Source organism: Mycobacterium sp. 852013-51886_SCH5428379, from assembly GCF_001665575.1.
GTDB lineage: Bacteria > Actinomycetota > Actinomycetes > Mycobacteriales > Mycobacteriaceae > Mycobacterium.
In genome coordinates this window covers 115344-172755 of record NZ_LZSU01000042.1, presented here as the reverse complement: position 1 = coordinate 172755, position 57412 = coordinate 115344, and the positions used below count along the sequence as shown (strand labels likewise).

General features: G+C 64.5%; 55 protein-coding genes and 3 tRNA genes (2 of these 58 only partly in view). 23 read left to right on the top strand and 35 right to left on the bottom strand.

Annotated features, from left to right (window positions below; all coding sequences use genetic code 11):
* From A5757_RS18160 to A5757_RS18125, 9 genes are all read right to left on the bottom strand, one after another.
* Nucleotides 1–1162: the beginning of a DNA-directed RNA polymerase subunit beta' gene (locus tag A5757_RS18160; protein ID WP_066836617.1), read on the bottom strand. 2786 nt of this gene lie to the left of the window's left edge; only the first 1162 of its 3948 coding nucleotides appear in the window; its start codon is at nt 1160–1162; its stop codon lies beyond the left edge, outside the window.
* A 55-nt stretch (nt 1163–1217) separates the two neighbouring features.
* Entirely contained in the window at nt 1218–4721 is a 3504-nt protein-coding gene (locus tag A5757_RS18155; RefSeq protein WP_369815970.1) for a DNA-directed RNA polymerase subunit beta, read from the bottom strand.
* A gap of 394 nt (nt 4722–5115) precedes the next feature.
* On the bottom strand, nt 5116–6378 hold the full coding sequence (locus A5757_RS18150) for an alpha/beta hydrolase (protein ID WP_066836613.1): 1263 nt from the start codon (nt 6376–6378) through the stop codon (nt 5116–5118).
* Between the two features lie 10 nt (nt 6379–6388).
* Nucleotides 6389–7471, bottom strand: a complete 1083-nt coding sequence (locus A5757_RS18145) for an ABC transporter ATP-binding protein (RefSeq protein ID WP_066836611.1) — start codon at nt 7469–7471, stop codon at nt 6389–6391.
* A gap of 211 nt (nt 7472–7682) precedes the next feature.
* A complete protein-coding gene (gene rplL / locus A5757_RS18140; protein WP_066836607.1) occupies nt 7683–8072 on the bottom strand; it encodes a 50S ribosomal protein L7/L12 in 390 nt (129 codons plus the stop codon).
* A 67-nt stretch (nt 8073–8139) separates the two neighbouring features.
* Nucleotides 8140–8667, bottom strand: coding sequence for a 50S ribosomal protein L10 (gene rplJ / locus A5757_RS18135; RefSeq protein ID WP_066836605.1), 528 nt, complete (start codon nt 8665–8667; stop codon nt 8140–8142).
* 249 nt (nt 8668–8916) lie between these two features.
* Entirely contained in the window at nt 8917–9054 is a 138-nt protein-coding gene (locus tag A5757_RS23480; RefSeq protein WP_197497378.1) for a hypothetical protein, read from the bottom strand.
* Complete coding sequence (locus tag A5757_RS18130) at nt 9051–9977, bottom strand: ROK family protein (protein ID WP_066836967.1); 927 nt, start codon at nt 9975–9977, stop codon at nt 9051–9053. The genes A5757_RS23480 and A5757_RS18130 overlap by 4 nt, the downstream gene beginning before the upstream one ends.
* Nucleotides 9974–10741 carry an endonuclease/exonuclease/phosphatase family protein gene (locus A5757_RS18125; RefSeq protein ID WP_066836603.1) on the bottom strand — a complete coding sequence of 256 codons (768 nt, stop codon included), beginning with the start codon at nt 10739–10741 and terminating at the stop codon, nt 9974–9976. The genes A5757_RS18130 and A5757_RS18125 overlap by 4 nt, the downstream gene beginning before the upstream one ends.
* Before the next feature lie 61 nt (nt 10742–10802).
* Here A5757_RS18125 and A5757_RS18120 point away from each other — a divergent pair, with 61 nt between their 5' ends.
* Nucleotides 10803–11354: a hypothetical protein gene (locus tag A5757_RS18120; RefSeq protein ID WP_066836601.1), complete on the top strand. Its 552-nt coding sequence runs from the start codon at nt 10803–10805 to the stop codon at nt 11352–11354.
* Here the strand turns inward: A5757_RS18120 and A5757_RS18115 are convergent.
* Both A5757_RS18115 and A5757_RS18110 read right to left on the bottom strand, forming a co-directional pair.
* Nucleotides 11344–12297 carry a YafY family protein gene (locus A5757_RS18115; protein ID WP_066836600.1) on the bottom strand — a complete coding sequence of 318 codons (954 nt, stop codon included), beginning with the start codon at nt 12295–12297 and terminating at the stop codon, nt 11344–11346. The genes A5757_RS18120 and A5757_RS18115 overlap by 11 nt on opposite strands.
* A gap of 18 nt (nt 12298–12315) precedes the next feature.
* The gene (locus A5757_RS18110; RefSeq protein WP_066836598.1) at nt 12316–12810 is read right to left on the bottom strand and encodes a DUF2243 domain-containing protein; all 495 of its coding nucleotides are present in this window, start codon (nt 12808–12810) and stop codon (nt 12316–12318) included.
* A gap of 72 nt (nt 12811–12882) precedes the next feature.
* On the opposite strand from A5757_RS18110, the gene A5757_RS18105 reads away from it, so the two are divergent.
* From A5757_RS18105 to A5757_RS18065, 9 genes are all read left to right on the top strand, one after another.
* A complete protein-coding gene (locus A5757_RS18105) occupies nt 12883–14271 on the top strand; it encodes a cytochrome ubiquinol oxidase subunit I (protein WP_066836964.1) in 1389 nt (462 codons plus the stop codon).
* Entirely contained in the window at nt 14268–15269 is a 1002-nt protein-coding gene (locus tag A5757_RS18100) for a cytochrome d ubiquinol oxidase subunit II (protein WP_066836596.1), read from the top strand. The genes A5757_RS18105 and A5757_RS18100 overlap by 4 nt, the downstream gene beginning before the upstream one ends.
* A gap of 49 nt (nt 15270–15318) precedes the next feature.
* Nucleotides 15319–15843: a DinB family protein gene (locus tag A5757_RS18095; protein WP_082929565.1), complete on the top strand. Its 525-nt coding sequence runs from the start codon at nt 15319–15321 to the stop codon at nt 15841–15843.
* Nucleotides 15844–15846: 3 nt separating this feature from the next.
* Nucleotides 15847–16449 (top strand): DinB family protein, encoded by a 603-nt coding sequence (locus A5757_RS18090; RefSeq protein WP_066836593.1) that lies wholly within the window; start codon nt 15847–15849, stop codon nt 16447–16449.
* Nucleotides 16450–16909: 460 nt separating this feature from the next.
* A complete protein-coding gene (locus A5757_RS18085; protein ID WP_066836588.1) occupies nt 16910–17098 on the top strand; it encodes a hypothetical protein in 189 nt (62 codons plus the stop codon).
* A gap of 78 nt (nt 17099–17176) precedes the next feature.
* Complete coding sequence (locus A5757_RS18080; RefSeq protein ID WP_066836587.1) at nt 17177–18535, top strand: AarF/ABC1/UbiB kinase family protein; 1359 nt, start codon at nt 17177–17179, stop codon at nt 18533–18535.
* The gene (locus A5757_RS18075) at nt 18536–19441 is read left to right on the top strand and encodes an alpha/beta fold hydrolase (RefSeq protein WP_066836586.1); all 906 of its coding nucleotides are present in this window, start codon (nt 18536–18538) and stop codon (nt 19439–19441) included.
* Nucleotides 19442–19571: 130 nt separating this feature from the next.
* A complete protein-coding gene (locus A5757_RS18070) occupies nt 19572–20441 on the top strand; it encodes a cyclopropane mycolic acid synthase family methyltransferase (protein WP_066836961.1) in 870 nt (289 codons plus the stop codon).
* A gap of 137 nt (nt 20442–20578) precedes the next feature.
* Complete coding sequence (locus tag A5757_RS18065; protein ID WP_066836585.1) at nt 20579–21475, top strand: cyclopropane mycolic acid synthase family methyltransferase; 897 nt, start codon at nt 20579–20581, stop codon at nt 21473–21475.
* A gap of 65 nt (nt 21476–21540) precedes the next feature.
* Here the strand turns inward: A5757_RS18065 and A5757_RS18060 are convergent, their stop codons facing one another.
* Nucleotides 21541–23043, bottom strand: a complete 1503-nt coding sequence (locus tag A5757_RS18060) for a PE-PPE domain-containing protein (RefSeq protein WP_066836584.1) — start codon at nt 23041–23043, stop codon at nt 21541–21543.
* A gap of 331 nt (nt 23044–23374) precedes the next feature.
* Between A5757_RS18060 and A5757_RS18055 the strand changes: the two genes are divergently transcribed.
* The 3 genes from A5757_RS18055 to A5757_RS18045 all read left to right on the top strand — a co-directional run bounded on the left by A5757_RS18055 (nt 23375) and on the right by A5757_RS18045 (nt 27272).
* Nucleotides 23375–23707, top strand: a complete 333-nt coding sequence (locus A5757_RS18055; protein ID WP_066836583.1) for a hypothetical protein — start codon at nt 23375–23377, stop codon at nt 23705–23707.
* A gap of 129 nt (nt 23708–23836) precedes the next feature.
* Nucleotides 23837–25666, top strand: a complete 1830-nt coding sequence (locus A5757_RS18050) for a DUF4012 domain-containing protein (protein WP_082929546.1) — start codon at nt 23837–23839, stop codon at nt 25664–25666.
* Between the two features lie 136 nt (nt 25667–25802).
* Nucleotides 25803–27272 (top strand): polysaccharide biosynthesis tyrosine autokinase, encoded by a 1470-nt coding sequence (locus A5757_RS18045; protein ID WP_066836579.1) that lies wholly within the window; start codon nt 25803–25805, stop codon nt 27270–27272.
* A gap of 299 nt (nt 27273–27571) precedes the next feature.
* Here the strand turns inward: A5757_RS18045 and A5757_RS18040 are convergent, their stop codons facing one another.
* The 3 genes from A5757_RS18040 to A5757_RS18030 form a co-directional block, all read right to left on the bottom strand.
* Entirely contained in the window at nt 27572–29035 is a 1464-nt protein-coding gene (locus A5757_RS18040) for a sugar transferase (RefSeq protein WP_082929545.1), read from the bottom strand.
* A 28-nt stretch (nt 29036–29063) separates the two neighbouring features.
* Nucleotides 29064–31382 carry a UDP-glucuronate decarboxylase gene (locus A5757_RS18035; RefSeq protein ID WP_066836577.1) on the bottom strand — a complete coding sequence of 773 codons (2319 nt, stop codon included), beginning with the start codon at nt 31380–31382 and terminating at the stop codon, nt 29064–29066.
* Nucleotides 31383–31781: 399 nt separating this feature from the next.
* On the bottom strand, nt 31782–32858 hold the full coding sequence (locus A5757_RS18030) for a DUF1972 domain-containing protein (RefSeq protein WP_231984041.1): 1077 nt from the start codon (nt 32856–32858) through the stop codon (nt 31782–31784).
* Between the two features lie 396 nt (nt 32859–33254).
* Between A5757_RS18030 and A5757_RS18025 the strand changes: the two genes are divergently transcribed.
* From A5757_RS18025 to A5757_RS24065, 4 genes are all read left to right on the top strand, one after another.
* Nucleotides 33255–34430 carry a glycosyltransferase gene (locus tag A5757_RS18025; protein WP_156618518.1) on the top strand — a complete coding sequence of 392 codons (1176 nt, stop codon included), beginning with the start codon at nt 33255–33257 and terminating at the stop codon, nt 34428–34430.
* Nucleotides 34427–35695, top strand: coding sequence for a polysaccharide biosynthesis C-terminal domain-containing protein (locus A5757_RS24070; RefSeq protein ID WP_082929543.1), 1269 nt, complete (start codon nt 34427–34429; stop codon nt 35693–35695). The genes A5757_RS18025 and A5757_RS24070 overlap by 4 nt, the downstream gene beginning before the upstream one ends.
* A 900-nt stretch (nt 35696–36595) precedes the next feature.
* The gene (locus tag A5757_RS22940) at nt 36596–37228 is read left to right on the top strand and encodes a class I SAM-dependent methyltransferase (protein WP_197497377.1); all 633 of its coding nucleotides are present in this window, start codon (nt 36596–36598) and stop codon (nt 37226–37228) included.
* Nucleotides 37229–38007: 779 nt separating this feature from the next.
* Nucleotides 38008–38706 (top strand): O-antigen ligase family protein, encoded by a 699-nt coding sequence (locus tag A5757_RS24065; protein WP_369815975.1) that lies wholly within the window; start codon nt 38008–38010, stop codon nt 38704–38706.
* 155 nt (nt 38707–38861) lie between these two features.
* Here the strand turns inward: A5757_RS24065 and A5757_RS23800 are convergent, their stop codons facing one another.
* From A5757_RS23800 to rfbA, 3 genes are all read right to left on the bottom strand, one after another.
* Entirely contained in the window at nt 38862–39740 is an 879-nt protein-coding gene (locus tag A5757_RS23800; RefSeq protein WP_369815969.1) for a glycosyltransferase family 4 protein, read from the bottom strand.
* A gap of 389 nt (nt 39741–40129) precedes the next feature.
* Nucleotides 40130–41128, bottom strand: coding sequence for a dTDP-glucose 4,6-dehydratase (rfbB, locus tag A5757_RS18015; RefSeq protein ID WP_066836571.1), 999 nt, complete (start codon nt 41126–41128; stop codon nt 40130–40132).
* Entirely contained in the window at nt 41128–41997 is an 870-nt protein-coding gene (gene rfbA, locus A5757_RS18010; protein WP_066836569.1) for a glucose-1-phosphate thymidylyltransferase RfbA, read from the bottom strand. Before rfbA ends, rfbB begins: the two co-directional genes overlap by 1 nt.
* A 142-nt stretch (nt 41998–42139) precedes the next feature.
* On the opposite strand from rfbA, the gene A5757_RS18005 reads away from it, so the two are divergent.
* Complete coding sequence (locus A5757_RS18005; RefSeq protein WP_369815974.1) at nt 42140–42664, top strand: low molecular weight phosphatase family protein; 525 nt, start codon at nt 42140–42142, stop codon at nt 42662–42664.
* Between the two features lie 92 nt (nt 42665–42756).
* Nucleotides 42757–43677 (top strand): endonuclease/exonuclease/phosphatase family protein, encoded by a 921-nt coding sequence (locus A5757_RS18000; protein ID WP_231984040.1) that lies wholly within the window; start codon nt 42757–42759, stop codon nt 43675–43677.
* 89 nt (nt 43678–43766) lie between these two features.
* Here the strand turns inward: A5757_RS18000 and rplA are convergent, their stop codons facing one another.
* The 11 genes from rplA to A5757_RS17945 all read right to left on the bottom strand — a co-directional run bounded on the left by rplA (nt 43767) and on the right by A5757_RS17945 (nt 48474).
* Nucleotides 43767–44474: a 50S ribosomal protein L1 gene (gene rplA / locus A5757_RS17995; protein ID WP_066836565.1), complete on the bottom strand. Its 708-nt coding sequence runs from the start codon at nt 44472–44474 to the stop codon at nt 43767–43769.
* Nucleotides 44475–44540: 66 nt separating this feature from the next.
* Entirely contained in the window at nt 44541–44969 is a 429-nt protein-coding gene (gene rplK / locus A5757_RS17990; protein ID WP_066836563.1) for a 50S ribosomal protein L11, read from the bottom strand.
* A 33-nt stretch (nt 44970–45002) separates the two neighbouring features.
* On the bottom strand, nt 45003–45827 hold the full coding sequence (nusG, locus tag A5757_RS17985) for a transcription termination/antitermination protein NusG (RefSeq protein ID WP_066836561.1): 825 nt from the start codon (nt 45825–45827) through the stop codon (nt 45003–45005).
* A gap of 29 nt (nt 45828–45856) precedes the next feature.
* Nucleotides 45857–46303: a preprotein translocase subunit SecE gene (secE, locus tag A5757_RS17980; RefSeq protein WP_066836559.1), complete on the bottom strand. Its 447-nt coding sequence runs from the start codon at nt 46301–46303 to the stop codon at nt 45857–45859.
* Nucleotides 46304–46373: 70 nt separating this feature from the next.
* A tRNA-Trp gene (locus A5757_RS17975) sits at nt 46374–46446 on the bottom strand.
* 150 nt (nt 46447–46596) lie between these two features.
* Nucleotides 46597–47136: a (3R)-hydroxyacyl-ACP dehydratase subunit HadC gene (hadC, locus tag A5757_RS17970; RefSeq protein WP_066836557.1), complete on the bottom strand. Its 540-nt coding sequence runs from the start codon at nt 47134–47136 to the stop codon at nt 46597–46599.
* 13 nt (nt 47137–47149) lie between these two features.
* Nucleotides 47150–47578: a (3R)-hydroxyacyl-ACP dehydratase subunit HadB gene (gene hadB / locus A5757_RS17965; RefSeq protein ID WP_066836555.1), complete on the bottom strand. Its 429-nt coding sequence runs from the start codon at nt 47576–47578 to the stop codon at nt 47150–47152.
* Nucleotides 47565–48044 (bottom strand): (3R)-hydroxyacyl-ACP dehydratase subunit HadA, encoded by a 480-nt coding sequence (gene hadA / locus A5757_RS17960; protein WP_066836553.1) that lies wholly within the window; start codon nt 48042–48044, stop codon nt 47565–47567. The genes hadB and hadA overlap by 14 nt, the downstream gene beginning before the upstream one ends.
* A gap of 49 nt (nt 48045–48093) precedes the next feature.
* Nucleotides 48094–48261, bottom strand: a complete 168-nt coding sequence (gene rpmG, locus A5757_RS17955) for a 50S ribosomal protein L33 (protein ID WP_011558336.1) — start codon at nt 48259–48261, stop codon at nt 48094–48096.
* Between the two features lie 35 nt (nt 48262–48296).
* Nucleotides 48297–48370 (bottom strand) — tRNA-Met (locus A5757_RS17950).
* Nucleotides 48371–48401: 31 nt separating this feature from the next.
* Nucleotides 48402–48474, bottom strand: a tRNA-Thr gene (locus A5757_RS17945).
* 122 nt (nt 48475–48596) lie between these two features.
* Here A5757_RS17945 and A5757_RS17940 point away from each other — a divergent pair.
* The 4 genes from A5757_RS17940 (at nt 48597) to A5757_RS17925 (ending at nt 52119) form a co-directional block, all read left to right on the top strand.
* Entirely contained in the window at nt 48597–49313 is a 717-nt protein-coding gene (locus tag A5757_RS17940) for an MBL fold metallo-hydrolase (protein ID WP_066836551.1), read from the top strand.
* Nucleotides 49314–49630: 317 nt separating this feature from the next.
* Nucleotides 49631–50668 carry a DUF2235 domain-containing protein gene (locus tag A5757_RS17935; protein WP_066836549.1) on the top strand — a complete coding sequence of 346 codons (1038 nt, stop codon included), beginning with the start codon at nt 49631–49633 and terminating at the stop codon, nt 50666–50668.
* Nucleotides 50669–50805: 137 nt separating this feature from the next.
* Nucleotides 50806–51501, top strand: coding sequence for a crotonase/enoyl-CoA hydratase family protein (locus A5757_RS17930; RefSeq protein ID WP_066836547.1), 696 nt, complete (start codon nt 50806–50808; stop codon nt 51499–51501).
* Nucleotides 51502–51507: 6 nt separating this feature from the next.
* Nucleotides 51508–52119 (top strand): TetR/AcrR family transcriptional regulator, encoded by a 612-nt coding sequence (locus A5757_RS17925; RefSeq protein WP_066836545.1) that lies wholly within the window; start codon nt 51508–51510, stop codon nt 52117–52119.
* Here A5757_RS17925 and A5757_RS17920 read toward each other — a convergent pair.
* The 6 genes from A5757_RS17920 to usfY form a co-directional block, all read right to left on the bottom strand.
* A complete protein-coding gene (locus tag A5757_RS17920) occupies nt 52096–52488 on the bottom strand; it encodes a PPOX class F420-dependent oxidoreductase (RefSeq protein ID WP_066836543.1) in 393 nt (130 codons plus the stop codon). The genes A5757_RS17925 and A5757_RS17920 overlap by 24 nt on opposite strands.
* A 63-nt stretch (nt 52489–52551) precedes the next feature.
* A complete protein-coding gene (locus A5757_RS17915; protein WP_066836541.1) occupies nt 52552–53835 on the bottom strand; it encodes an LLM class flavin-dependent oxidoreductase in 1284 nt (427 codons plus the stop codon).
* 37 nt (nt 53836–53872) lie between these two features.
* Nucleotides 53873–55177: an LLM class flavin-dependent oxidoreductase gene (locus A5757_RS17910; protein ID WP_066836955.1), complete on the bottom strand. Its 1305-nt coding sequence runs from the start codon at nt 55175–55177 to the stop codon at nt 53873–53875.
* Between the two features lie 11 nt (nt 55178–55188).
* The gene (locus tag A5757_RS17905) at nt 55189–55518 is read right to left on the bottom strand and encodes a hypothetical protein (protein ID WP_066836538.1); all 330 of its coding nucleotides are present in this window, start codon (nt 55516–55518) and stop codon (nt 55189–55191) included.
* Nucleotides 55515–57014: a sodium:solute symporter gene (locus A5757_RS17900; RefSeq protein WP_197497375.1), complete on the bottom strand. Its 1500-nt coding sequence runs from the start codon at nt 57012–57014 to the stop codon at nt 55515–55517. Before A5757_RS17900 ends, A5757_RS17905 begins: the two co-directional genes overlap by 4 nt.
* A gap of 200 nt (nt 57015–57214) precedes the next feature.
* Nucleotides 57215–57412: the 3' portion of a protein UsfY gene (usfY, locus tag A5757_RS17895; protein ID WP_066836536.1), read on the bottom strand. The gene runs 108 nt beyond the window's last position; the window shows 198 of its 306 coding nt (coding positions 109–306); the start codon falls outside the window, past its right edge; it ends in the stop codon at nt 57215–57217.

Here is a 57412-nt window from a genome sequence, read left to right as displayed (position 1 = left end):
CGCGACGGCCGTTGTCGAACAGCGCGTCCACCGACTCCTGAAGCATGCGCTTCTCGTTGTTGACGATGATCTCGGGCGCACCGAGGTCGATCAGTCGCTTCAACCGGTTGTTGCGGTTGATGACGCGGCGGTACAGATCGTTCAGGTCGGAGGTCGCGAAGCGGCCGCCGTCGAGCTGGACCATCGGGCGCAGCTCCGGCGGGATCACCGGAACGGCGTCGAGCACCATGCCCATGGGCGAGTTGCGGTTCGTCTGGAACGCCGCAACCACCTTGAGCCGCTTGAGGGCGCGAAGCTTCTTCTGCCCCTTGCCGTTCTTGATGGTGTCGCGCAGCGACTCCGCCTCGGCGTCGATGTCGAAGTTCTCGATGAGCTTCTTGATCGACTCCGCGCCCATGGCGCCGGTGAAGTACTCGCCGTAGCGATCGACGAGCTCGCGGTAGAGCACCTCGTCGACGATGAGCTGCTTGGGCGCGAGCTTGGTGAACGTCGTCCAGATCTCGTCGAGCCGGTCCAGCTCACGCTGGGCCCGGTCGCGCAGCTGGCGCATCTCACGCTCGCCGCCGTCGCGCACCTTGCGGCGCACGTCGGACTTGGCGCCCTCCTTCTCGAGCTCGGCCAGGTCGTTCTCGAGCTTCTGCGCCCGCTCGGCCAGATCGAGGTCACGCTGATCCTCGACGCCCTTCTTCTCGACGACCATCTCGGCCTCGAGCGTGGACAGCTCGTTGTGGCGCATCTCGGTGTCGACCGCGGTGATCACGTAGGCCGCGAAGTAGATGATCTTCTCGAGATCCTTCGGAGCCAGATCCAGCAGGTAGCCCAGACGCGACGGGACGCCCTTGAAGTACCAGATGTGCGTGACGGGCGCGGCCAGCTCGATGTGGCCCATCCGCTCACGACGCACCTTGGCGCGGGTCACCTCGACGCCGCAGCGCTCGCAGATGATGCCCTTGAAGCGGACGCGCTTGTACTTACCGCAGTAGCACTCCCAGTCGCGAGTCGGTCCGAAGATCTTCTCGCAGAACAAGCCGTCCTTCTCGGGCTTGAGCGTGCGGTAGTTGATGGTCTCCGGCTTCTTGACCTCGCCGTAGGACCAGTTGCGGATGTCGTCCGCGGTCGCGAGACCGATGCGGAGTTCATCGAAGAAGTTGACGTCTAGCACGTAACTCCCTTTCCCCTTTCGGGACTAGAAAACTATTCGGGTCGGCTGGCGAGAGCTATGCGAGATCCTCGACGGACGCGGATTCGTTGCGGGACAGGTTGATTCCGAGGTTGGCAGCAGCACGCTCCAGGTCCTCGTCGTCACCGTCACGCATCTCGATCGCGGCACCGTCCGAAGACAGGACCTCGACGTTGAGGCACAGCGACTGCAGCTCCTTGAGAAGCACCTTGAACGACTCCGGGATACCGGGTTCGGGGATGTTCTCGCCCTTGACGATGGCCTCGTACACCTTGACGCGGCCGACGGTGTCGTCGGACTTGATCGTCAGCAGCTCCTGCAGCGTGTAGGCGGCGCCGTAGGCCTGCATGGCCCAGCACTCCATCTCGCCGAACCGCTGACCACCGAACTGCGCCTTACCACCGAGCGGCTGCTGGGTGATCATCGAGTACGGACCGGTCGAGCGGGCGTGGATCTTGTCGTCCACCAGGTGGTGCAGCTTGAGGATGTACATGTAGCCGACCGTCACCGGGTACGGGAACGGTTCGCCACTGCGGCCGTCGAACAACTGCGACTTGCCGTCCGCGTTGACCATGACGTCGCCGTCGCGGTTGGGCAGCGTGGAGCCGAGCAGACCCGAGAGTTCGTTCTCGCGGGCACCGTCGAACACCGGGGTGGCGACGATGCTGTCCGACGGAGCCGAATGCAGCTCCTCGGGCAGGTTGGCAGCCCACGCTGGAACCTCAGTCGTGCCCTCCGCTACCTGAATGTTCCAACCCGCCTTGGCCACCCAGCCCAGGTGCGTCTCCAGGATCTGACCGATGTTCATACGACGCGGCACACCGTGGGTGTTGAGGATGATGTCCACCGGCGTGCCGTCAGGCATGAACGGCATGTCCTCGACGGGCAGGATCTTGCCGATGACGCCCTTGTTGCCGTGGCGTCCGGCGAGCTTGTCGCCGTCGGAGATCTTGCGCTTCTGCGCGACGTACACGCGGACCAGCTCGTTGACGCCGGCGGGCAGCTCGTCATCGTCCTCGCGCGAGAACACGCGGATACCGATGACCTTGCCGGACTCACCGTGCGGCACCTTGAGCGACGTGTCGCGGACCTCGCGCGCCTTCTCACCGAAGATCGCGCGGAGCAGCCGCTCCTCCGGGGTCAGCTCGGTCTCACCCTTCGGGGTGACCTTGCCGACCAGGATGTCGCCGTCGCGGACCTCGGCGCCGATGCGGACGATGCCGCGCTCGTCGAGGTCAGCCAGCACCTCGTCGGAGACGTTCGGGATGTCCCGGGTGATCTCCTCGGCGCCCAGCTTGGTGTCGCGGGCATCGATCTCGTGCTCTTCGATGTGAATCGAGGTGAGCACGTCCTCTTCGACCAGACGGTTCGAGAGGATGATCGCGTCCTCGTAGTTGTGGCCCTCCCACGGCATGACGGCGACGAGCAGGTTCTTGCCCAGCGCCATCTCACCGTTCTGGGTGCAGGGACCGTCGGCGACGACCTGACCCGCCTCGACCCGCTGCCCGGCGTCCACGATCGGACGCTGGTTGGCACACGTGCCGTGGTTGGAGCGGGCGAACTTGCGCATCCGGTAGGTGTGCCGGGTGCCGTCGTCCGCCATCACGGTGATGTAGTCGGCCGAAACCTCTTCCACCACACCGGCCTTCTCGGACACGACCACGTCGCCGGCGTCGATCGCGGCGCGCAGCTCCATACCGGTACCGACCAGCGGGGCCTCGCTGCGCACCAGCGGAACCGCCTGGCGCTGCATGTTGGCACCCATCAGGGCACGGTTGGCGTCGTCGTGCTCGAGGAACGGGATCATCGCCGTCGCGACCGACACCATCTGGCGCGGCGAGACGTCCATGTAGTCCACATCGGTCGGAGCGACGTTCTCGACCTCGCCACCCTTACGACGGACCATCACGCGATCCTCGGTGAAGCGGCCGTCGTCATCGATCGGCGAGTTGGCCTGCGCCACGACGTGGCGGTCCTCCTCGTCGGCGGTGAGGTAGTCGATCTGGTCGGTGACGACACCGTTCTCGACCTTGCGGTACGGCGTCTCGATGAAGCCGAACGGGTTGACCCGGGCGTACACCGACAGCGAACCGATCAGACCGATGTTCGGACCCTCAGGGGTCTCGATCGGGCACATCCGGCCGTAGTGGCTGGAGTGCACGTCGCGGACCTCGAGGCCGGCGCGCTCACGGGACAGACCGCCGGGGCCCAACGCCGACAGGCGGCGCTTGTGGGTCAGACCCGACAGCGGGTTGTTCTGGTCCATGAACTGCGACAGCTGGCTGGTGCCGAAGAACTCCTTGATCGCCGCCACGACGGGACGGATGTTGATCAGGGTCTGCGGCGTGATCGCCTCGACGTCCTGGGTGGTCATGCGCTCACGCACGACCCGCTCCATCCGGGACAGACCCACGCGGATCTGATTCTGGATCAGCTCACCCACGGTGCGCAGACGACGGTTGCCGAAGTGGTCGATGTCGTCGACCTCGACGGGGACCTCGACGCCGCCCGGAGCCGTCATGACCGTGTCGCCCTGATGCAACCGCACCAGGTACTCGATCGTGGCGACGACGTCCTCTTCGGTCAGCGTCGAGTTCGTGATCGGCTTGTCGGCGTTGAGGCCGAGCTTCTTGTTGACCTTGTAGCGGCCGACGCGGGCCAGGTCGTAACGCTTCTCCTTGAAGAACAGGTTCTCCAGCAGGGTCTGCGCGGACTCCTTGGTCGGCGGCTCGCCCGGACGCAGCTTCCGGTAGATGTCGAGCAGCGCCTCGTCGGTGCCTGCGGTGTTGTCCTTCTCGAGCGTGGACATCATGATCTCGGAGAAGCCGAAGCGCTCGGTGATCTGCTCGTTGGTCCAGCCGAGCGCCTTGAGCAGCACGGTGACCGGCTGACGGCGCTTGCGGTCGATGCGCACACCGACGGTGTCGCGCTTGTCGACGTCGAACTCCAGCCACGCACCGCGGCCGGGGATCACCTTGACGCTGTGCAGCGTCTTCTCGGTGGACTTGTCGATGTTCTCGTCGAAGTACACACCCGGCGAACGCACCAGCTGGCTGACGACGACACGCTCGGTGCCGTTGATGATGAAGGTGCCCTTCTCCGTCATCATCGGGAAGTCACCCATGAACACCGTCTGGCTCTTGATCTCGCCGGTGTTGTTGTTGATGAACTCGGCCGTGACGAACAGCGGGGCCGCGTACGTCATGTCCTTGTCTTTGCACTCGTCGACGGGGGCCTTGACCTCGTCGAAGCGCGGGTCGGAGAAGGACAGCGACATCGAGCCCGAGAAGTCCTCGATGGGCGACAGCTCGGTCAGCACTTCTTCCAGACCACCGGTCGGATTCACGTCACCGCGGGCGATCGCCCTCTCCCGCCAGCTGTTGGCGCCGATGAGCCAGTCGAACGACTCGGTCTGCACGTCAAGCAGCCCCGGAACCTCGAGAGGCTCACGGAGCTTGGCGAAGGAAATGCGATTTGGTGCCCCGGGTACGGAGCTATTGGTGATAGTTTTTGCTGACTTGCTCTGGCTAGAGACTGCCAAGATGCATCCTTCCAGCACCTCATGCGATGTCCGGAGGGCGTCAAAAGGGCTTGAGCGCCGGTTCCTTCAATTCGCTATCTGCGTCGGTTCGGCTGGGAACGCCCTGTCCGGGCTCTCCGAACCACGGCACGCGTCTAGATCACTGAGTTTTCGGCTCAGGCTGGGACTAGCGTGTCGGGTGCAGGTGAGGTGGGCAGGATGCAGCCAGCGCAACGTCCAACAATAGCGCAGAGTGGCATATTCCTCAACCACCGCACGACGGCCGCATGACACGGCCGGTCAGGCGCTGGCTGGCGTCCTCTACCCGTGCATTCATGCTGACCAACACATTGGCGCGTTTATGCGCGTCCGTCAAGAGTTGACGCGCGGTTGGCTGGGGAAACTCGCGGTTCGATCACCCCTGGGGCACGAATGAGCGACTGGGTTGTCTCGACGGACCCGGCGGTCCGTACTGCAACGGCACGGCGGTGGCGCCCGGGACCGGGTGCGCGGGGGCGCCGACCACGCGGCCGCCGGCGAGCAGCGTCGAGATCCACTGCCCGGCGATCGCCGGGACCGCCTCGACGTTGGCCGGTGTCGGTACACCGACGAACAGTCGGGCGAGCGCATCGGAGCTCGCGCCCTCGGCGTCGATATGGGTGCCGTTCACCAGCAGGACACCGACGAACTCGTTCGGCCGCGCGGCGATCAGCGCCGCGGTGGTCGCACCGTCGGCGTTCCACGGCGAGGGCGGCGCGGCGATCTGCAGTACCTGCACACGCGGGGGCAGGACGCTCAGCGCGGCCGACATTCGCTCGGCTGTCGTCGTCACACCGTCGAACATCACCACGCCGGCCAGGTTCTCGTCGTCCCCGTTGGCCACGGCCACCGCGACGGCCAGTCCGCCGCCGGCCGAATGTCCGGACAGCACATACCTTCTCGGCAACGTCGTGGCGTAGCCGGCGGCGAACGCGCTGGCCGTCAATGCGCGCCGGTCCCCCTCGAACAGCGCGGCGACGGCCTGCTGCATCGGTTCGCCGTTGATCCAGCACCCGCTGGGCGTGAGGAAGTTCGACGACAGCGTCGGTGTCACCACCACACTGTTGGTGCGCTCGGACAGGTCGACCGCCAGCGCCGACATCGCCCGGTTGTCGCGGAAGAAGCCGTGCTGCAGATAGATGAGGCCGTCGGGTTCGGTGTCCTGGTTCGGGAAGTACCAGGTGGCGTCCACCCTGGTCCCCTCGCATCCGCAGGGGATCTCCAGCGTCGAGCGGCCCAGCGTCACCCGACTGCCGTCAGGAATCTTCGGTTCCGGAAGGAACGCCTGCGCAGCGCCCAGGAGTGCGTCGACGACGGCCTCCCCCGGGTTCGACGATGTGCGTGCCGCGGCGGTCTTCACGTGCCGCGGTGCGGGCGTCTCGACCAGTACGTCCGCGTCGTCTTCGGCTGCAGCGTCGCCTTCGGCGGCAGCGATGCCCGGCCTACCACGGCTCACGCCCTGCGTCGGCTTGGATGGGCCGGTGTCGTCGCTACCGCGTGCGACGCCGGACACGGCCGCGGATCCCGGCTCGGACTCGACTCCAGGATCAGCACCGGCCACCGAGGCGCCGCACAGCAGCGCGATGCCCAGGCCGACCGCGAGTGCGGCGGCACCGCACCACGCCCGGACTCGGGCCATCGGGCGGGGCTCAGCCCTGACGCGACACCGGGATCGACGCGGTCGGGGCGTCGTCCTCCTGCTGGGTCTGACGGGTGGTCGAGTCCTCCGGGTAGTCCTGCGCCTGGGCGCCGCCGGTGGCCTCGAGGTCTTCGCGGATCGCCTGCTGCGCCTTCGGGGGCAGGGTGTGCAGGATCTCGCGTACGCGGGCCTGGCGACGTCCGACCGCACGACGCTCCGGCATACCGGGGGTGGCCTGGATCTGCGGCGGCACACCCTCGATCTCTTCGACGCCGCCGTCGTGGTGACCGGCGTCGACCATGGCCTGCTCTTCGGCCATCGTCGACTCGTCCTTCTCCTCCGACATACCGATCGGCCCGAGACGACGGCCGTTGAGGAACTGACGCACCACCGGCTCGTCGGAGGTCAGCAGCACCTCACGCGGACCGAACATCACCAGGTGCTTGCGGAACAGCATGCCCATGTTGTCCGGCACGGTGCGGGCGATGTTGATGTTGTGCGTCACGATGAGGATCGTGCAGTCGATCTGGGCGTTGATGTCGATCAGCAGCTGCGACAGGTACGCGGTGCGGACGGGGTCCAGACCGGAGTCCGGCTCGTCGCAGAGGATGATCTGCGGGTCCAGCACCAGCGACCGGGCCAGGCCGGCGCGCTTGCGCATACCGCCGGAAATCTCACCGGGGAACTTGTTCTCGTCGCCGCCGAGGCCGACGAGCTCCAACTTCTCCATCACGATCTGACGGATCTCGCTCTCCTTCTTCTTCGTGTGCTCACGAAGGGGGAAAGCGGTGTTGTCGTAGAGGCTCATGGAGCCGAACAGCGCACCGTCCTGGAACATGACGCCGAACAGGGTGCGGATCTCGTAGAGCTCTTTGGCGGAGCACTCGATGATGTTGGTGCCGTCGACGATGATCTTGCCGCGCTCGGGCCGGAGCAGGCCGATCAACGACTTCAAGAACACCGACTTGCCGGTACCGGAGGGGCCCAGGAGCACGCTCACCTCACCGGCCGGGATCTCCATCGTGACGTCTTCCCAGATTCGCTGGGAGCCGAAGGATTTGGTCAATCCCTCGACCTGGATGCCAATGCCCACGCGTGATCCCTTCCCGCAACGTACTTCTCCTGCCACACACCTGCAGCCTGTGGCTTGAGTCACTGTAACCTACGACCATTTCTGACAACACTCGTATGACAGCACGGACTGTCACGACATGGCGGCCCACGTCCACTCAGTGGTTTGCTGGCAGGGCCACCGACGACTGTGGGGCCGGCCCGAAACGGACCGGCCCCACAGTGCGGAGAACTTACTTGACGGAAACCGTCGCGCCTGCGGCTTCGAGCTTGGCCTTGGCGTCGTCGGCAGTCTCCTTGGGAGCCTTCTCGAGGATCGGCTTCGGAGCGCTGTCGACCAGGTCCTTGGCTTCCTTGAGGCCCAGGCCCGAGACGATCTCGCGGACGACCTTGATGACGCCGATCTTCTTGTCGCCGGCGCTCTCGAGGATGACGTCGAACTCGGACTGCTCTTCGGCAGCCTCGGCCGGCGCACCGCCGGCGGCGCCGGCAGCCGCGACGGCGACCGGGGCGGCAGCGGTGACCTCGAAGGTCTCCTCGAACTGCTTCACGAACTCGGAGAGCTCCAGCAGGGTCATTTCCTTGAACGCGTCGAGCAGTTCGTCGGTGGACAGCTTGGCCATGGTGTGGTCCTTCCTTGATTACTTCTTTGGTGATGTCTGGGTGATGGAGCGGATCGAGCGGCTTCCGCTAGGCGGCTTCTTCGCCGGCCTTCTTCTCCTGCAGGGCCGCCGCCAGGCGAGCGACCTGCGATGCGGGAGCGTTGAACAGGCCCGCAGCCTTGGCGAGGTTGCCCTTCATCGCGCCGGCCAGCTTGGCCAGCAGCACCTCGCGGGATTCGAGATCGGCGATCCGCTCGACCTCGGCGACGGAAAGCGCGCGGCCTTCCATGTAGCCGCCCTTGATGACCAACTGCTTGTGGTCCTTGGCGAAGGTCTTGATCGCCTTCGCCGCGTCGACCGGCTCGCCCTTGACGAACGCGATCGCCGTGGGACCGGCGAACAGTTCGTCGAGGCCTTCGATGCCGGCCTCGTTTGCGGCCCGCTTGACCAGCGTGTTCTTCGCGACGGTGTAGGTGGCGGAAGCCCCTAGCGAGCGACGGAGCTCGGCGAGGTTGGCCACTGTCAGCCCGCGATATTCGGTGACGACGGTGGCCGTCGCCTCCTTGAACTGCTCGGCAATGTCGGCAACCGCCGTGGCCTTCTCAGCCTTGGCCATGCATGCCTCCTCGTGGTGGGTGTCGGGTGTGCCACCAAGGGAAGGTCAGAAGGTCAGAAACGACGAACGCCCCGACGCAGACAGGTCGGGGCGCAAACAGATACGTGCCTCGTCCTCCTGCGTGGGCCGCCGGGATGTACCCGGACCTTCAACCGATGGTTGCGCGAGCGCTCATCGGTGACCGACGGTCTTCGGTGGAACTGCACAAGAGTAGCGCGCTACTGCGCGATCAGCCAAAACGCGTGCGGACTACTCCGGCTTCAGGCGTTCCGGTGGTTCGGCCGGGGTGAGTCGTTCCGGCGTCTCGGCCGGCGTGAGTCGTTCCGGCGTCTCGGCCGGAGTCGCGGGATCGGGCACCGGCTCGGGGGCCTGCGGAGGTGCGGTCATCCCTTCGGGTACCCGGGCGGTGCGCCGGGCAACCCGGCCAGCTCCGCGGCGCCGACCAGACCCGCGTCGGCGCCCAGTGCGGCGGGCACCACGCGTAGCCCGCGCAGGAAATCCAAGCCCGCATAGCTGTCGAGCGCCGCGCGCAGCGGGTCGAACAGCAACGCCCCGGCGCGGGCCACCCCGCCGCCGATGACCACCAGGTCCAGATCGCACACTGCCGCGACCGAGGCGATCATCGCCGCCAACGCCCGGGATCCACGCTCGAACGCCTGGGCGGCGACGGGGTCACCGGCGCGCACCGCGTCGGCCAACTGTTCGCCCGACGATCCCGTCCACCCCTGCGCCCGCGCCCACCGCACCATCCGCGGTCCGGCGGCGACGGTCTCCACGCACCCCCGTCCACCGCAGGTGCACGGCTCGCCGTGCGGGTCGACGACGACGTGCCCGACATGTCCGGCGTTGCCGGTACGGCCGTGAAACGGGGCGCCGTCGAGCACCAGACCGCCGCCGACGCCGGTCGACACCACGATGCCGAGCAGGAACGGCGCACCGCGCCCGGCTCCACGCCGGCACTCCCCCAGCGCCATGCACAGTCCGTCCCCGCCGAGGCGCACCACTGCACCGGTCCGGGTGGCGATTCGTTCGACGATCGGAAAGCGTTGCCACGCAGTCACATTGATAGGGCTGATCGTGCCCGACGGCACGTCGATCGGTCCGGCCGACGCGACCCCGACCACCGGAACCGCGTCACCGGCCGCCGCCAGCGCCGAACCCAACAGCGCATCGAGGGCAGCCCAGATGCTCTCGGCGTCGCCGCGCGGGGTCGGCGCTTCGGCGCGATACCCGAGCGTGCCGTCGTCGTCGACGAGAGCCACCGCGAGCTTCGTGCCGCCGACGTCGACCGCGAGCGTGGCCACCGTCAGTCGCGGGTGACGTCGATGACGAGGGCCCGGTGATCGGAGATCGGCAGCGAGACGGATTCGCAGCGCTCGACGCGCAGACCGCTGTCGTCGGTGAGGATGTGGTCGAGCTGACGGTCGGGTGCCTCGGCGGGGAAGGTGAGCCCCGATCCGAGGGCGCGCATGCGGCTCCACCGGGCCGGCCGCGGTGGCTTCATGTTGAGGTCGCCCATCAGCACGCGCGGCCCGTCGAACCCACGCAGATCGCGCACCAGCCGACGCATCTGCATGCGGTTCCAACCCGGCACGAAGGACAGATGGGTGTTGGCGACCGTCAGCGGACCGAGCGGGGTGTCGAAGCGGCCGACCATCGCCGCCCGGGGTTCCTCGTTGACGATCTGCACCCGGTTGGGCCCGGGCAGGTACATCGGGAAGTGCACCGGGATGCGGGGCAGATGGACGACCTGCCACATCGTCGCCGGGAAGCGGGACAGCAGCGCGATGCCGTAGGCGGCGGTGCCCGGTTGCTCGCGGCCGGTGGCGGCCATCCAGGTGGCCCCGGGCGTACCGGCCAGCGCGGCGACGAACCGGTGGCTGACCGCGTGCATGGCCTCGGCCGCGACCGCTGTGAGATCCGCCCGCCCGGACCGCGGCTGGTCCAGGTCGACCTCCTGCAGCGCCACGATGTCGGCGTCCAACTCGCGGATCGCGTCGGCCAGCCGGTCGAGTTTCACGTCACCGTCGTGGACGCTGCGCCCGTGCAGAATGTTGAATGTCGCCATGCGCATGGGGTACTTGGTACCCGCAGCAGGGTCCCACCGACACCCGACCGCCCCCGAAAGTAGGCCGATGTCCGCCCGTAACGACGCGCTGCGCGATGCGCTCCGGCGCGCCGCCTCCGCGCTGAGGGCCGAGGGCCCCGATTTCGCGCTCGCCGGCAGCTACGCCCTGTGGGCGTTCGGCGGTCCGGAACCGGTGCACGACGTGGACTTCGTCGTCGCCGAGGAAGACACCGAAGCGGCCGCGACGACGCTGGAGGGCGCCGGCTTCCGGATCGAGCGCACCCCCGAGGACTGGCTGTTCAAGGCCTGCGTCGGCGAGGACTTCGTCATCGACGTGCTGCACGCGCTCAACGGCACCCCGGTCTCCGCGGACGACGTGAAGCGCGCCGAGGAACTCGACGTGCTGGCGATCCGGATGCGGGTGCTGCCGCCCACCCGGGTCGTGACCGAGAAGCTCAACTCGCTCAACGAACACAACTGCGACTTCTCGGCCCTGCTGTCGCCGATCCGCGCGGTGCGCGAGAGCGTGGACTGGGGCGAGGTCCGCGGGGCCACCGCGGACAACCCCTTCGCCGGGGCGTTTCTCGTGTTGACCGATCGGCTCGGCATCACGTCGTGACGGCGCGGCGCAGCCGGTCGGCCACCGCGGCCGCGGCGGCGATCACCTCCGGCGGTTCGAGCACCTCGAACTCGACGCCGCCGACCGCGAAGTACAGCGCCATGCGTTCCGGGTCGTCGGCGCCTGCGGTGACGATGCACGCGTCGGGTCCGTCGGGTTCGATCTGCGCCGAGCCGGGCGGGAAATGCGGCGCAACGGCCTCGAGCGGCGCCCGGTAGCGCACCCGCGCGACGTAGCGGTAGGGCGAGGCGCTGATCGCGCGGCCCACGTAGTCGGCGGCGTCGGGCGCCTCGCGCGGGGCGAAGGTGGTTCCCGCGGCGACGACGTCGGCCATACGGTCCAACCGCAGGCTGCGCCAATCCTGTTTGTCTCGGTCGAACCCGAGCAGGTACCAGCGGCGCCCTGTCGTCACCAGTTGGTAGGGCTCGAGGCGTCGATGGGTGGCGTTGCCGGCGCGGTCGACGTATCCGGCGGTGACGTGCTCGTGGTCGCGACAGGCCCGGGCGAGCGTCATGAGCACGTCGGGTTCGACGACCTCGGCGGTGTTCGACGTCAGCGTGACGGTCGCGTCGTGCACGGCGGCCACCTGGGAGCGCAACCGCGCGGGCATCACCTGATCGAGTTTGGTGAGGGCCCGCAGCGCCGACTCCCCCACTCCCGCAACGGAACCGCCTGCCGCCAGTCGCAGGCATACGGCCATCGCGACGGCCTCGTCGGGGTCGAGCAGCAGCGGCGGCAGGGCTGCCCCGGCGCCGAGTTGATAGCCGCCGCCGTGACCCTTGCTGGCGGCGACGGGATAGCCGAGGTCCCGCAGGCGGTCGACGTCGCGCCGCACGCTGCGGGTGGTGACGCCGAGGCGGTCGGCCAGCTCCTCGCCGGTCCACACGCGGCGAGACTGCAGCAGACCCAGCAGTTGCAGGACGCGCGCGGTCGTCTCGGACACGTCTTCAGCGTGCCAGAGTCAGCGGACGGTTTCTGTCCGGTGATTCGGCAGCGCGGCGACGCCGCGGCGGTAGAGCAGCCATCCCACACCGACTAGGACGAGCCCGAACACCAGGAAACCGATGTCCCAGGTCAGCGGGCCGCCGAGGTCGTCGCGCACATGGTGCACTCCGAGCAGCAGATGGTCGATCACGCCTTCGACGACATTGAACACACCCCAGCCGAGGATCAGCAGACCGAGGTGGAACGACCAGTTCGGTGCGACCCGGCCCTGCCGCCAGGCCACCACCATCAGCGTCGTCCCGGCCATCACCAACAGCCACGTGCCGACGTGGAAGAACCCGTCCGCGAGGACGTTGAGTTCGAGCCCGGCGACGGTGTCGGTCGACTCGTGATTGCTGATCATGTGATGCCACTGCAGGATCTCGTGCAGCACGATGCCGTCGATGAAACCGCCGAGGCCCAGGCCCAGGAGTAATCCGGGTAACGCGGTGGGCGCACGTGTATCAGCCATTGCGGTGTCGCACCCGCACCACGATCGTCGAATCCGCTTTTAACTCCCGGTCACGGGGGCATGCTGTCTGCCATGGGGTTGGCCGACTCCCTGCTGTTACTCGCGGCTGACGGCGAGCCGCCCGGCCTACTGCCGGCGCGTCAGCAGATGGCGTTCTCCCTCGGCTGGCACATCGTGTTGGCGTGTTTCGGTGTCGCGTTCCCGACCATCATCTTCGTGGTGCACTGGCGCGGAATCGTGCGTGACGACCCGGTCGCCCTCGGCCTGGCCCAGCGCTGGGCGAAGGTGTCGGCGGTGCTGTTCGCGATCGGCGCGGTGTCCGGGACCGTGCTGAGTTTCGAGATGGGCCTGCTGTGGCCGGGACTGATGGGCCGGTTCGGTGATGTGCTGGGGCTGCCGTTCGCGTTCGAGGGGTTGTCGTTCTTCACCGAGGCGATCTTTCTCGGCATCTATCTCTACGGCTGGGGCCGAATGCCCCCACGAAGACATGCGCTGATGCTCATCCCGATGGGCATCGCGGGCGTCGTCGGCACGTTCTGTGTCGTGTCGGTCAACGCATGGATGAACAATCCGGCCGGCTTCGCGATCCGCGACGGCGAGGTCGTCGACGTCAACCCGTGGCGGGCGATGTTCAACGACGCCGCGTTTCTGCAATTCGCCCACATGTGGGTGGCGGCGTTCATGGTCGTCGGGCTCACGGTGGCGGGGGTGTACGCGTTCGGGCTACTGCGCGGCCGGGTCGACGCGCATCACCGGATGGGGTTCACGGTGCCGTTCGCCTTCGCCTCGGTCGCGGCGGTGGCGCAGCCGTTGATCGGCCACGTCCTGGGGATGCGGATCCACGACACCCAACCCGCGAAGCTCGCCGCGTTCGAACTCGCGCAGACCACGGAGGCTCCGGCGCCGTTGCGGCTGGGTGGGGTATTGATCGACGGCGAGGTGCGCTGGGCGCTGACCATCCCGAGGCTGGGGTCGATCATCGCGCGCAACTCGTGGGACGCACCGGTGCCGGGTCTCGACTCGGTGCCGCGCTCGCAGTGGCCGCCGGTCAACATCACCCATCTGGCGTTCCAGTCCATGGTCGGTATCGGCACCCTGCTGGTCGCCGTCGCGGCGGTGTACTGGCTGGCTCGCTCGCGCGGACGGGACCTGTTGGGCAACAGGTGGTTTCTGCGGGTGGCCGTCATCACCGGTCCGCTCGCCATCCTCGCCGTCGAATCCGGGTGGGTGGCCACCGAGGTCGGGCGCCAACCGTGGACGGTGTATCAGGTGCTGACCACCGTCGACGCCGCCAGCGAGAGCGCGGGCCTGTGGTGGAGCTACATCGCGGTGCTCGTCATCTATCTCGGCATGACGGTCGGCGCGTACGTCATCCTGCGATCGATGGCGCGGCGGTGGCGGGCCGGCGAAGACGATCTGCCGAGCCCTTACGGCCCGCCGCGCTCGGAGAACGTGCCGTGACGCTGGCGACGGTGGTCGCGGTGGCGATGTTCCTCGGGGTCGTCGTCTACGCCCTGTTCGGCGGCGCCGACTTCGGTTCGGGTTTCTACGACCTCACCGCCGGCGATGCGCGCAGTGGCGCCCGGGTCCGCACGCTCGTCGACCACAGCATCGGGCCGGTGTGGGAGGCCAACCACGTGTGGTTGATCTACGTGCTGGTGGTGTGGTGGACCGGTTTCCCCCAGACGTTCGCCGCAGCGACCACGACGCTGTTCATCCCGCTGGCGCTGGCCTTGGCCGGAATCGTGTTGCGCGGAGCCAGTTTCGTGTTCCGCAAGTATTCGGCGACGATGTCGCAGGCCCGGCTGTTCGGGGCGATCTTCGCGACGTCGTCGTTGATCACCCCGTTCTTCTTCGGCACCGTGGCGGGCGCGATCGCCTCGGGCCGGGTTCCCGCCGACGGCTACGGCGACCAGATCGGGTCCTGGCTGAACCCGACGTCGTTGGTGGGCGGCTGTCTCGCCGTCGCGACGTGTGTATTCCTCGCCGGGGTGTTCCTGACCGCGGATGCCGACCGCGCCGGCGACACCGGCCTGGCCGTCGGACTGCGCCGGCGCACGCTCGCGGTCGGCATGGTCACCGGGGTGATCGTGTTCGCCGGGCTCTACCCGGTCACGCACGATGCGCCGACACTGGCCGCCGGCTTGCGCACGCACGCGGCACCGCTGCTGGTCGTCGCGCTGGTGGGCGGCGTCGCCGCGGTATGGCTGGTATTCCAACGGCGGTATGCGATCGCCCGCATACCGGCCGCTGTCGCGGTCGCCTCCGTGGTCACCGGGTGGGGCGTGGGCCAATACCCGTGGCTGCTGGTCGACGAGGTGACCATCGACGACGGCGCCGGCGCGCCCGCCACGTTGGTCGGGCTGTTGATCGTGGTCGTCCTGGCCGGGGTGATCGTGCTGCCGGCGCTGGCCTATCTGCTGCGGCTGACGCAGACCGAGGAGTGGACGCGGCACTGAATCCGCTCATAGGACCGAATCTGTCCTAAGGCGGTGCGAGGCTATGGTCATGGACCTCACCACGCAGTTGGTCGACCAGCTGGACTGGCATTGGACGCAGCAGTTGCGGCCGCGCCTCGACGGGATGAGCGACGACGAGTACTTCTGGCAGCCGGTGCCGGACTGCTGGACGGTGCACCCAGGAGGCGCCATCGACTTCGCGTATCCGCCACCGCAACCGGAGCCGTTCACCACGATCGCGTGGCGGCTGGCGCACGTGATCGTGGGCGTGTTCGCGATGCGCAGCCACTCCCACTTCGGGGGCCCGCCCGCCGACTACGCCTCCTGGTCGTACGCCACCGACGCCGCGACGGCGCTGCGTCAGCTCGACGAGGAGTACGCGCGCTGGATCACCGGCGTGCGCGGCCTCGACGACGCCGGCCTGGCGCGGCCGTGTGGTCCGGCCGAAGGTCCGTACGCAGAACATCCGATGTCAGCACTGGTGCTGCACATCAACCGTGAGGTCATCCACCACGGCGCCGAAATCGCTTGCATCCGTGATCTTTACGTCCACACCACCACGAAGGAGAACTGAGACATGCCCGGACTGCCCCCACCCGCGGCCGGCGAACGCCAGACACTGCTCGAATTCCTGGCGTTCAACCAGAACGCGTTCTTCTCGGTCGCCTACGGGCTGACCGACGACCAGGCCCGGTCGACGCCGTCGGTCAGCGCGCTGTCGATCGGCGGCCTGGTCAAACACGCGGCCGGCGTGCAGCGCGGCTGGACCCAGCGGGTGGTCGCCGCGCCGGAGTTCCCCGCGCCGGATCCGCGGCCGATCGAGGAGCAGATGCGCGAGTACCAGGACGAGTACGTCATGGGTGAGGACGAGACGCTGGCCGGTCTGCTCGACGCGCTGCGGGAGGCGAACGCCAGGACGCTGGCGGTGTTCGCCGACGCGGACCTCGACACCCCGGTTCCGGTGCCGCACGAGGTGCCGTGGTTTCCGCACGACGTCGATCACTGGTCGGTGCGCTGGGTGGCGCTGCACTTGATCGAAGAGTTGACCCGGCATGCCGGGCACGCGGACATCATCCGCGAGTCGATCGACGGCGCGACGATGTATGAGTTGATGGCCGCCAACGAGGAGTGGCCCGAGAGCGACTTCATTCGACGCTGGCGTCCCACTCAGCCCGCCTAGGCAGGCGCCGACCGCACGGTTGTGGACGGGGCCACTCGGGCGGTTTCAAGCGGCCGATGCGTCCACAACCGTGCGCTCGGCACCCACTGAAGGGTCGACCGTCCCAAAGATGGGACGGAGGTCACAGATTCGTTGCTGAATTCTCAGACAGATACATGAATTTTCAAAGGTTTCATGTCCATAGTGGTCTCATGGGTTCGGCGTCATGGCGCAGCAGTGTTGCTGATTCGGTATGCGTCTGCGGATGTAGCCGCACAACACACGTTGGGACGCACCGTTCGGGCGCGGTCTGCGCACTGTGCGGCTACCACTGCCCAGGGTTCGTGAAGCGCGACAAAGAGCATCGGCGGACGGCTGCGTAGGGCGTGAGATACAACGATTCGGACACACCTCGGCATCAGTTGAGTGCGTCCCCGCACGCGCCAAGAATTCGCCAAGCTAGCGCTTCTACCGTGGTCGCATGAACGATCGCAGCTGCTACGTCCAGGCCTCATGGCTGGACAACCGGGCGGTATGCGAGTGCGGCCACATCGGGAAGCGGCGCCTCTTCCGGTCCAGCGCGGAACTCGACGCGGTCCTGCACTGCCAGCAGCCCGCTCACCTGCTGGACGATTGGCTCGACTCGACAAGCGATCTGGTCTTCGCCTGAGCAGGAGCACGTCGCCGCGGTTGTGACCCGGCGCACAGGCATTTAACCCCGTCCTCGCTTTTTTGACACACTGCGACTATGAGTACTACGCGGAACACACAGCACCGCGAGGTAGCCAAGCTCGATCGGGTTCCCCTTCCCATCGAGGCCGCCCGTATCGGCGCGACGGGCTGGCAGGTAACTCGCACCGGCGCCCGAGTCGTCTCGAGCCTGCGCGGTCGCGGCTCCCTCACCCAGAAGATCACCAAGCAGATCCCGCAGACCTTCGCCGACCTCGGGCCGACGTACGTCAAGTTCGGTCAGATCATCGCGTCGAGTCCGGGGGCGTTCGGCGAGCCGCTGAGCCGCGAATTCCGCAGCCTGCTCGACCGGGTGCCGCCGGCCGACCCACAGGAGGTGCAGAAGCTTTTCCGCGAAGACCTCGGTGACGAGCCCAAGAACCTCTTCAAGCATTTCGACGACACACCGTTCGCGTCCGCGTCGATCGCGCAGGTGCACTACGCGACCCTGCACACCGGCGAAGAGGTCGTCGTCAAGATCCAACGCCCCGGCATCCGCCGCCGCGTCGCGGCCGATCTGCAGATCCTCAAACGCGGCGCGCGATTGGTCGAATTCGCCAAGATGGGTCAGCGGCTGTCCGCGCAGAACGTGGTCGCCGACTTCGCCGACAACCTCGCCGAAGAGCTTGACTTCCGCCTCGAGGCCCAGTCGATGGATGCCTGGGTGGCGCATATGCACGCCTCGCCGCTGGGCAAGAACATCCGCGTGCCGCAGGTCTATTGGGATCTGACGAGTGAGCGGGTGCTGACCATGGAGCGCATCCAGGGCGTGCGCATCGACGACGCGGCCACCATTCGCAAGAAGGGCTTCGACGGCACCGAGTTGGTCAAGGCGCTGCTGTTCAGTCTGTTCGAGGGCGGTCTGCGCCACGGGCTGTTCCACGGCGATCTGCACGCCGGCAACCTCTACATCGACGATGACGGCAAGATCGTCTTCTTCGACTTCGGCATCATGGGCCGCATCGATCCACGCACCCGCTGGCTGCTGCGTGAGCTGGTTTACGCGCTGCTGGTCAAGAAGGACCACGCCGCGGCAGGAAAGATCGTCGTGATGATGGGCGCCGTCGGCACCGTCAAGCCGGAGGCCGAGGCCGCCAAGGACCTGGAGAAGTTCGCCACCCCGCTGACCATGTCGACGCTGGGCGATATGAGCTACGCCGAGATCGGCAAGCAGCTCTCGACGCTGGCCGACGCCTACGACGTGAAGCTGCCCCGCGAACTGGTCCTCATCGGGAAGCAGTTCCTCTACGTCGAGCGTTACATGAAGTTGTTGGCGCCGAAGTGGCAGATGATGAGCGACCCGCAACTGACCGGATACTTCGCCAACTTCATGGTCGACATCAGCCGTGAACACAAAGACGAAGAGCTGGAGGTCTGAGTGCAGGTCCGCGAGGGCAAAGCGTCACACGGAGACGTCCAGCTCCACTACGAGGACATGGGCGATCCGAATGATCCGGCCGTCCTACTGATCATGGGCCTCGGCGCGCAGCTGCTGTTCTGGCGGGAGGAGTTCTGCCGCAAGCTCGTCGACCAGGGCCTGCGGGTCATCCGCTACGACAACCGCGACGTCGGGTTGTCCACGCATTTCGACGGACAGCGCACCAAAGGCTCGCAGATCGGCAACATGGCCCGCTCGTTGGTCGGTCTGAAGAGTCCGGCGGTGTACACGCTCGAGGACATGGCTGACGACGCCGCTGCACTCCTCGACCACCTGGGCATCGATCGCGCACATATCGTCGGTGGCTCGATGGGCGGGATGATCGCGCAGATCGTCGCCGCCCGGCACGCCGACCGGACGAAGACGCTCGCGGTGTTCTTCTCGTCGAACAATCAGCCGTTCCTGCCGCCGCCCGGGCCGCAGCAGCTGCTGGCCGTGATCACCGGTCCGTCGCCGAGCTCGCCCAAAGACGTCATCATCGAGAACTCGATCAAGGTCAGCAAGATCATCGGCAGCCCGGGCTATCCGTCGACCGACGAGGCACTGCGCGCCGACGCCATCGCCTACTACGACCGCGCGTTCTACCCGCAGGGCATCGCGCGGCAGTTCAATGCGATCACCGGCAGCGGCAGCCTGCTGCACTACAACAAGCAGACCACCGCGCCCACGGTCGTCATTCACGGCAAGGCCGACAAGCTGATGCGCCCGTCCGGCGGAAAGGCGATCGCAAAAGCGATCCCCAACGCGCGGCTGGTGCTGTTCGCCGGTATGGGTCACGAACTACCGGAACCGCTGTGGGACGACATCGTCGGCGAACTCAAGACCACGTTCGCTGAACGTCCCTGACCAGGGCTGACATTCTCGAATTCGAGCACGACGAGGTGCGTCGGATACCATCGCGAATCGAGGCAGTTGAGCGCGGAGGGCTGCCGAAATGGCGGAACCGAGCAGAAGCCACCGCCGGAAAGGCACCACCATGGCCCGATCGGGCAAGTTGAAGCCACATTTCGAAGACGTCCAGGCCCACTACGACCTGTCCGACGACTTCTTCCGCCTGTTCCTGGACCCGAGCCAGATGTACAGCTGCGCGTACTTCGAGCGTGATGACATGACGCTCGAGGAGGCGCAGCGCGCCAAGGTCGACCTGGCGCTCGGGAAACTGGGTCTCGAACCCGGAATGACGCTGCTCGACATCGGGTGCGGCTGGGGCTACACGATGATGCGCGCCCTCGAGAAGTACGACGTCAATGTCATCGGCCTGACGCTGAGCGAGAACCAGAAGACGCACGTCGAGAAGATCTTCGAGGCGTCGGACTCGCCGCGTGACAAAGAGATCCTGCTGCAGGGCTGGGAGCAGTTCGACCGGCCCGTCGACCGCATCGTGTCGATCGGCGCGTTCGAGCACTTCGGCCGGGATCGCTGGGACGACTTCTTCGCGATGGCGTACCGCGCGCTCCCGGACAACGGCGTGATGCTGCTGCACACCATCACGGCCTTGACGTTGCCGGAGATGACCGCCCGTGGCCTGCCGCTGACCATCTCGATCGCCAAGTTCGTCAAGTTCATCCTCACCGAGATATTCCCCGGCGGCTACCTGCCGACGATCGAGCTCGTCGGTGAACACGCGGGCAAGGCGGGGTTCGAGCTGACCCGCACGCAGTCACTGCAGCCGCATTACGCCAAGACCCTCGACCACTGGTCCGCCGCGCTCGAGGCGCATCGGGACGAGGCGATCGCGATCCAGTCCGAAGAGGTTTACGACCGCTACATGCACTACCTCACCGGGTGCGCGGACGGCTTCAAGCGCGGCTACATCGACGTCAACCAATACACGCTGAAGAAGTAGCTCGAGAACACGGGCGAACCTTATTGACCGACACGTTGAGGCCTCACGAGTGGGAGCCTCACGGGCGGGTAGGGTGCGGTCAACGCCCTAACAACAACGAATTCTTTGACCTGTCATCAGGAAGGCCAAGCACGACGATGTCTGACAAAGCCAGCGGCACCAAGGATCTGACTCCGCACTTCGAGGAGATCCAGGCCCACTACGACCTGTCGGACGACTTCTTCGGGGTGTTCCAGGATCCAACGCGCAAGTACAGCTGCGCCTTCTTCACCGGGCCGAACGCGACGCTGTCCGAGGCCCAGATCGCCAACGTCGACCAGCATCTGGACCGCCTCGACCTCCAGCCCGGGATGACGTTGCTCGAGGTCGGGTGCGGCTGGGGCCTGACGCTGCAGCGGGCGATGGAGAAGTACGACGTCAACGTCATCGGCCTGACGCTGAGCAAGAACCAGAAGGCCTACTGCGATCAGTTGCTGAGCAAGGTCGACAGCGAGCGCACGTACGACGTCCGCCTGGAGGGCTGGGAGCAGTTCCACTCCCCCGTCGACCGCATCGTGTCGATCGAGGCCATCGAGCACTTCGGCTTCGACCGGTTCGACGATTTCTTCAAGACGTGCTTCGACATCCTGCCCGAGGACGGCCGGATGACGATCCAGAGCAGCTGCGGCTACCACCCCTACGATCTCCAGGCCCGCGGTAAGAAGCTCACCTTCGAGTTGGCCCGCTTCGCCAAGTTCATGGCTGAAGTCATCTTCCCGGGTGGCCGCATCCCGTCCACGAAGATGTTGGTGGAGCACGGCGAGAAGGCCGGTTTCACGGTGCCCGAGACGCTGTCGCTGCGGAACCACTACATCAAGACGCTCGGCATCTGGGCCGCCCGCCTCGAGCAGCACAGGGACGAGGCCATCGCCGCCGCCGGTGAGCAGCACTACAACGACTACATGCGCTACCTGACCGGTTGCCAGTACTACTACGTCGACGAAGCGCTCGACGTCAGCCTGGTGACGTACCTGAAGCCCGCGCTGGCGGCCTGACCCCAGACGAACGAAGCGCCCCGGCACTCGATGATGGAGTGCCGGGGCGCTTCGCTGTGCGGGCGTCAGGCGGCGGGCTTGGCGCTGACGCCCGATGCGCCGGTATCGGCGCTGTCGTCCTGCTGCGCCGCGCTGTCGTCGCCGGCGGACGCGGCGCGGCCGCGGGTGCCGGTCTCCGCGCGGTCCTGAGTGGCCGCCTCATCCTCGGCGGCGGCCAGCGCGCGGCTGGCCGCGAGGTCGGCGTTGTCCGGGCGGGCGACGCGAACCACGCCTCCCAACGGGGCGTCCTCGGCCGCCGCCTCGGACCCGGTGTCGCTCGCCTGCTCCGCGGCCTCGGGCGCCGGCCGCGGGGGCTGCGACGTCGAGACCAGCCGGGACCGCGCCTCGGCGGCCGCCGCCTGCTGCTCGGTGGACGGGGGCGCCGGGGTCAGGGTGGGCTGTTGCGGACCGAAGGCGTCCCGGACGCCCTGCTCGATGGCATCGATGACCTTGACCGGGAAGTCCGGGCCGAGCGCGAACGGGTTGAACGGCAGCGGCAGAAGCGTCTGCGGGATGCCGGGGTTGATCGCGCGGTCATAGCCCAAATCGATCAGCAGCTTGGTGAGCGGCTGGACCAGCTTGATGATCGGGTCGACGAGGAACGAGGTGCCGGTCGACTGGCCGAGGTCCTGGAACGGCGTGAACAGCGGCAGGGTGCCCTGCTGCGGGATGAGGACGAAGGTGGCGTCCTGATATTGGCGCTTGGGTGCGGCGTCGATGGCAGCGGCCAGGGTCTCGTCGGTGTAGCCGTACGGCATGGTGTCGTAGGGCCCGTTGCTGTTGGGGTCGAGGTAGTAGCCGTGGACGTACTCGAACGCGGCGAGCGCGTTGAGGACGGCCAGCGGGTTGCCCCAGTACAGGGGCGCGTCGCCGACGGGGTCGTATTCGAACGAGTAGTTCGTGCTCTTGATGCCGATGTCGGTGGGCAGCTGGGGGCCGAAGGTCAGGTCGATGAACGGGATGGTCGGTAGGAAGCCCAGCCGGGACCACAGCCCCTGCGGGTTGTTGATGTTGCCGATGGTGACGACGGAGATCCGGTCCTTGGTCTCCTGGTTCAGGCCGGCCAGGTTGTACATCTCGCGGGAGACGACGGCGCCGCCCTGCGAGTAGCCGAAGACGATGATGTCCTCATCCGGCGGAGCGTCGGCGAGGGTCGCGTTGATCGCGGCGTCGAGGTTGGTGACGCCGTCCTCGACGGATTCGTTCCAGGTGTCGCAGGTCAGCCCCGGGCACCAGCCGGAAAAGATCACCAGCGGGAAGAAGGTCGCCGGATACGAAATGCCCTCGAGGTCGCAGCCGTCGGTCGAGGTGCACGCGACGCCGGAGGGGTTGATGTAGCGGTCCGCGGCGTTCTCCTTGTATCCGGAGACCGCGTCTGGACCGACGATGTTGTGGGTACCCGTTCCGGGCACGATGAGGGCGACCGCGCCGAAGGCCAGTGCTGCGGCGAACGCCGACGCAACGCACAAGCCGAGGGACGCGAGAAGCGAGGTGACGACGACGAACGCCGCGTGAGTCGACTTACGCATCCTGAGAGTTTCTCATGTTTCAGTGCTGCTTAAGTGCGGTTTGGTGGTTGTTTCGTATGTCGTTTACTGGGATTTCCCGACGACGAAATTCCCGTCCGCAAAGAAATCTGACGCCGGATGGCGCCGCACGCGACCCCGGGGACAAGGCCGTTCACGCGGTCGAAACGGGGGCGCTCCGGAAAAAGCAAGATCAGACGCGTCGCTGCTCAGGCGGCGTAACGCGCCATCCTGGCAACTCTGGCGATTATCGCGATTCGTGTTGACAGGCAGCGCACAGTCTGAAAAGCTCTCAGCAACTCAAGTTTGAGACCTAACGCCTTCGGGGGGAATCATGGACATCAGCAAGAAGCTCAAGATGGCAGCCGCCGCCGGCGCCATGGCGGGTGCGGCGGCGCTCTTCGCTCCGATCGGCATTGCGCAGGCACAGCCGCAGGGCATCATCGGCGGCGAAGAGACGCTGCTCGTCAATCCGACAGCCGAGGACCTGCTCGTCTTCGGTCAGTTCGGAACCCCCCGCAACAACGCCGACGGCACAGTCACCTTCGTCCTGAACCCGTCCTTCCGGGCCGCTGGGTTCAACTGGTACCGGGTCATTCAGGCGAACGAAGAAGAGTTCGCCGCGATCGGCATCTCCCCGACCCCCCCGCCGCCCTACACGACGTAAGTCGGCGCGGTTCTACAGTCGAACAAACAATGTGCGGCAGCCTGTGCTGCCGCACATTGTTGTCTCCGGTCCGGCGCAGCAGAAGTCTCGGTGCGCTGAGACCGGAATGGATGTGGGGAATCCTTCTAAGTGAGTAGATTTTCGCGACAGCCGTCCGGGGACGGTCGTGAGGACGACAGCCGCGAGCGGTCAGGCAGTGGACGCCGATCTCGTCGCATCCTTTTGATCGCCGGCCTCGTCCTTCTTGCGGTTGTGGCGTTCGTCGGTTGGTTGGGCTTCCGAGGCCTGGAGGCGAAGTCGAACCTCGAGCAGGCACGCACGTCTGCACAGCAGACCAAAGATGCGCTCCTGCAGGGTGATACCGAAGCGGCGGCCCGATCGGCCGACAATGCGCAGAGCCATGCGCAGACCGCTCGCGACGCGGCACATTCGATCCCATGGAACATTGCCGCGGCGGTGCCGTGGCTGGGCGACCCGCTGCGGAGCACCCAGCAGATCACCGACGTGGTGCTGGGTCTCGCGACCGACGTGCTGCAGCCGACGTCTGAGGTCGGCGCCTCGATCGCGCCGGACCGGTTGTATGCGAATGGCCGCGTGGACGTGCAAATGCTGCGCAGCGAAGAGCCGCAACTCGTGCAGATCTCCGAGAGCGCGCGCCGACTGAACGCCGAGGCAGAGTCGATCTCCGATCCCCGCTTCGTGTCCGTCATCGGAGATGCCCGGTCGCAGCTGCAGTCGCAGACGGCCGAGCTCGCCGGCTTGCTCGAGAACACCGCCCTTGCCGCGCAAGTAATGCCGTCGATGATGGGTGCCGAAGGGCCACGCCAATACTTCATGGCCTTCCAGACGAACGCCGAGGCTCGAGGTACCGGAGGGTTGGTCGGTGGCTTCGGCATTCTGAAGTTCGAGAACGGCCAGCCGTCTGTCGACACTCTCGCGAAGAACAATGACCTCCTCGAGCAGGACTTCACACCGCTCGACCTGGGTCCGGATTTCGACAAGCTTTACGGGACCGCGAAGTCCACTATCGACATTCGAAACAGCAATATGAGTCCGCACTTCCCCTACGCCGCGCAGATCTGGAAGTCTATGTGGGCACAGCAGACGGGCGCGCAGGTCGACGGCGCAATCGCCTTAGATCCGGTCGCCCTGAGCTACATACTGGGCGCGGTGGGCTCGATCACCATGGGGGACGGCGAGGTTGTTACTAGCGAGAACGTTGTAGAGCTGACCGAATCAACTCTCTACATGCGATTCCCTGACGACCAAATCGCACGCAAAAACTACCTCCAGGACATCGCCGCCGAGGTCGTCAAGAAGATGACGGGGCCGATAACGTCACCGCGAGGCTTATTGGACGCTTTGGGCAAGGCAGTCGGTGAACGTCGAATAGCCGTCTGGAGTGCAATCGGTGATGATGAAGCATCCCTCATGGAAACTCCCCTCGCACACGCCGTACCCGACGATCCAGCACCGTACGCCGCAGTCATCGTCAACAATGCCGCCGGAAACAAACTTGACTATTACCTGAGACGAGGTATCGAGTACGCCGCAGACGGCTGCGGGGGCGATACGCGGATGTCGACCGTCACTGTGCGCCTTGAGAATACAGCCCCCGACACGCCATTGCCCTACTACATCGCTGGAGACTCCGGCCTTCCTCGCGACTGGATCTTCGAAGTTCCGGAAAATGCCAATCTCACCTCGGTGCGGTTGTACGCCACCAAAGGGGCGGTGTTGGAGGGGGCGCTCCTGGATGGCAGGAAGGTGAACGTGTTCGAAGGCACCGAACTGGGCCATCCAGTTTTTGGTGTACACGCGATGCTCCTCCGCGGCCAAACCGCAGAGCTCACCTTTCGGCTCTCTGAGCCGACGTCACCGGGCGTTGCACGCGTACCCGTTCAGCCACTGGTGGACAGTCCCACTCCCAAAGTCTCGGTGCCGACATGTTCAGGCTAATCCCGCACTCTGACCCGATTAGATGGTCGATGTCTAGGTCCGTTATGCCATTGTGCATGTACCGCGCTGGCGAAATGAATCAGGACGCCACGTTGATTGTCGGGGGTGCCCGACTAGGGGTAATTAGGGGGCAGATGTGACTCTGCAGGACTTCATATCGGTGCTCCGTGCACGGTGGATCACGGTGTGCGTGACAATCGTGGTCGCTGTGCTAGGGGGTGTCGCTCTCACGTTGTTGACGACCCCTCTTTATCAGGCGTCGACCCGGTTATTCGTCTCAACGGGCTCGGGGTCCTCATTGTCAGACGTCTATCAAGGCAATCGGTTCTCGCAAGAGCGCGTCATCTCCTACGCGGAACTGCTGATGGGCGAAACACTCGCCCAGCGCACCATCGATAAACTCGACCTCGACGAGGATTCGACCACGCTTCGTGAAAACGTGAAGGCGACCGTCAAGCCGGACACCGTGCTGATCAACGTAGAGGTGCTCGATGAATCCCCGATTCGCGCGAGGGATATCGCCAACGCGCTGTCCGACGAGTTCGTCACGATGGTGCGCGAGCTGGAAACACCTGAAGACGGCACGCCGCCAGAATCCCGAGTTGTTGTCGAGCAGCGTGCATCGATTCCCGACACGCCTGTCGTTCCGAAGACTGCCCGCAATATCGCAGTCGCCCTTGGATTAGGCGTCATCCTAGGAATGGGTCTCGCCATCTTGCGGGACCGCCTCGATAACACGGTCAAGGACAGGAAAACGCTCGAATCCATCACTGGCGCTGGGGTGATAGGAAACATTCCGCTCGACAAGGAACGCCGCAAGCACGCTGCAATATCCTTCGAAGTCGACAACTCACCAATCGCAGAGGCGTTTCGCAAGGTTCGCACGAACTTGCAGTTCGTCGCTGTCGATAATCCGCCCCGCGTCATCGTCGTCACCAGTTCGGTGCCGAGTGAGGGGAAATCGACGACGGCAATCAACATCGCGCTCGCGCTGGCCGAATCGGACAACAAGGTCGTCATTGTCGACGGCGATATGCGGCGCCCTACCCTCCACAAGCATCTTGGCGCGGTGGGACCTGTCGGCTTCAGCACGGTGCTCAGCGGAGGCGCGACCCTCTCGGAGGCGCTTCAGCAGACGCGCTTTCCGGGCCTCAAAGTGCTGACATCCGGGGCCATTCCGCCCAACCCAAGCGAGTTGTTGGGTTCGCAATCGGCGCGAAAGCTGCTCAACGAGTTGCGTGGCGAGTTTGATTATGTCGTTGTCGACTCAACGCCGTTACTCGCGGTGACAGACGCTGCAATCTTGGCGGCCGGCGCAGACGGAGTGCTCGTCATGGCGTGCTATGGCCGGACCAAGCGTGACCAGATATCCCATGCTGTTCAGAGCTTGGAAAGTGTGGCGGCACCAATACTCGGGGCTGTATTGACCATGACCCCCGCCCGGAGCAATGCCGCATACGGCTACGGTTACGGCTACTACGGGGACAGAAGCGAGCAGGGTCAGGATGCGCCTGCAACTCCTACGACACCGGCACCGGACGCGTCAGCCAACGGCTCCGGGCATTCCCCTAGTTCAGCAGCCACACATCGCCGTCCCGTCGAGTGAGCGCGGAACGAACATTGCGTGAGGTGAGGTGCATAGTGCTCCGCTGCGCATTGATGGACCTGATGATGCGCACGAGGCTGCGCCTCGCCCTCGCTCGGGAAGGAATGCGCACATCTAGCGTGATCGGATAGCTCGCGCGAGGGCGTGCATCGCCCAGGGTGGCCGCTGCCTTTCGGTCAGCTACCTGTCGGGATCGCTTACCGACGGCTAGCGAAACTCCCGCTACATTCCGGGCGGGTCTGAAAATGCAAACACTTGCGCACCGCCTTCAGTGATGCGCAAGGCGGTTTCCGGCGTTCTCAATAAGCCCCATTACGACCGAAGACGACCTTTGGTGTTTGGGCGATGATGCGCACATCCCAGAGCAATGACCAGGATCGAACGTAGACCGAATCGAGATGTTGAAGGTCCGCGTAGCTCAGGTCGCTCCGACCACATACCTGCCAGAGACCCGTGATGCCCGGTTTCACGTCGAGGCGGGCTAGTGCGGCGCCGTCGAGCCGATTCGCCTCTTCCGTCGGCAGCGGACGTGGCCCGACCAGGGACATCTCGCCACGGACCACGTTGATTAGCTGGGGCAGTTCGTCGAGGCTCGTCTTGCGAATGAAGGCGCCCACGCGCGTCACTCGAGGGTCATTCTCCATCTTGAACAATGGACCGTCGGATTGGTTGAGCTCCGAAACCGTGTTGCGTCGTTGCCAAGCGTCGGCGGTCATCGATCGAAACTTGAAGATCTGGAACGGTTGACCCGCCCGGCCGCTCCGCTCTTGCCGAAAAAGCACGGGGCCTCGGGTGTCGAGTTTGATCGCCGCCGCGATAGCCAGCATCACGGGGCTTGCGACGATCAGCGCGCATGTTGCGAGGGTGACATCCATGAAGCGCTTCAGGATGCGGGCGGTCGGTCCGAGCGACGCGGTCGGCATGTGCATCAGCGTCAAGCCGTGAAGTTCTTCGGCCTCACTGCGCCAGTTGTGTAACTCGAAGAAGCGGGGAATTTCCGACACTGGCACCTGCCCCTGCACCTGCCGCAACGCCTCGAGTGTTATGGCGTCGGTCGTATTCGGAAAGGCGATCAGCACACGATCGATCTTCTCCGCTGCGCACACGGCCGAGAGGTCCTCAAGCCCACCAAGAAGCTTGTGAGGACCAGCTACCGCATTGTCATCAACGTGTCCGACGACCAGAATGTCCGGGCATCTGCGCAATCTGGACGTTAGGCGATCTGAGATGGGGCCTGTCCCGAGGATCAGGATTCGACTCACGGTCGGGTCGAGTTTGCGCACGACCAGACGACGCCCAAACGGCACGAGGACCACCGCAGGCAGCGTCATCGCGACGGCCGCCGTAAGGGTGATCCCACGGCCACCGGGCGAGACCATGGCATCGACGGCCAGCGCGAGTAGTGCCGCAGTAGGAAGACTGCGAGCGACGACTGACGGCCTCCACCATTCGCTTGGCCGCAACCGCGTGGCGGGGCGTCGGTACAACCCGTGCAGGTGCAACGCGACAGCCATCGAGACGGCACCGAGTACGACGTCTTCGACTGTCAACCCGCCGGCACGCGCTGGACTGATGAGGGTGATGATCACGGCACCGATTACAGCCGAGGCCGTGAGCGTCAGCAGATCGGCAATCTGCAGGAAGTATCGGTGCCGAAGGCCCAGCTTGTGCGCTTGCTTGGAGTCAGCGCCCGGACTTGCCGACCCATTGACCGACACATCGGTGGGAGACCCAGGCCGCTTCGGCGGTATCTCGATGGTCACCGGAAATTCCCAGGATTTCTCACGCAACTCACCAGCCGAATCCCACCAGGCGTAGCCCCGAGCCAATGAACGTCGACTCTGGGAGGCAGTTGCGCCCGTCGACGACAAGGTCCCCGCGCATGGCCCGGCGCAGACTCCCCGCGTCAACCGTCTGAAATTCCGGCCATTCCGTGGCCAAGACAACGGCGTCAGCCCGGTCGGCCGCCTCATACACGTCCGGGGCCAGACGGATGGCCCCATATTCCGCGGGCAACGCCTTGACCACAGGATCGTAAGCAGAGACGACGGCGCCGGCGGCAAGGAGCCGCCGAGCGATATCGAGCGCCGGCGAATCACGCAAATCGTCGGTGCCGGGCTTGAAGGTCAATCCGAACATGGCGATACGGCGACCTTTGAGAATGTGCAGCTCACGTTGAAGCTTCCGCACCGCACTGGCTCTCTGCATCCGGTTGATGTCCACGGTCGCCTGCAGCATGGACGGCGTATAGCCATACTCCTGGCTGGAGCTGATCAGTGCAGAGACGTCTTTGCCGAAGCATGATCCGCCCCATCCGACACCGGGCGCGAGGAACGCACGCCCGACGCGGTGGTCGGCACCGATAGCAGGGAGCACCTGGCGGACATCGGCGCCGAAGAGCTCACACATTTGAGCCATCTCATTGGCGAAGCTGATCTTGGTGGCGAGGAAGGCGTTCGCCGCGTATTTGATCATCTCCGCAGAGGCGAGCTCGGTCGTGATCAACGATGGCCGCACTTCGCGCCGCCCGCCGTGGAAGGACTGGTCGAGCACTGGCTGGTACAGCTCGGCGACGCGCTTGACCTCCGATGCGGCGCCACCGAGGACGATTCGATCCGGGTAGAGGAAGTCGTCGATCGCGCAGCCCTCGCGCAAGAACTCCGGATTCGATACGACGCGGAAGGACACCTGCCGGTCACCGTCCAGGGCATCTTCGAGGACCGTACGTGTCCAATTGCCCGAGCCCACCGGCACGGTGGATTTGTTGACGATCACCGCGCCCGTACGCAGATGTGGCGCAAGCGAATTCAGCGCGCCTTCGAGTTGGCTCAGGTCCGGAGAGCCATCAGCGCCTGGAGGCGTCCCCACGCAGAGGAAGACGAAGTCGGCATCGGTGAGCGCCTCTGCCGGCTGATCGGTGAAGCGAAGTCGGCCGCTCGCCAGCGTGGACTTCAGAATGTCGGGCAGCCCGGGTTCGACGAACGGCGTCTGACCATTGTTCAGTTGACCTGCACGTGTTGAGTCGCTGTCGAGACCGCACACGTCGTGGCCGAGGAACGCAAGGCATGTCGCGGTCACCGCACCGACGTAGCCTGTGCCGACGACCGCCACCTTATGACGAGGTTGCTTCGCGTGGAGGCGGACCGGTGCCGACAAGTTCGTCGTAGAGGTGCCCGCATCGCGGTCACGGAACCAGTTGATCGTTTCCCGCAGCCCGTCGCGGGCGTCAACCTGCGGTTCCCAGCCCAGTTCTGCGCGCGCGAGCGAAATATCCGGCTGGCGCCGCGACGGGTCGTCTCGAGGCCGGTCGACGAAGTCCAGGGGCGACTCGGAGCCGGACAGCTCGCGTATAAGTTCCGCCAGCTCCAACATGGTCATCTCATGCGGGTTACCAATGTTGACCGGGCCGGCGAGGTCGGAGAACAGCAGCTTTAGCGCGCCCTCGACGAGGTCGTCGACGTGGCACACGGATCGGGTCTGGCTGCCGTCGCCGTGGACGGTCAGCGGAGAACCCGTCAGTGCCTGCTGAATGAAGTTGGGAATCGCGCGCCCGTCGTTCGGGCGCATGCGTGGACCATATGTGTTGAAGATCCGCATGATGGCGGTATTGACGCCATGCTTCGCCCGGTACGAAACGGTGAGCGCCTCGGCGAAACGCTTCGCCTCGTCGTAACAAGCCCGCGGACCGACGGGATTGACGTTGCCCCAGTAGGTTTCGGGCTGGGGGTGGACGAGCGGGTCCCCGTAAGTCTCCGAGGTGGAGGCGAGCAGATATCGAGCGCCCTTCTCCTTTGCCAGGCCAAGCGTGTGCAGAGTTCCTAGTGACCCAACCTTCAAAGTTTGAATCGGGAGCTGGGCATAATCAATGGGTGATGCTGGCGACGCAAAATGCAAAACGTAATCGACGGGACCAGGTATCGAAACAAAGTCACTGACGTCGGTTTTAATCAGGCGGAACCCGTCATTGGATTGCAGATGCGCGACATTGTCGGCCGAGCCGGTAATGAAATTATCGAGGCATACCACCTCGATATCGAGCTCCAAGAGCCGCTCTGCGAGATGCGAGCCTACGAAGCCCGCCCCGCCCGTCAGAACCGCTCGCTGCCGCATACTTCCCCCTTATCGCGCATGGCGCGAATCCCCCCATCGTCACCTGGGCGGCGATGTCCTCGGCATTTCCTTCGCCGGCTCCGCATCGATACCAGCGCGTACGAAAATGCCAGCCTGACAGGAAGCCACGCAGACGCACCACCAGCATGTAGCTGTGCCCCGTCGCGGCGGGTTTTCCCGCAGCCTGACGCTATCACCGACGGTCGATAGGCAGCAACCGCTACCAGGCCGACGGCCAGCCCCTTTAGGGCCCGAGTCAATGCTCCGGCCTCACACGCGACCAGTCGCGGCACGGTCGAGCGAACCTTGCATCTGTTGAAGTAGGTAATTGCCAGCTAGGCGTGCCGTCGCGATCGGCACGCACATTCGACGAGTGGTGGATGTACAGCAACGCCAGCGTCAGATAAGGGCACGCAGAGCGATCTCATAGGCCTTGCAGACCTCATCCCAAGAATAATGCTGTTCCGCCCGTAGTCGATTAGCGTATGCAGCCTCGTCCAACCGGCGCGAATCGCTCATCAGGCCCAAGACGGTCTCAGTGATTAGTCCTGAATCCGCGTCGACGAAGAGCCCCGCCTCGCCGAGGACTTCGCGAGTGTAGATCGTGTCGCGAGCGAGAATCGGCGACCCGGCGGCCATGGCTTGAACTAGCGATGGATTCGTGCCCCCAACACTATGGCCATGGAAATAGATGCCCGCATGCTGCCACAGGGCATGCAGTAGGGCGTCGTTACTCAGATGGCCCAGCCACGAGACCGCCGCGTAGTCTCGGGCGAGCGCACGCGCCCGATCGTCCCATTCACCCCCGTAGCCGGAGCTGCCGACAAGGACGACCGGGTAGCGGGCGGCGATACCGGGTACCGCGGCGAAGAACTCAGCGATGGTGTTTTCCGGCACGAATCTAGCCACCATCAGCACATATCCCCGGTGTTCTAGCCCTTCTGGCACTGGAAGCGTCGGTAGGACGTCACCTCCGTATGGAATGAAGTGACCATCAACCCCGAACGTGTCATGCCAGTAACCCTCGACAGCGCGTGCATCGAACACCAGGCTGTCCGCCCAACGTGCGGTGAGTGCGGCCCCCGTCCGAAACACTCGTTTCGCCAGCGTCCCCCACTTAGCGCGTTCCCACTCCAACCCGTCGACGTTTACGAGCGTCGGTATTCCGCGGGACTTGAGAATTCTTAGGTAATACCCATTCGCCACATTCATCACGAGCGCTGCGTCCGGTCGGTGCGCCGCGGCGTCGAAGCACGCAGTGAGGCCATACGACAAAGTACTGGCGCTCTTCGTCTCCAGACCTCGGGTCTCTCTCGTCATGATCCGCGCGTCTCGAAGGGGGTCAGCCGGTCTAGTGGCGCCCGGACGCCCATACACTGTCACATCCCACCCCGCATCGACGAGGTAAGGCGCGATCCTGCGAACCGCAGTCTCGAACCCCGAGTAGTAGCTCGGATACCCACGCGTCCCGATCACAGCAACTGACGGCACAACAATCCCCAATCTCATTGCAACCAGGACCCGCTTAGCCGGCCCGCCCCCCGGAGTGGATTAGGCGTTCGGCGATCGTAACTAGACCAGGGCCCACCCGCGAACCATTGAGCGACGCGCGATCCGCTGCCTCCGGCGCTTAGCCTCCATCGCCAGCCAGTCGCGCGTGCGCCACGAACGTAAAGGCGCAAGGATGCCTCTGTGCACTCTTTGGGAAAGCATCGAAGCTCTTAAGAGAGCTGCTGGCTCGCCGGCCGGACGAACTGAGGCGATCAAGCTAGGGCACGTGAACCGAAGCGACTGCCCACGCCTCCTGAGGCGTGTCGCCGAAACGGCGAGGCAGTTATACGCTTTCGGCAGCGCTCCCAAGGTGCGGCGCATGTGTGGTCGAAGGCGCGGATCTGGGGAGGACAGTTGACCATAGCGAAAGTTCCGCCGCGAGTACTCATCTGGCGGGAACGATTGCTGCCAATTTCCGAGACTTTCATCAGCAATCACGTGCGCGCGCTGAAGCGGTGGGACCCAATTCTAGCCGGGTCACGATATGTAGCGCCTTCGCTACCTATAGGCGAGGAGGGGATAGCGCTCTACGGGATGCACGGCCCCTCATCGGCAATGAAAGCGTTCAATTGGCGCGTTACCGGCCGAAGCAGGAAACTTGAATCCCATATGCAAGAATGGCGTCCACAATTGATTCATGCCCATTTTGGCCCCGACGCAACCTACATTCTGCCGACCGCCCAGCGCCATTCCCTCCCGCTGATCGCCACATTCCACGGGGCGGATGCAACCTCAATGAAACAGGGCGCGATGCCTTCCATTTATCGTTCGCGCTTGCGGCTACTCTTTTCTCGGGCAGCTGCACTCCATGCCGTATCGGACTTTATCGCAGACCAGCTGGTGACACTAGGCGCACCCCCCGAGAAAGTTACCCGGATGTACATCGGCATTCCATGCGCCGGCGAACCGCCCGCCGTTCAATCTAATAACAGCGTGTTATTCGTCGGCAGGCTCGTGGAGAAGAAGGGCTTAGGTGATTTGCTAGATGCGATGTCCCGTTTGCCGGATCCGCTTAAACGAACTCCGCTCCACATCATCGGCGACGGGCCGCTTAAGGATGCGTGGCGGAGAGACGCCGAGAACCGAGGGCTCAAAGCGACGTTTCACGGCGCACAGCCTTCGGATTTTGTGGCTCGCCTAATGCGTGAATGCACAGTATTCTGCGTCCCGAGCAGGACCGCCTCCAACGGCGATAGCGAAGGGTTGGGAATGGTATTCCTGGAGGCGGGCCTACATTCTCTCCCCGTAGTCAGTTATAGACATGGCGGCATACCGGAAGCTGTGTCGCACGGCGAGACGGGCCTTCTTGCCCCTGAGGGGGACATCGCCACCTTGTCCCAACATATATCGCTTATGCTAGAACAACCCGATAGAGCGACACAGTTCGGGATCGCGGCAAGGACCCGGGTAATGCGCTGCTTCGACATTGAGAGGCAGATATCGCGTTTAGAAGACTTCTACGATCAAATCGTAGAATCGAGCCGCCACGCCGGATGACTCTTATATCGAAAATTGCCCGCTACCGGGCATATTTGAGCTTCGGCGCGTCGAACCTTGCGGTCCCACTAGCTACAGTCGTAACCGCTCCCCTCTTGGCGCAAGCCTTGGGTGTTGATGGGCGTGGTGAACTTGCCGCCGCTTCGGCCCCCCTACTACTTGCCATATCGGCGGCGACCGTAGGAATTCCAGAAGCAATTACATACCTAAGCGCAAGCGGCACCTTTCCAGAGCGCTTGTTGCGGCGTACCGGCATGATCATGCTCATCATCGCTGGCTGCCTAGGAGTAACCGCAATCTACGCCTTCTCCACAGGCAGCTTCGTCGAACCAGCCGCACGAGATGCGATGATGATAATCGCTCCGGCCCTTTGCCCCACGCTCGCAGTTGGAGCTTTCCGAGCCGCGGCAGCCGCTCGCGAAGACTGGCTCGCCATATCGTCCGAACGGATCGCGAACGGACTCATGCAGCTATGCGGGATCGTGGCCCTTTTCGCTGTTGACCGGTTGTCAATCTTATCTGCAGCAATCGTGATAGCGTACGCGCCCGCTCTCTCGGGGGTCACGTATCTCTTCAGGCGCCGACGACTTCCAGATGCTGACGTCGCGGTCCGGGCCACCACGGTGTTCCGCGGAATTGTGCGGTACGGGCCCAGGGTATGGGCGGGGTCAGTCTTTGGAATACTCCTTACCCGCTTGGACCAAGTGTTGATGGTGCCGTTGTCAGATTCCCGGGAACTCGGCCTGTATATTGTCGCTGTCACAGTCGGCGAGGTGCCACTGGTGATTAGTCGCGCAGTGCGAGATATCATGCTAACGAAGGATTCACGAACGCCGTCATTTGAGCTTCTTGCGCGCGCTTCTCGGCTGACATTCTACATGTGCGGCGCCCTAGTCATCGTAGTCCTGATGACGATGCCTTGGACCATCCCTTTTCTGTTCGGAGAGGAATTCAGGGGCGTTTATCCTTCGCTAACGGTCATCCTTATAGGGATACTTCTGGGAGTGCCAGGTTCAGTGGCCGGGAGCGGGTTGATGGCGCGGAACCGTCCAGGCGTGCGGAGCTGGCTGTTGGCCGCTGCTGCTGTGGTGAATATCGTACTCGTTGTAGTGCTGGTTCCAGTGTATGGCGCGTTAGGCGCCGCTCTTGCTTCTATGGTGGCATATGCACTCGGCGGTTTAGCTAATGTCATCGCACTGCGAATCCTATTTGGAGCGTCCGTTTGCGCTTTCTTCTTTCCACGGTTGAATCGGACGCGCTTGTAACAGTCGTTCGTAGACAATTACGTTGCAGGTGAAGCACTCTGCAGTGATTGATTCGGGCGCAGCGCGGATGCCGCAGCGGCCATTGGGTGGCACGAAATCGATCGCTGCGTCCGTGCCCACGCCCTGACACGGCAGGTTCTCAGCAAGACACCTGTCAGTTGTTGTCGACGCTGGGAATCCGGTCGCACTTGCCGAGGCTGTGTTAACGGATCTGGCATAGGCGCCCGTGTAGCTCATTGGGTCCGGGCCCAAAGCGAGGATGGTCCTCGAATTTCCGCCCCCTAGGGCCTCACCAACAGCACATTGCCCGTCGTAGGAATCCGGCACACGTGCCAAGTGCCCTCATGCCTCAGACGTCCTGGAGGACGTACGAGCACCTCACTCGGTCCGCCGACTCGTCCAGACAGCCCGGTTTCTTATCTTCACCGCTATCAATCCAAGATCTGCCTTAAACGGGCAAGGCGGAACGTGGGAGTACCAGCGCGTCCCAAGGTTTACGCTGCCGGCCGTAGACACCACCGCAGTCGAGTAACGAGAGCCGGGTCTGAAGGTCCGCGGATATACAAAGTGGGCGTAGCGCTGCGACCGATCGCGGACAACGGCATCGGAATGCCTGCCCCGAGGCATGTCAGCGCGGTCGACTCTGCCAACACTAGGCACATCAACAGGTGGATCGAGCAAGGACGACACCCATGGCGGTAACATGTCCACCCGCGTACGTTTGAGCACCGAGGCGGCTTGGCACCGCGGCACATACCGGGGGGGATCTTGCAAGCGCAAGGGTGGACGCCGTCAAAGTTCCGAATCGACGAGAATGCGATCCGGCCATCTCGCGACCAACGAGAGCTTGCCGTTGAATCCCGGATCATAGCGGGCCTCGTAGGGCGCTTCTATACCGAAGTGATCCCCAAATGGGTTTCAGGTGACCTCGCCGACCTCGGCTGCGGGAAGGCCCCTTTGCTCGGTGCCTATGGGCCTCGGTGCCGCTCGGTAACGCTAGCCGACTGGTCAAATTCCGCCCACGACAACCCCTATCTCGATCTTCTAGTTGACCTGAACGAACCGCTTTCATCGCTACAGACAAGCTCGTTCGATGTCGTCCTTTTGTCAGACGTGCTGGAACACATTCGCGAGCCTGGATTGCTCATGGCAGAAATATCACGGATATTGAAACCGGGCGGTCGACTATTGTTAAATGTTCCTTTCATATACTGGATCCACGAAGCGCCGCACGACTACTATCGATACACTTCTTTCGCCCTAGAGCGGTTCGTGAATAATTCGGGTCTCGAAGTCGTCGAGCTGGTTCCACTCGGAGGCTGGGTCGAAGTGATGGGCGACCTGTGGAGCAAATTCTTTGCCTTTGCCGGACTGAAATGGATGGCTGCAGCGATACATCACGCCGTAGCGGCGTTCGGCAACACATTCGTAGGCCGTCGCTTAACAAATCGCAGTGGCAAGGTGCTCCCACTGGGCTACGGATTAGTTGCGCGGAAGCCCATGGTCAACATTCCTGGCGCTCAGGTGACGTAACCGTGCAGCGCATAAATTCAGCAATCGGAGCTCATTCTATTCACCTAACGTTAGCCGAGCGGGCATACCGCCAGGCGCGTGCGGCCACGCGCAAAAGGGGTTGACGCATGCTAGGAGCATCGGTCGCCGCCCTTACTCTGGCCTTCAACCTGGCCATGCCCCATCGCATACGGTTGATCGGCGTAGCGTTACTGTTTATCCCTCAGATCTATGTGCCCGGTATGCCTGTCACTCTATTTGCCTTGTGGACGATTTATACCTGCATATTTGGGCTCATAACACGTGAACGAGTTCGTGCGAATAGTCCGCTCATCCCCATCATGGGCGCATTCCTCGCTGCGACTGCATCGTCCTTACTTTGGGCAACCGCCGAGGGAATGAGCGAAGGCATGTCAACGGTTGTCAGAGGTGCCCTCTTCCTACTATGGCTCCGCGAGATAATTGTAGTAGCGAAGGATGACCCACGGATGCTGGACACAATAGTGATGTGGAGTGCACCGGGACTTGCAGTTCAGGCCGTCCTGTCAATCATTTTCCGATTCAGCGCCGCTTTGGAAGAGCAATTCCTTCAGTCCCCTCTGGCCAGATACACCATTGGCCCCGGAGTCGAGCGCTTGTACACCGACATGTGGAACAACGTGCTCGACGTCGGTAAATCGGGCGGATTCTTTATCAACGGTAACATGGCATCGATGCTCGGAGGCGTGGGTGCATTAGTATTGCTTATTACTGCGCGCCGGACCGGGCGCCGTTCGCTGTACCTGTGCGCATCTCTCTCAATGGCCGGTTCACTGTGCACCGGTTCAAAGACCGCTATCATAGTCACAGCCCTGTGCGCGGTGGCAATTGCCTTTCTCCCGCATGCACTTAAAGGCTGGACACTAATATTAAGCATTCCAGTCGCGCTCGTGATCCCGCTGACTCTGTCGGCAATACTTGACGTGGTAAGCGGCATTTTCCCTGGACTCTATAATGCATCCGACTCGAGCATAGGCGCCCGACAAATTCTGTGGAATTCCGCCGGTCGACTGTTCGCCGAATCCCCTTTCATGGGTCTTGGATTTGGCGGCTGGGAAGAGCAGGTCAACCGACGCTATCCTCCGCATAACTTTATAATTGCCGCCTGGGCATACTCTGGGGTCGTCGCCGCAATTGTAGTAGTGGCATTCGTCGTTGCCTCGCTTGTCGTCGCCCTGCGCGTCGCTGCGGCACAGAGCACGGTGTACCACCGTCGCACGGCCATCTTGGCGCTGTGTGCCATCGCATGGGTCTTCCTCCACGGTATGGCGGACAACACATCCGTATACGGCGAGCAACGCTCAATGTTTCTCTTCGCGCTCGCCTTTGGCTATTTGTACGCAATGAAGCATCAGTCGCAGGAACAGGCGGAAAACCCCGTCCGCACCACGAACGGTGCCCCCTTGCCGGCCAGAATCTCCGACCGAACTTCGCTTACGGGGCTCAGGGCTCATCGGTAGCCCGGGAAGCGAGAGCTTGGCAACGCTACGTCGCCCCGCGGCGGAGATCCCAACCGTCAGACCGCGATAGTGTAGGCCGATCAAAATCGGGCCGCGAGATTGGCCTCGGTTTGAAGGCTGAATCTGGCCGAATTTCGCCAAAGGGAGGCGGCCGGTTATCGCTTGGCGGAGATTACGCGCTCGAAGAAGTCCATGATACTCCCTGCTGCCACATCACCGGACCATTCGCGGGATGCGGCACGTCCGTTGGCGGCAAGTTGGCTTCTCAATCGAGGGTGCAACATCAGATCGGTAACCGCCCGCGCCAATGCTTCGGCATTGCCGGGTTCAAAGAGCAGTCCGGTCCTGCGATCCTCGATAACCTCGGCTGGCCCTCCGTGTGCACTGGCAATCACTGTGCAACCCGCCGCCATCCCTTCGATGACGACCTTCCCAAAAGGTTCGGGTTTCTTCGATGGCACTACGACAGCATCCGCCCATGCATAGTGGTCGGCGACCGTCATGCTCTCACCGACGAAGTCGACACTCACATGAGATCCGAGTGTTTCCGCCTTAAGTCTCAGATTTGCGGTTAGCTCGCCCGCACCTCCGAATTCCGCCCCCACGATACGGACTCGTAAGCGACCATCATGTCCTGAAATTAGGTGTAGCGCGTCCAGCAGAAGGTCCTGCCCTTTCCAAGGCATGAGCCTGCCGACACAAAGTAGTCTGAACTCGTCTCGAGAGGTGTCGTTCAACCTATCTAAGGCTAGAAATTCGCGCAGGTCCGCTCCCGAGTGCACTACCGCGGTTGGCATCCGCGCAAGGAACGATGTGTCGAACTGGCGATTCACACTTTCCGACACGCAGATAATGCCCGCTGCGCGGGCAAGTACCTTTTGGAAGATTCGGCGCTCTAATGACGACGAGTAGTACTCCCGCACAATCACCACCCAAGGTGTAGAGGCATCCTCAGAAAAGAGGGGTGTAAGAATAGAACTGGTATTAGACACAACCAATTTCGTGGGCGCGGGTCGTTGCGACCGCACACGCATCACACCTCCGCGGACCACATCCCGAGCGGTGCTAACGGGTCTGCTGCGTCGCAGCACCACCTCGCGGCCCTCTTGGACTGAAGCTCCAGCATCAACAAGTTCCGCGGTCAAGGGACCCGGTCCCGGAAGGCAAACATCAATTGCGGCCCCCCTGCGCACACCCTCCCTTACGAGCGAAAGTAATGATCTATCAGACCCATACAACTCATTTGATGCATGGTGGATCCGTATGTCAGCCATTGGGTGTCGCACCTCCCCGTCTCTATCGTCAAAGCTTGGGCGATCGAACCGACTCCCGTTCATGAGCCGGTTACTCAAGCCGCATATGCAGCCTCAAAACTGTTTGCGCATACTTTGATTTCTGTTTACGCGGGTCTCGGTATTTCTGTTCACTGGCCGAGCCGCGCATAGAAAGCTTCCGTCGAGGCCTTTGCCGGCGACCACCAGTTCTCATTCGCGCGATACCAGTCGATGGTCGCCGCAAGGCCTCGTTCGAAGTCCCTGTACTTCGGCTTCCAGCCGAGTTCCGTTCGCAGCTTGGTGTAGTCGATCGCGTACCGCAGATCGTGGCCTGCTCTGTCGACGACGTGGTCGTACGCGTCGACAGGTTCCCCCATGAGTTTCAAGATCATTTCGACAACAGACTTGTTATCCCGTTCGCCGTCGGCGCCAATGAGATAAGTCTCGCCGGGCACTCCCTTCTGGACGATGGTCAACACTGCCGACGAATGGTCCTCAGCATGGATCCAATCTCGGACGTTCCGACCCTCGCCATAAAGCTTCGGACGGATCCCACGCAGCACGTTCGTTATCTGGCGCGGGATGAACTTCTCGACATGCTGGTAGGGGCCATAGTTGTTAGAGCAATTGGAGATCGTAGCGGCGACACCGAAGGAGCGAACCCAGGCACGTACCAACATGTCGCTGCTGGCCTTGGTCGACGAGTAGGGCGAGGACGGGTTGTAAGGCGTCGCCTCGGTAAACCTCGCCGGATCGTCGAGTTCGAGGTCTCCGTAGACCTCGTCGGTCGACACATGGTGGAACCGCAGACCATGCCGGCGTGCCGCCTCCAGCAACGTGTAGGTGCCTATCACGTTGGTGTCGAGGAAGGGACGCGGATCGAATAGCGAGTTGTCGTTGTGCGACTCGGCGGCGTAGTGCACGACGACGTCGACCGATGCGCACAGTTCATCGACGAGTGCGGCGTCGACGATGTCGCCCTGCACGAACGTCACCCGGTCCGCGGTCAGCTCTGCCAGCGAGGCGCGATTACCGGCGTAGGTGAGCTTGTCCAGCACGGTTATGTGGTGGTCGGTGTTGTCGACGACGTGGTGAACGAAGTTCGAGCCGATGAAGCCAGCGCCGCCGGTGATGAGTAACCGCGCCACTAGCGCCCCCTGTCCAGCAAGTCCAATAGATATCTCCCGTAGCCCGACTTCACGAGCTTCTCGGCACTCGCCCTGAGTTCGTCATCGGTGAGGAATCCTTGCTGCCAGGCAATCTCCTCTGGCACCCCAATCTTGAGACCGGTCCGGCGTTCCATCGTCCGCACGTACTCAGCGGCGTCCGTCATATCGTCGAACGTTCCTGTGTCAAGCCACGCCGTGCCCCGCGGCAGTACCTCTACCTGTAGACGTCCCTGGTCAAGATACGTGCGATTCACGTCGGTGATCTCGTATTCGCCCCGCTCACTCGGCTTTAGGCCGCGCGCGATATCGATCACGTCGTTGTCGTAGAAATACAGCCCGGGTATCGCATAATTGCTCTTCGGTATCTTCGGTTTTTCCTCTAGCGAAAGCGCAATTCCCGCGCGGTCAAATTCGACCACTCCGTACGCCGAGGGCTCCGCGACCCAATAGGCGAAGATGGCACCACCGTCGACGTCCGCGAAGCGGGCCAGTTGCCGTCCCATACCGGCGCCATAGAGAAGATTGTCACCGAGGATGAGCGCCACCTTGTCGTTGCCGATAAAGTCCGCGCCTATGGTGAAGGCCTGCGCCAGACCGTCCGGCGCCGGCTGCCGAGCGAAAGAAATGGATACACCAAACTGCGACCCGTCGCCGAGAAGCCGCTCGAAATGTGCGGCGTCATGCGGCGTAGTGATGACAAGGACGTCGCGGATACCGGCCAACATCAATGTCGACAAGGGGTAATACACCATCGGTTTGTCGTAAACGGGAACCAATTGTTTGGATACGCCCAGCGTTATTGGGTGCAAGCGAGTCCCCGAACCGCCAGCAAGAATGATCCCCCTCATTCCAATATCGTGGCACATGACCCGCAATCGAGCGAACCGTCATGCCGGAACGCGAGCGAGGCCGTACGCATGGATACTGGTGGAGTCGTTCAGCGATCCGGCGCGTTCGCGCGACACCTTCCGTCGATGACCTAGCCAGGAGATCGCTCTGCACATCCTGTTCGTTTGCACGGGTAACATCTGCCGGTCGCCGGTCGCGGAGCGGTTAGCCGCCTTATACGGAACACAGATCGGCGTACCGGATCTACAGACATCTAGCGCCGGCGTCCGCGCAGTGATCGGTCACGCGGTGCATCCCCAGGCGGCCCTGGTACTAGAGGGACTCGGCGGCGAAAGCGCCGACTTCGCGGCGCGGCAGCTCACCGCGAAGATCGCATCGCAAGCCGACCTCATCATCACCATGACGCGGGAACACCGTGACGCGGCGCTCGGACTCGCGCCGCGGAAGCTCAACCGCACGTTCACGTTGCCAGAGGCAGCTTTCTTGGCCTCAGAGGGCGGAGCGCGCGATGTCGCGGACCTCGCTTCGCTGCGCCCTCAATTCGCCACCCACCAACTCGCGGATATCCCCGACCCCATCGGCAAGCCTGCTGAAGTCTTCGAATCCGTAGGCAACCAGATTGCCTCGCTGCTGCCACCGGTCCTCCGCCTATGCCGACCCGACTGAAAGCTCGTTCGGATCGGTCTTCTCCGGTCCGACGGCGTCGGTGGCGGCCAGCCATCGTGACACTTGGCCTCTTATGCTGCGTCATTATCCTTATGGCCCGGACTTTTCCGCTGCCCAACATCGTCGCGTTGATCCTTGCTATCGGCGCGCCGTTCGTCCCGGTCGCGGCACTGTTGGGCGCGGCAACGGCCGTCGTGTATCGCCGGACCCTTCTGGCCGTGATAGCGGTCCTCGTTCTAATCGTGAGCTTGGCCGTCCAAGTCCCTTGGTACTACTTCGGTCACCCCACGACCGTCGGTGAACACACCGAAGTGCGGGTCCTCTCCGCGAATCTCCGCAAGGGGCAAGCAAATCCAGCAACGATCGTCCGGCTGGCGGAAAACAGCGCCGATGTCATCACGGTCTCAGAGCTGACTCTCGACGAAATCCAGCGTTTCTCGCGGGCGGGCCTCAACGAGACCTTCCCCTATTCAATCCTCAAGCCCGCGCCCGGCGCTGGCGGCATCGGCATATGGAGCCGATATCCGCTTGTCGGCGTGCCGAGGGATGAGGTCGACGACACAGCGATCGCAACAGCGAAATTGCAGATTCCCGGGGTCCGCTTCGACCCCGTAGTCACAAGCGTTCACTTGATCTCGCCTCTTGCGTCTGACAACGACACTTTCGCCCAATGGCGCGCAGGCATCTCCGCCACCAATAAACACCTCGACCAACTCGCGAAGGTCGCCGGCCCTGGCGCCGTCATCGTCGGCGGCGATTTCAACAGCACCCCGGACATGCGCCAGTTCCGCGATCTGCTCACCAACGGCTATCGCGACGCCGTCGAGCAGACCGGCTCGGGCCTCTCCCCCACGTACCCGGTGCACGACTGGATTCCGCCGCTGATCACCATCGATCACATCCTCACCCGCAACGCCGCGGCCAGCTCGATCAAGACCGTCACGATTCCCGGCTCCGACCACCGCGCCCTCCTGTCCACCATCAAGGTCCCCCTGGACCCCACCGCATCCTGAAAGCACTGAAGCCCCCGCCCCAAAAAGGGCGAGGGCTTCAGCGAGGGTTGTTACGCCTCAGTCCACATGCTCGGCTCCGGCCTGGCGGCCTAGGCCTCCGCGAAGTTCCGCGTCACGGCCGGATCCACCGGGATGCCCGGGCCCGTGGTCGTCGACACGACGATCTTCTTCAGGTAGCGGCCCTTCGACGCCGACGGCTTGGCCCGCAGGATCTCGTCCAGCGCGGCGCCGTAGTTCTCGGCCAGCTTCGTCTCGTCGAACGACGCCTTGCCGATCACGAAGTGCAGGTTGGCCTGTTTGTCGACGCGGAAGTTGATCTTGCCGCCCTTGATGTCGTTGACGGCCTTGGTGACGTCAGCGGTCACGGTGCCGGTCTTCGGGTTCGGCATCAGGCCACGCGGGCCGAGCACGCGGGCGATGCGGCCCACCTTGGCCATCTGGTCCGGCGTCGCGATCGCGGCGTCGAAGTCGAGCATGCCGCCCTGGATCTGCTCGATCAGATCGTCGCTGCCGACGATGTCCGCACCCGCGGCGATGGCCTGCTCGGCCTTCTCACCCACGGCGAACACCGCGACGCGGGCGGTCTTACCGGTGCCGTGCGGCAGGTTGACGGTGCCGCGCACCATCTGGTCCGCCTTACGCGGATCCACACCGAGGCGGATTGCCACCTCGACGGTCGCGTCCTGCTTCTTCGACGACGTCTCCTTAGCCAGCTTCGCGGCCTCGAGCGGCGTGTAGAGCTTGTCGCGGTCCACCTTCTCGGCGGCTTCGCGGTATGCCTTGCTGTTCTTGCTCATTGATCTCTCCTAATTGCTGAGTCGTGGTGCGGGCCGATGCCAGCCCTCCCACACACCGCGGTCGATCTATTCGACCGTGATGCCCATCGACCGGGCGGTGCCGGCGATGATCTTGGCGGCCTGATCGATGTCGTTGGCGTTCAGGTCCGACTTCTTGGTCTCGGCGATCTCGCGCACCTGATCCCAGGTCACCTTGGCGACCTTGGTCTTGTGCGGCTCGCCGGAGCCCTTCTGCACACCCGCGGCCTTGAGCAGCAGCTTGGCGGCAGGCGGGGTCTTGAGCTGGAAGGTGAAGCTGCGGTCCTCGTAGACGGTGATCTCCACGGGGATGACGTTGCCGCGCTGGCTCTCGGTCGCCGCGTTGTACGCCTTGCAGAACTCCATGATGTTGACGCCGTGCTGGCCGAGCGCCGGACCGACGGGCGGCGCAGGGTTGGCCTGGCCGGCCTGGATCTGGAGCTTGATCAGCCCGGTGACTTTCTTGCGGGGTGGCATGGAAGTGCCCTTTCTTTGTGCGCTCGCGGGGAGCTAGATCTTCGCGACCTGGTTGAAGGTCAGTTCGACAGGTGTTTCGCGACCGAAGATGGACACCAGCACCTTGAGTTTCTGCTGTTCGGCGTTGACCTCGCTGATCGACGCCGGCAGCGTGGCGAACGGGCCGTCCATGACGGTGACCGATTCGCCGACCTCGAAGTCGACCAGGATCTCCGGACGCTCGAGCGTGGCCTCGCTCGACGCGGCGCCCGCAGCGGTCGACGCAGCCTTGCCCGGCTTCTTCGCCGTCGCGGGCGGCAGCAGGAACTTGACCACGTCGTCGAGGCTCAGCGGCGATGGACGCGACGTCGCGCCGACGAACCCGGTGACGCCCGGCGTGTTGCGCACCGCGCCCCACGACTCGTCGTTCAGTTCCATCCGCACCAGGATGTAACCCGGGAGCACCTTGCGGTTGACCTGCTTGCGCTGGCCGTTCTTGATCTCGGTGACCTCTTCGGTCGGCACTTCCACCTGGAAGATGTAGTCGCCGACGTCGAGGTTCTGCACGCGGGTCTCGAGGTTGGCCTTCACCTTGTTCTCGTAACCGGCGTACGAGTGGATGACATACCAGTCGCCCGGCTTGAGCCGCAGTTCCTTCTTCAGCGCGACCGCAGGATCGACATCCTCTTCTTCGGTGGCCTCGTCCGCAAGCTCGACGGCAGGGGCGTCGGCCTCTCCGGCGGCGTCGTCCGTCGTCGCGGCGTCCTCGCTCACCTCACCACCTGCGACGTCGGCGTCCTCGGTCGCGGGTTCGGTGGTCGACTCGTCGACGAGATCGACGTTCTCGGCCGAAGGCGTATCGCCCTCGAAGCTCGTCACTGTTGCCAGTCCTTCCTAGAATTCATGGGTCACTCGCCGAAGAACAGGCCGATCAACCGGCCCGCCCCGTAATCGACGCCGGAGATCAGCGCAACCATGAAGGCCAGGAAGATCAACACCACGATGGTGTAGTTGACCATCTGCTTCCGGTTGGGCCAGATCACCTTGCGCAGCTCGGCGACGACCTGCTTGATGAAGGTGATGACGTAGGTGATCGGGTTGGCGCGGCCGCCGGACTCGTCCTTGGCGGTCTTCTTCGTCTTCCCGTTGCCGTCCTTGCCACCGCCGGAGTCGGTATCCGCCGTGTCGGCGTCGGCACCTTCGGTGTCGGAGACCGCGGCACGGCGGGTCCGCTTACCCGTCGGGCGCGTCGGCCGCGTCACCACGGCAGTCTGGCCGCCGGTGTCGTCCGTGCCGCCGCCGTCACCGTCGGTGGGCGTGCCTGCGGAGCCGGCACCATCGCGCTCGTCGCTCACCGCATGCCTTTCGTCTGATTGCTTCGTGGTCACCTTCCAGTGTCCACGCTTGTCGAACTATTCAGTTGAGCAGGGGCGACAGGACTTGAACCTGCAACCTGCGGTTTTGGAGACCGCTGCTCTGCCAGTTGAGCTACGCCCCTTCAGCGACGACACCGCAGGCCTGGACAAGCACCTTCACCGCCGCATCTCGGGGCTCACATGATTCGCGCGCTCCCCGACGTACTCGCGGAAGCGCGCTGTAATGGGAAAACCCCGAAGTCCCGAGTGTAGCGCGCCTGGCCTGCGAGTTACTAATCCGCTGCGTCGTCGACCGGTGGGTCCTCGTGCTTGACCGGTTTGCGGACCACCTGACCGGTCTCCGGATCCCAGCCCGCCGAGATCGAATTGTCGCCCTCGTGCCCCATCAGGGTCGTGAAGGACTCCATGACGATCTCGCCGTCCGGATCGGTGAGCACGTTCCGGGTGGTGACGATGTCGGCGCCGAACCGCTCGTCGACCGTCTGGATGTACATCGTCCCGTTGAGCGCGTCGCCGGCCTTGATCGGCCGGTGGAACAGGAACTTCTGGTCCACCTGCACGATCTGCAGGGTCTCCAGGCCGACGTCGACGTGCTGGAAGAAGTGGTTCTGAATCATCACCGCGAAGATCGACATGAACGTCGGCGGCGCGACCAGCGACTCGTGGCCCAGCTCGGCGGCGGCGTCCTCGTCCATCGTGGCCGGATCGGTCGCCTTCACCGACTTCGCGTACTGACGGATCTGTTCGCGGCCCACCAGGAACGTGTCCGGGTACTCCCAGACCATGCCCCGGATATCGGTCTTCAATGCCATGTGCGCGCCCCGCCTACGCCAGCTTCGCGACCGCGACGGCGCGGCCGAAGATCTTCTTGCCGCCGGCCGTCGCGCTGAGCGCCAGGGTGACCGACTTGGCCTCCGGATCCACGGACTTCACGCGGCCGTTGAACAGGATCTCGGCGCCGACGCCGTCGTTGGGCACCGGCACCACGGCGGTGAAGCGGACGTTGTACTCGGTGACGGCGGCGGGATCGCCGACCCACTCGGTGACGTAGCCGCCGCCCAGGCCCATGGTCAGCATGCCGTGCGCGATCGCGGTGTCGAGGCCGACCTGCTTGGCGATCTCGTCGTCCCAGTGGATGGGGTTCAGGTCGCCCGAGACGCCGGCGTAGTTCACCAGGTCCTGACGGGTCAGGGTGATCACCTTCTCGGGGAGCGCATCCCCGACCTTCACCGAATCGAATTCACGCAGTGCCATTGCTGAAGCCACTCTCCCCGTCTTCTTCGCTACGCCCCGCGAGCGTGGTGTAGCACTCCTGTACGACGTCACCGTTTTCGTTGGTGATGATGTTCTTCGTGGTGATGATGTCAGTGCCGTGCGCTTTGCGGATCGACTCGATGTAGACGTCGCAGTGCAGGACGTCGCCCGCCACGATGGGCCGCACGAATTTGAGGGTCTGATCGACCTGCACGATCTGCGCATCGGTGATGCTGATGTTGGCGGCGGCGAACATGGCCGACTGCGCCTGATACCCGAACACCGAGATGAACGTCAGCGGCGCCAACAGTCCGTCGTACCCGAGATCGGAAGCGGCTTTCTCGTCGAAGAAGGACTCATCGTCGTTCTTGACGGCGACCGCGTACTCGCGAATTTTCTCACGACCAACGACATAGCGGTCGGGATGGCGATAGTGCAATCCGACGTAGTCGTCCAGAAAACCCACGAGTTGTGAACCTATCTAGTCAGCCGCGGCCGAAGCCGTGCGGCTGCGATCAGCGCGACTCCTTGTGCGCCCGATGCGTACCGCAGTTCGGGCAGAACTTCTTCAGTTCCAGCCGGTCGGGGTCGTTGCGGCGGTTCTTCTTCGTGATGTAGTTACGGTGCTTGCACACCTCGCAGGCCAATGTGATCTTCGGCCGTACATCGGTACTCGATGCCACGTCTCTCGTCCTTCGTCAATACGTCGTTGTGCTTGTAGCGGTGGGGGGGCTCGATCCCCCGACCTCACGATTATGAGTCGTGCGCTCTAACCAGCTGAGCTACACCGCCATTCCAGACGCTCACCACTCGGCGGTCGCCGAGCCCCCTAACGGAATCGAACCGTTGACCTTTTCCTTACCATGGAAACGCTCTGCCGACTGAGCTAAGGGGGCCTGACCCGCGGCGCTCGACGTAGCCGAGGCGAGGGCCTTAAAGAGAGTACAGTCTGCCCCTCGCGGGCGCCAAACCGCTGGTCAGTCCCGGCATCTGAGCACCTGCCACCTAGCATGGGCCCATGTCCGACGCCGACCGCCTGTACTTCCGCCAACTGCTGTCCGGCCGCGACTTCGCCGCGGGCGACATGATCGCCACCCAGATGCGGAACTTCTCCTATCTGATCGGCGACCGGGAGACCGGGGACTGCGTGGTGGTCGATCCCGCCTACGCCGCGGGCGAGCTCGTCGACACCCTGGAAGCCGACGGCATGCACCTGTCCGGCGTGCTCGCCACCCATCACCACCCCGACCACGTCGGCGGCTCGATGATGGGGTTCACCCTCGCCGGCCTCGCCGAACTGCTCGAACGGGTCAGCGTTCCGGTGCACGTCAACACCCACGAGGCCGACTGGGTTTCCCGCGTCACCGGCATCGCATTGAGCGACCTCACCGCCCACGACCACGGCGACGTCGTCAGCGTCGGCGGCATCGACATCGAGCTCCTGCACACGCCCGGTCACACGCCGGGCAGCCAGTGCTTCCTGCTCGACGGCCGTCTGGTCGCCGGTGACACCCTCTTCCTCGAGGGTTGCGGCCGCACCGACTTCCCCGGTGGCGACGTCGACGAGATGTTCCGCAGCCTGCAGGCCCTGGCCAAGCTGCCCGGCGACCCGACGGTGTTCCCCGGTCACTGGTACTCGGCCGAACCGAGCGCGCCGCTCGAGGACGTCAAACGCTCCAACTACGTCTACCGCGCCAGCGACCTCGAGCAGTGGCGCATGCTCATGGGCGGCTGACGTTCGGCGGCCGACAGTGAAGTTGCCTTCACTGCCGACGCCCGCGGTGATGGTGGCTTCACTGCCGAACTCCGAACTGGCACCGAACGGTCGATTCCCGCAACGTCTCGCTTCGCGCGTTGCGTTGCGTCATGCCCACCTGCCGGCAACGTTTCCTGAGTCGCGAGCGGCGGTGTGCGACGAATTTCGTGGCCGATACGCCTCAATCGATCAGAATCCGTTGTGAAATCTCGAATTGGTGACGGATAGGTAGTGACATCGGCCGCACCGAGGGGCAAACTTGAGCCACCGTCAACTCTTCTTCGTCGGGGGCCGTCGTGAAGAACATCGTGATGTGTTTCGACCGGGCGCAGCAGTCGACCCCGCGTCCCGCCACCAACGCCGCAGCCGTCTTCCGCCTCGCGGAGAACTCACCGCAGCAGCTCACGTGGTATGACCCGGGGACGGCACCGCACCGGCGCTCCACCGCCGTCGAAGCCGCGCGCGCCACGGTCGCCGACGCCTATGACTTCCTGCGCGAGAGCTGGTCGCCTGGCGACGCGATCTTCGTCTTCGGCGCCGGTCGGGGCGCGGTGCGCGCGCGGGAGCTGGCGGGGTTGCTCGGCGCGATCGGAATCTGGCCGGGGCGCGGTGACGCGGTGCTCGATCACCTGCTGACCACCTGTGTCCTACCCCGCACCGTCCGCAGCGACGACGATTGGCGACGCGTCGGCCGGATTGCTGCCGCGCTCACCGACCGTGACGACGCCGCCGTCCCCGTCCGGTTCCTCGGGCTCTGGGACGCGGTCGGGTTGCCCGGTGTCGATCGCGCTGGGCGCGGCGGACTGACGAATGTGGAGCACGGCCGGCATGCGATGGCGATCGACGGCGCCTCGCTCACGAACCCGGTCGGAGCGGCGAGGGTGGAGGAGGTGTGGTTCCGCGGAGCGCACGGCGATGTCGCCGGGACCGCCGGAGCCTGCCTGCCGCTGGCCGACATCGCCCTGGACTGGGTGCTCGACGGCGCGGTCCGTGAAGGTCTACGACTGCGCGCCGACTGCCGTCTGCCGTCGCCGACCGAACACGATGCGCTCGCCGCAAGCAGCCACCACACCCTGTCGTTGCGTCGCGTGCCCGACGGCGCCGCCGTGCACGCCAGCGTCGAGCTCTACCTTCGCGCCCGTCCGCGGTACTGGCGTCGGCTGCCCGCCCGCATCGAATGGGCGGATCGCGACTGGCTGGCCCGCAGCGAGCGTCTCGTGCCTTCAGAACGCCCAAATGAACATTTGGGCACCAAAGTGCGAGAGGAGTTCGGCAAAACGTCGATCTCGACGACGCCCGCGCGGGCGCTCGAGAGGGCGACTGCGTCGCGCTAGAGCGGTTCGGTGAGCACCCGACCGATTGGTCTCGGGGCCCACCTGGATGGTGACGACAACGTCGACGCGGATGTGGAGTCGGGGAGATTCCACGTCCCCCCTTCTGTTTCGTAACAGCGTTACGTAACATCCTGACGATGAGCGCAGTGAGCTATGACCTGACCGAGTCGGTCGCGACCATCACCATGGACGACGGCAAGGCCAATGTGCTGTCGCCGGCCATGCAACAGAGCCTGAACGAGGCCTTCGACACCGCCGAGAAGGACGAGTCGAAAGCCGTTGTGCTGGCAGGCAATCAGAAACTGTTCAGCGGCGGCTTCGACCTTGCGGTGTTCGCCTCCGGCGACGCCCAGGCCGCGCTCGGCATGCTCTCCGGCGGCTTCGAACTGGCTGTGCGCTGCCTGACCTTCCCCAAGCCGGTGATCATGGCGGCGACCGGTCCGGCCATCGCGATGGGATCGTTCCTGCTGCTGTCGGGCGACGTCCGCATCGGCTCGACCCGGACCCGCTGCCAGGCCAACGAGGTCGCCATCGGCATGGTGCTGCCGATCTCCGCGATCGAACTCATGCGGATGCGGTTGACGCCCGCGGCGTTCCAGCGTGGCATCTCGATGGCGGCCACTTTTTCCGGCGACGCGGCGATCGACGGCGGCTGGCTCGACGAGGTCGTCGAACAGGACGCGGTTATCCCGCGCGCTCAGGAGGTGGCCGCCGAAGCCGCCGCAACACTGCACCTGCACGCGCATCTGGCGAGCAAGCTCAAGGCCCGCGAGGCCGCGTTGACCGCGATCCGTGCCGGAATCGACGGTCTGGCAACGGAGTTCGGCGGCTAGCCGAAGATGCCGAGGGTCAAGCAGCGTACGCCCGAGCTGCGGTCGCGGCTGCTGGCGGCCGCGGTCGCGACGCTCAACGACGAGGGCGTCGCTCGGTTGACCACCCGACGGGTCGCCGAACAGGCGGGTACGTCGGTGCCCGCGGTCTACGAACTGTTCGACGACAAGGCCGGTCTGGTCCGCGCGATCTTCTTCGAGGGTTTCCGGCTGCTCGACGCCGAGCTGTCCGGCGTCCCGGTCACCGACGATCCGGTCGCCGACGTGGAGGCGCTGGTGCCGGTGTTCCGCCGGTTCTGCCTCGACTACTCCCGGCTGGCGCAGGTGATGTTCTCCCGGCCGTTCGCCGACTTCGACCCGGGCCCGGACGAATTGGCCGCCGGCGAAGCGGTCCGCGACATCTTCCTCGGCCGCATCCAACGCTGCCTGGACGACGGCCGGCTCACCGGTAACGCCGTCGACATCGCCCACGTGCTGCTGGCGCTGGCGAAAGGCCTTGCCGTCCAGGAGGCCGGCTGCTGGCTGGGCACCACGCCGCAGTCGGTCGAGCGGCGCTGGCGGCTCGGGGTGCGTTCGCTCCTGGCGGGATTCGCCACGTCAGCCGTCGAGGTCGACCCGTAGCAGCACCCGACGCTCGCGGCCACGGCGGATGACCCGCTCGATGGTCGTCACCACCACGAACCCCACCCCGTACTTCTTCCGGAACAGTCCCTGCGTCCGGTCCACCTCGGCAGCATCCTCGACCAGCTCCGCGCGACCCGCCACCGGCTGCACCCCCGGCGCCACCTTTCCGCCCCGCGAGCACGGGACCACCGTCACCCGGGCATCACGACGCACCCGCTTGACCTTCCACGATTCCGCCGGCGTCCAGAACACCAACCGTCCTGCCTCGCCGATCACCCACAACGGGGTGGCCACCGCCTCGCCGCTGCGCTTGAACGTGGTCAACGACAGGAACTTCTCAGCACCGAGACTGTCGAGGTCCGCCATGAGGCCACTGTACGGCGTGATTTCGGAGTACTTCGTCGCTCACCGCGAGCAACTACACCGAAATCACTCGCCGAGGATGTTCTCCCGCAGCGTCTTTCCCGGATACCGGGTGCGGTAGCGGCCGCGTCGCTGCAGTTCGGGCACCACCAGGTCGACGAACTCCTCGAAGCAGCCCGGCGTGTAGGTGGCCAGCAGCATGAAACCGTCCGCCCCGCCGTCGTCCATGAACTCCTCGAGCTGATCGGCCACCCCGGTCGGCGTGCCGATCACCTGCGGCATCGAGAACCGGAACGCGTACGTATCGGCGGCCTCCGCGACGGTGACGGCCGCCCCCGCTCCGGACGCGACCAGCGCATCCTTCACACCCTGGATTCCCGGCACCGGGATGTCGTCGAGCGGGGTGGCCGGGTCGAACGTCGAGAAGTCCACTCCCAGTTGGCCGGACAGCATCGCCAGCGACGCCTCCGGACGCAGCAGCGACCGCAGATACGCCGCCTTCTCGTGCGCCTCGGCGTCGGTGGCGCCGACGATCACCTGTGCCCCGTAGTACAGCTTCACCGCCGCCGGATCACGCCCCGCGGCCGCCACCCGCGACCGGATGTCGTCGGAGTACGCGCGCATCGACGCGACGGTCGGCTGGATCGCGAAGATCGCCTCGGCCGTCGACGCCGCGAAGCGACGGCCCTCCTCACTGGCGCCGGCCTGCCACAGCACCGGCCGGCCCTGCGGGGACGGCGCCACGAAATGCCGAGCGCGGCAACGAAAGTGCTTACCCTCGAACTCCACCTCGTGGATCTTCTCCGGATGCGCGTACACCCCGGTCTCGCGGTCGGCGACGATCGCGTCGGGCTGCCACGAATCCCACAGCCGGCAGCACAGCTCCACATACTCCGCGATGCGCTCGTAGCGCACCGACCGGTCCGGCATCTCCTGGCCGTAGGCCGCGAACTCCGACGGCGAATACGACCCGACGATGTTCCACGCGACCCGGCCGCCGGACAGATGGTCGAACGTCGACAGCCGCCGCGCCATCGAATAGGGATGCTCGAACGCGGTCGACAGCGTGATCCCCACCCCGAGATGCTCGGTGGCGCCGGTGATGATGGGCGTCAGCGCTGCGGGTTCGTGCGTCGGGGCCTGCACGGCGTACCGCATCGTCGCATCCGAGCTGTCCTCGAACGAGTTGTACGGCGCCAGTTCGTCGGCCAGGAACACCGCGTCGAACAGTCCGCGCTCCAGCGTGCGGGCCAGATGCTGCCAGTACGGCGGTGCGGCGTAATCCCACCCGACCTTGTCGAGCGGGTGCCGCCACATCCCGACGGAGTGACTGCTCACGCCGTGCTGCATGAAGGCAAGGAAATGAGCTTTGCGAGTGCGCTCGATTTCAGTACTCCTGCAGGCTGTCCCGCAGCGTGGTCCCGGGGTAACGGGTGCGGAACCGGCCGCGCCGCTGCAACTCCGGCACCAGCAGCTCGGTCATGTCGTTGAAGCAGCCCGGCGTGTCGGTGGCCAGCATCATGAAGCCGTTGCAGCCACCCTCGTCGATGTACTGCTCCATCTGATCGGCGACATCCGACGGCGTGCCCACCGCCACCGGTGCGCCCATCGAGACGCCGTAGATCTGGGCGGCCTCCCGCACGGTGACCGGCGCACCGTCCTTGGCCTCGAGGATCGCGTCGAACAGACCGCGGATGCCCTGCACATCGGCGTCGACGACGTTGTCGTCCAGATCGAGCGTCGAGAAGTCGAAACCGGTGTGCCCGGAGAGGATTCCGAGCGCGCTCTCGATCTGGACCTTCTCGACGAACTCGGCGTAGCGGTCGTTGGCGCGGCCCTTGTCGCGGTCGATGATCGTCTGCAATCCGTAGATCAGCTTGACCGACTCCGGATCGCGCCCGGCGTCGCTGGCGCGGGTGCGGATGTCGTCGGCGTAGGCGCGCATGCTCTTGGGCGTCGGGAAGATGCCGAATACGGATTCGGCGTGCTTGGCGGCGAATTCGCGACCCTGCGGCGACGAGCCGGCCTGCCACAGCACCGGCCGCTTCTGCGGTGACGGGGCGACGAAGTGGCGGCCCTTGGACTGGAAGAACTCGCCCTGGAAGTCGACCTCGCGCACCTTGGCCGGATCGGCGAACACCCCGTTCTCGCGGTCGTAGACGATCGCGTCGTCATCCCAGGAGTCCCACAGCTGATACAGCAGCTGCATGTACTCCTCGACCACCTCGTAGCGCTTGTCGCGCGGCGTCAGGTTCTCCTTGCCCATCGCCTGGAACTCGCTCTTGGAGTAGGACGTGACGATGTTCCAGCCCACGCGGCCACCGGTGAGGTGATCCAGCGTCGACAGCTGGCGGGCCATCATGTACGGCGGCACAAAGGAAGTCGACAGCGTAATGCCGATGCCGAGGTTCTTGGTGAACGCACCGACGATCGGCACCACGCTCGCCGGCTCGTGCACCGGACACTGCCCGGCGAACTTCACCACCGGATCCGAATTGCCCTTGTAGGTCGTGTACGGGGCGAGTTCGTCGGCGATGAACATCGCGTCGAACAGCCCGCGTTCCATGATCCGGCCGAGATCGCGCCAGTACTCCGGCCGCGACCAGTGGTAGCCGACCTTGTCCCGCGGGTGCGCCCACATGGTGGACGCGTGGTTCATCACGCCGTGCTGGACGAAGCCCAGCAGGTGCATCTTCTTCTTCGTCACGCAGCACTCCTCCGGTCGATCACGAACGCGACGGTCACGGCGACGGCCGAACCGATCGCGAGAATGGCAGGTAGGTACCAGAACACGGGACTGACCCCCAGCAGCGCGATCACCGACGTCGACACCACGACGGCGCCCAGCGCCTTCCAGCTGAACGAGCCGGCGTCGTTGGCTTCCAGTGCTTCGGTGTCCAGGTCGGCGGTCTCGCCGGCGGCGGCCAGCGCGAGCACGTCCCGGCGGACCCGGAAGAACGCCTGCACCCCGAGCCCGATGTAGAGCACGCTCACCACGGAGCCCACGATGACGGCAATCCAGAAGGCGGTCATGCGACCGGATCCAGATCCTCGGCGGCCCGCCGCTTGTCACCGGACAGTGCGCTGCCGCGGGACTTGAGTGAGTCGTAGTCGAAGGTCTGCTTGGACAACAGGCTGATACCGACGGCAGCCACGAGTGAGATCGCCTCCAGGGTGATGATGCCGGGTAGTTCGCCGACGTATTCGCGGACGGGGTAGCCGATGGCGATGGCCAGCAGCAGGCTGGTCACGAACGCCGTCGAGGTCATGCGCTTCCAGAAGATCGCCAGCCCCAGCGGGATGATCAACGCCGCCTTGAGGAAGTAGACGAGGTTGACCAGTTCGACGTAGTCGATGCCCGAGCTGACCACCACCCCGCCGATCACCCCGGCGATGATGATCGAGGCTTTCGTCCAGCGGAACAACGACTTCGGTGCGATATCGGGTTTGGCGCGTTTTAGGATGTCGACGGCCACCACTGACGACAGCGCCGAGAATGCGCCGTCGATCGTCGAGTAGCAGGCGTTGAGGATGATCAGCACGTAGAGCGCGATGAGGATGAGCGGCAGCCCGAGATTGCTCACCACGTACGGTCCGACGCCACCCGGGCCGGCGGCGCCGAGGTCTTCGACGTCGAGGTTGAACGCCAGCGCGACCAGCCCGAGCAGACCCATCGCGATCGGGATCGGGTAGAACCACAGCCCCGCCCACACGAACGTGCGGCCCATGGTCGCGGGCTTGAGCGCCCAGGCCTTCTGCCAGAACGTCTGATCGGCCATCGTGGACGCGAGCAGGCCCAGCGCCAGCGAGATGCCGAATGCGGCGGCGGCCTGGGTGTCGAATGCGTTGAGCGTGTTGGGTCCTGCCTCCTCGACGCGTCCGAACACCACCTCCGGGCCGCCGACCTTGGCCAGCACGTAGAGCACCACCACCGCGGCGGGCACGGTGATCATCAGGGTGTTGAAGGTCGCGGTGATCGCCGACGTCCACAGCCCGCCGAAGTAGGAGTAGACGGTGACCGTCGCCAGCGTCACGATCAACACGACGGTCGGATTGAGCCCGAACACCACACCGGTCACCAGCACCACGCCGAACAGGTTGATGAAGATCTCGGCGAGCAGGCCGAGCAGCATCGCCACCAGCATCACCGTCGTCGCCGGCTTGTTCTGGAAGCGTTCCCGGATGAATTCGACGATTGTGTAGCCGGCCGGCATCTGGCGGCGCAGCTTCAGCGCGAACGGCACCATCACCATCACGGCCAGACCGTTGGGCACAACGAACCAGATCAGCCCGGAGACACCGAAAGTGAAGGCCTGCGCGGAGGACATCATCACTGCCATGGACCACGTCCAGACGGCGATGACCGATCCGACGCCGAAGCCGAAACCGATGCGGCGGTCGGCGATGACGAAGTCGTGGGTGTTCTTCACCATGGACCGCACGGTGAAGGCGACGACGAACATGAAGGCGCCCAGGCCCAGCATCAGCGCGATGCCGATACCGGGCGAGAGGTTGGACGGATGGAACACGCAGCCTCCTGGGGCATGACGAGAGCCATGCGCGCACGGGATAGGCGCGCTTATGGGCGGACGGCAGTGTCCCAGGACTTTCCCGGTCCGCAAGAGAGTTCAAATCGTCGTGAATTCAGCTCTCGTCGCGGAGTACGAGAGACTGTAATGCCGGATTCCCGGATCGGCGCGGCGAGCAAGATCCGCCTGAGCGGATCAGCTCACGCGTGCCGGTGTCCGGTCCCCGGATGTTCGGCGTGCCAGAGCCGTTCGACGCGGAGCACGCGGCGGTGTTCCAGGGCGATCAGTCCGCCGCCGGCGGTGACGACCGCGCCGGTGACGAGCGCCAGCGGCAGCACCCACTGCGTGTACCCGTAGGCGGCGGCCGCCACGATCGCCGCCAGACCCACCACGCCGAC

What these genes read in the sequence shown, in the direction of transcription:
- A5757_RS18035 (WP_066836577.1), bottom strand. Translation starts at nt 31,382, where the DNA reads ATGCGGCAGCGAGCGGTTCTGACGGGCGGGGCGGGCTTCGTAGGCTCG.
- hadC (WP_066836557.1), bottom strand. Translation starts at nt 47,136, where the DNA reads ATGGCATTGAAGACCGATATCCGGGGCATGGTCTGGGAGTACCCGGAC.
- A5757_RS18090 (WP_066836593.1), top strand. Translation starts at nt 15,847, where the DNA reads ATGCCCGGACTGCCCCCACCCGCGGCCGGCGAACGCCAGACACTGCTC.
- rplL (WP_066836607.1), bottom strand. Translation starts at nt 8,072, where the DNA reads ATGGCCAAGCTGTCCACCGACGAACTGCTCGACGCGTTCAAGGAAATG.
- A5757_RS18125 (WP_066836603.1), bottom strand. Translation starts at nt 10,741, where the DNA reads ATGCGCATGGCGACATTCAACATTCTGCACGGGCGCAGCGTCCACGAC.
- A5757_RS18080 (WP_066836587.1), top strand. Translation starts at nt 17,177, where the DNA reads ATGAGTACTACGCGGAACACACAGCACCGCGAGGTAGCCAAGCTCGAT.
- A5757_RS24070 (WP_082929543.1), top strand. Translation starts at nt 34,427, where the DNA reads ATGACTCTTATATCGAAAATTGCCCGCTACCGGGCATATTTGAGCTTC.
- A5757_RS18150 (WP_066836613.1), bottom strand. Translation starts at nt 6,378, where the DNA reads ATGGCCCGAGTCCGGGCGTGGTGCGGTGCCGCCGCACTCGCGGTCGGC.
- A5757_RS17905 (WP_066836538.1), bottom strand. Translation starts at nt 55,518, where the DNA reads ATGACCGCCTTCTGGATTGCCGTCATCGTGGGCTCCGTGGTGAGCGTG.
- A5757_RS18105 (WP_066836964.1), top strand. Translation starts at nt 12,883, where the DNA reads ATGGGGTTGGCCGACTCCCTGCTGTTACTCGCGGCTGACGGCGAGCCG.
- A5757_RS18000 (WP_231984040.1), top strand. Translation starts at nt 42,757, where the DNA reads ATGGCCCGGACTTTTCCGCTGCCCAACATCGTCGCGTTGATCCTTGCT.
- A5757_RS18070 (WP_066836961.1), top strand. Translation starts at nt 19,572, where the DNA reads ATGGCCCGATCGGGCAAGTTGAAGCCACATTTCGAAGACGTCCAGGCC.
- A5757_RS24065 (WP_369815975.1), top strand. Translation starts at nt 38,008, where the DNA reads ATGGCCGGTTCACTGTGCACCGGTTCAAAGACCGCTATCATAGTCACA.
- A5757_RS17940 (WP_066836551.1), top strand. Translation starts at nt 48,597, where the DNA reads ATGTCCGACGCCGACCGCCTGTACTTCCGCCAACTGCTGTCCGGCCGC.
- A5757_RS18110 (WP_066836598.1), bottom strand. Translation starts at nt 12,810, where the DNA reads ATGGCTGATACACGTGCGCCCACCGCGTTACCCGGATTACTCCTGGGC.
- A5757_RS17910 (WP_066836955.1), bottom strand. Translation starts at nt 55,177, where the DNA reads ATGCACCTGCTGGGCTTCGTCCAGCACGGCGTGATGAACCACGCGTCC.
- A5757_RS18085 (WP_066836588.1), top strand. Translation starts at nt 16,910, where the DNA reads ATGAACGATCGCAGCTGCTACGTCCAGGCCTCATGGCTGGACAACCGG.
- A5757_RS17925 (WP_066836545.1), top strand. Translation starts at nt 51,508, where the DNA reads ATGCCGAGGGTCAAGCAGCGTACGCCCGAGCTGCGGTCGCGGCTGCTG.
- rplK (WP_066836563.1), bottom strand. Translation starts at nt 44,969, where the DNA reads ATGCCACCCCGCAAGAAAGTCACCGGGCTGATCAAGCTCCAGATCCAG.
- rplJ (WP_066836605.1), bottom strand. Translation starts at nt 8,667, where the DNA reads ATGGCCAAGGCTGAGAAGGCCACGGCGGTTGCCGACATTGCCGAGCAG.
- A5757_RS17930 (WP_066836547.1), top strand. Translation starts at nt 50,806, where the DNA reads ATGAGCGCAGTGAGCTATGACCTGACCGAGTCGGTCGCGACCATCACC.
- hadB (WP_066836555.1), bottom strand. Translation starts at nt 47,578, where the DNA reads ATGGCACTGCGTGAATTCGATTCGGTGAAGGTCGGGGATGCGCTCCCC.
- A5757_RS23480 (WP_197497378.1), bottom strand. Translation starts at nt 9,054, where the DNA reads ATGACCGCACCTCCGCAGGCCCCCGAGCCGGTGCCCGATCCCGCGACT.
- rfbA (WP_066836569.1), bottom strand. Translation starts at nt 41,997, where the DNA reads ATGAGGGGGATCATTCTTGCTGGCGGTTCGGGGACTCGCTTGCACCCA.
- A5757_RS17920 (WP_066836543.1), bottom strand. Translation starts at nt 52,488, where the DNA reads ATGGCGGACCTCGACAGTCTCGGTGCTGAGAAGTTCCTGTCGTTGACC.
- A5757_RS17915 (WP_066836541.1), bottom strand. Translation starts at nt 53,835, where the DNA reads ATGCAGCACGGCGTGAGCAGTCACTCCGTCGGGATGTGGCGGCACCCG.
- rplA (WP_066836565.1), bottom strand. Translation starts at nt 44,474, where the DNA reads ATGAGCAAGAACAGCAAGGCATACCGCGAAGCCGCCGAGAAGGTGGAC.
- A5757_RS18095 (WP_082929565.1), top strand. Translation starts at nt 15,319, where the DNA reads ATGGACCTCACCACGCAGTTGGTCGACCAGCTGGACTGGCATTGGACG.
- A5757_RS23800 (WP_369815969.1), bottom strand. Translation starts at nt 39,740, where the DNA reads ATGCGTGTGCGGTCGCAACGACCCGCGCCCACGAAATTGGTTGTGTCT.
- A5757_RS18055 (WP_066836583.1), top strand. Translation starts at nt 23,375, where the DNA reads ATGGACATCAGCAAGAAGCTCAAGATGGCAGCCGCCGCCGGCGCCATG.
- A5757_RS18120 (WP_066836601.1), top strand. Translation starts at nt 10,803, where the DNA reads ATGTCCGCCCGTAACGACGCGCTGCGCGATGCGCTCCGGCGCGCCGCC.
- A5757_RS18060 (WP_066836584.1), bottom strand. Translation starts at nt 23,043, where the DNA reads ATGCGTAAGTCGACTCACGCGGCGTTCGTCGTCGTCACCTCGCTTCTC.
- A5757_RS18065 (WP_066836585.1), top strand. Translation starts at nt 20,579, where the DNA reads ATGTCTGACAAAGCCAGCGGCACCAAGGATCTGACTCCGCACTTCGAG.